Source organism: Nocardia sp. NPDC059154 (genome assembly GCF_042755705.1).
Lineage (GTDB): Bacteria > Actinomycetota > Actinomycetes > Mycobacteriales > Mycobacteriaceae > Nocardia.
The window spans coordinates 74,531-130,350 of sequence record NZ_JBHZCS010000019.1 but is presented as its reverse complement, the minus strand read 5'-3'; the positions used below and the strand labels follow the sequence as shown (position 1 = coordinate 130,350).

58 protein-coding genes and 2 pseudogenes (1 of these 60 cut by a window edge) are annotated in these 55,820 nt (G+C 68.4%); 40 read left to right on the top strand and 20 right to left on the bottom strand.

Features of this window, described 5'->3' with window-relative positions; all coding sequences use genetic code 11:
• From ACFXN1_RS18620 to ACFXN1_RS18570, 11 genes are all read left to right on the top strand, one after another.
• Positions 1–63, top strand: partial view of a hypothetical protein gene (locus ACFXN1_RS18620; protein ID WP_379383904.1) — the 3' portion only. The gene continues 114 nt to the left of window position 1, outside the view; the window shows 63 of its 177 coding nt (coding positions 115–177); its start codon lies beyond the left edge, outside the window; the stop codon is at positions 61–63.
• A 71-nt stretch (positions 64–134) separates the two neighbouring features.
• Positions 135–1,079 carry a zinc-binding alcohol dehydrogenase family protein gene (locus ACFXN1_RS18615; protein ID WP_379438796.1) on the top strand — a complete coding sequence of 315 codons (945 nt, stop codon included), beginning with the start codon at positions 135–137 and terminating at the stop codon, positions 1,077–1,079.
• 124 nt (positions 1,080–1,203) lie between these two features.
• The gene (locus ACFXN1_RS18610) at positions 1,204–2,358 is read left to right on the top strand and encodes a sugar ABC transporter substrate-binding protein (protein WP_379438797.1); all 1,155 of its coding nucleotides are present in this window, start codon (positions 1,204–1,206) and stop codon (positions 2,356–2,358) included.
• Between the two features lie 12 nt (positions 2,359–2,370).
• Entirely contained in the window at positions 2,371–3,144 is a 774-nt protein-coding gene (locus ACFXN1_RS18605; RefSeq protein WP_040859440.1) for an ATP-binding cassette domain-containing protein, read from the top strand.
• 13 nt (positions 3,145–3,157) lie between these two features.
• The gene (locus tag ACFXN1_RS18600) at positions 3,158–4,585 is read left to right on the top strand and encodes a sugar ABC transporter permease (RefSeq protein ID WP_379438798.1); all 1,428 of its coding nucleotides are present in this window, start codon (positions 3,158–3,160) and stop codon (positions 4,583–4,585) included.
• Between the two features lie 25 nt (positions 4,586–4,610).
• A complete protein-coding gene (locus tag ACFXN1_RS18595) occupies positions 4,611–5,762 on the top strand; it encodes an ROK family protein (RefSeq protein ID WP_379438799.1) in 1,152 nt (383 codons plus the stop codon).
• Between the two features lie 77 nt (positions 5,763–5,839).
• Positions 5,840–6,553, top strand: a complete 714-nt coding sequence (locus tag ACFXN1_RS18590; protein ID WP_379438800.1) for a PIG-L deacetylase family protein — start codon at positions 5,840–5,842, stop codon at positions 6,551–6,553.
• Between the two features lie 116 nt (positions 6,554–6,669).
• Complete coding sequence (locus ACFXN1_RS18585; protein ID WP_379438801.1) at positions 6,670–7,833, top strand: glycosyltransferase; 1,164 nt, start codon at positions 6,670–6,672, stop codon at positions 7,831–7,833.
• Positions 7,834–7,944: 111 nt separating this feature from the next.
• The gene (locus ACFXN1_RS18580) at positions 7,945–8,136 is read left to right on the top strand and encodes a DUF3046 domain-containing protein (protein WP_040859434.1); all 192 of its coding nucleotides are present in this window, start codon (positions 7,945–7,947) and stop codon (positions 8,134–8,136) included.
• A 10-nt stretch (positions 8,137–8,146) separates the two neighbouring features.
• Complete coding sequence (locus tag ACFXN1_RS18575; RefSeq protein WP_379438802.1) at positions 8,147–8,764, top strand: phosphotransferase; 618 nt, start codon at positions 8,147–8,149, stop codon at positions 8,762–8,764.
• Positions 8,739–8,885, top strand: coding sequence for a hypothetical protein (locus ACFXN1_RS18570; RefSeq protein WP_379438803.1), 147 nt, complete (start codon positions 8,739–8,741; stop codon positions 8,883–8,885). Before ACFXN1_RS18575 ends, ACFXN1_RS18570 begins: the two co-directional genes overlap by 26 nt.
• Positions 8,886–8,901: 16 nt before the next feature.
• Here the strand turns inward: ACFXN1_RS18570 and ACFXN1_RS18565 are convergent, their stop codons facing one another.
• Positions 8,902–9,423, bottom strand: a complete 522-nt coding sequence (locus tag ACFXN1_RS18565) for a CGNR zinc finger domain-containing protein (RefSeq protein ID WP_379438804.1) — start codon at positions 9,421–9,423, stop codon at positions 8,902–8,904.
• A gap of 153 nt (positions 9,424–9,576) precedes the next feature.
• Between ACFXN1_RS18565 and ACFXN1_RS18560 the strand changes: the two genes are divergently transcribed.
• The 3 genes from ACFXN1_RS18560 to ACFXN1_RS18550 all read left to right on the top strand — a co-directional run bounded on the left by ACFXN1_RS18560 (position 9,577) and on the right by ACFXN1_RS18550 (position 11,746).
• Positions 9,577–10,029 (top strand): VOC family protein, encoded by a 453-nt coding sequence (locus tag ACFXN1_RS18560; protein WP_379438805.1) that lies wholly within the window; start codon positions 9,577–9,579, stop codon positions 10,027–10,029.
• Positions 10,030–10,259: 230 nt separating this feature from the next.
• Entirely contained in the window at positions 10,260–11,141 is an 882-nt protein-coding gene (locus tag ACFXN1_RS18555; protein WP_379438870.1) for a pyridoxamine 5'-phosphate oxidase family protein, read from the top strand.
• Positions 11,142–11,293: 152 nt separating this feature from the next.
• Positions 11,294–11,746, top strand: a complete 453-nt coding sequence (locus ACFXN1_RS18550; RefSeq protein WP_379398685.1) for a nuclear transport factor 2 family protein — start codon at positions 11,294–11,296, stop codon at positions 11,744–11,746.
• Between the two features lie 77 nt (positions 11,747–11,823).
• Here ACFXN1_RS18550 and ACFXN1_RS18545 read toward each other — a convergent pair whose 3' ends face one another.
• A complete protein-coding gene (locus ACFXN1_RS18545; RefSeq protein ID WP_379438806.1) occupies positions 11,824–13,236 on the bottom strand; it encodes a DHA2 family efflux MFS transporter permease subunit in 1,413 nt (470 codons plus the stop codon).
• A gap of 94 nt (positions 13,237–13,330) precedes the next feature.
• Between ACFXN1_RS18545 and ACFXN1_RS18540 the strand changes: the two genes are divergently transcribed.
• The 4 genes and pseudogenes from ACFXN1_RS18540 to ACFXN1_RS18525 all read left to right on the top strand — a co-directional run bounded on the left by ACFXN1_RS18540 (position 13,331) and on the right by ACFXN1_RS18525 (position 17,958).
• Entirely contained in the window at positions 13,331–14,353 is a 1,023-nt protein-coding gene (locus tag ACFXN1_RS18540; protein ID WP_364615129.1) for an Lrp/AsnC family transcriptional regulator, read from the top strand.
• Positions 14,354–14,514: 161 nt separating this feature from the next.
• The gene (gene recA / locus ACFXN1_RS18535) at positions 14,515–15,549 is read left to right on the top strand and encodes a recombinase RecA (RefSeq protein ID WP_354839607.1); all 1,035 of its coding nucleotides are present in this window, start codon (positions 14,515–14,517) and stop codon (positions 15,547–15,549) included.
• Positions 15,550–16,794: 1,245 nt separating this feature from the next.
• Positions 16,795–17,310, top strand: a pseudogene (gene recX / locus ACFXN1_RS18530) (recombination regulator RecX); the annotation flags it as partial.
• A 279-nt stretch (positions 17,311–17,589) separates the two neighbouring features.
• Positions 17,590–17,958, top strand: a complete 369-nt coding sequence (locus ACFXN1_RS18525) for a hypothetical protein (protein ID WP_379463637.1) — start codon at positions 17,590–17,592, stop codon at positions 17,956–17,958.
• A gap of 33 nt (positions 17,959–17,991) precedes the next feature.
• Here ACFXN1_RS18525 and ACFXN1_RS18520 read toward each other — a convergent pair whose 3' ends face one another.
• From ACFXN1_RS18520 to ACFXN1_RS18490, 7 genes are all read right to left on the bottom strand, one after another.
• Positions 17,992–18,528: a DoxX family protein gene (locus tag ACFXN1_RS18520; protein WP_379438807.1), complete on the bottom strand. Its 537-nt coding sequence runs from the start codon at positions 18,526–18,528 to the stop codon at positions 17,992–17,994.
• 156 nt (positions 18,529–18,684) lie between these two features.
• Positions 18,685–19,185: an HAD domain-containing protein gene (locus ACFXN1_RS18515; protein ID WP_379398691.1), complete on the bottom strand. Its 501-nt coding sequence runs from the start codon at positions 19,183–19,185 to the stop codon at positions 18,685–18,687.
• An 80-nt stretch (positions 19,186–19,265) separates the two neighbouring features.
• The gene (locus ACFXN1_RS18510; protein WP_379383934.1) at positions 19,266–19,541 is read right to left on the bottom strand and encodes a hypothetical protein; all 276 of its coding nucleotides are present in this window, start codon (positions 19,539–19,541) and stop codon (positions 19,266–19,268) included.
• A gap of 135 nt (positions 19,542–19,676) precedes the next feature.
• On the bottom strand, positions 19,677–20,579 hold the full coding sequence (locus ACFXN1_RS18505; RefSeq protein ID WP_379438808.1) for an amino acid ABC transporter permease: 903 nt from the start codon (positions 20,577–20,579) through the stop codon (positions 19,677–19,679).
• On the bottom strand, positions 20,576–21,256 hold the full coding sequence (locus ACFXN1_RS18500; protein ID WP_379383937.1) for an amino acid ABC transporter permease: 681 nt from the start codon (positions 21,254–21,256) through the stop codon (positions 20,576–20,578). The genes ACFXN1_RS18505 and ACFXN1_RS18500 overlap by 4 nt, the downstream gene beginning before the upstream one ends.
• An 81-nt stretch (positions 21,257–21,337) precedes the next feature.
• Positions 21,338–22,171, bottom strand: coding sequence for a glutamate ABC transporter substrate-binding protein (locus ACFXN1_RS18495; protein ID WP_379438809.1), 834 nt, complete (start codon positions 22,169–22,171; stop codon positions 21,338–21,340).
• A 52-nt stretch (positions 22,172–22,223) separates the two neighbouring features.
• Positions 22,224–22,952 (bottom strand): amino acid ABC transporter ATP-binding protein, encoded by a 729-nt coding sequence (locus tag ACFXN1_RS18490; RefSeq protein ID WP_379398792.1) that lies wholly within the window; start codon positions 22,950–22,952, stop codon positions 22,224–22,226.
• A gap of 170 nt (positions 22,953–23,122) precedes the next feature.
• Between ACFXN1_RS18490 and miaB the strand changes: the two genes are divergently transcribed.
• Positions 23,123–24,769, top strand: a complete 1,647-nt coding sequence (gene miaB / locus ACFXN1_RS18485; RefSeq protein ID WP_379438810.1) for a tRNA (N6-isopentenyl adenosine(37)-C2)-methylthiotransferase MiaB — start codon at positions 23,123–23,125, stop codon at positions 24,767–24,769.
• A gap of 316 nt (positions 24,770–25,085) precedes the next feature.
• The gene (locus tag ACFXN1_RS18480) at positions 25,086–25,667 is read left to right on the top strand and encodes a hypothetical protein (protein ID WP_379398793.1); all 582 of its coding nucleotides are present in this window, start codon (positions 25,086–25,088) and stop codon (positions 25,665–25,667) included.
• Positions 25,668–25,736: 69 nt separating this feature from the next.
• Here ACFXN1_RS18480 and ACFXN1_RS18475 read toward each other — a convergent pair whose 3' ends face one another.
• The gene (locus ACFXN1_RS18475) at positions 25,737–27,143 is read right to left on the bottom strand and encodes an MFS transporter (protein WP_379463636.1); all 1,407 of its coding nucleotides are present in this window, start codon (positions 27,141–27,143) and stop codon (positions 25,737–25,739) included.
• A 95-nt stretch (positions 27,144–27,238) separates the two neighbouring features.
• Between ACFXN1_RS18475 and ACFXN1_RS18470 the strand changes: the two genes are divergently transcribed.
• The gene (locus tag ACFXN1_RS18470) at positions 27,239–28,252 is read left to right on the top strand and encodes a GlxA family transcriptional regulator (RefSeq protein ID WP_379438811.1); all 1,014 of its coding nucleotides are present in this window, start codon (positions 27,239–27,241) and stop codon (positions 28,250–28,252) included.
• A gap of 219 nt (positions 28,253–28,471) precedes the next feature.
• Here the strand turns inward: ACFXN1_RS18470 and ACFXN1_RS18465 are convergent, their stop codons facing one another.
• Entirely contained in the window at positions 28,472–29,917 is a 1,446-nt protein-coding gene (locus ACFXN1_RS18465) for a DUF349 domain-containing protein (protein ID WP_379398704.1), read from the bottom strand.
• A gap of 174 nt (positions 29,918–30,091) precedes the next feature.
• Here ACFXN1_RS18465 and ACFXN1_RS18460 point away from each other — a divergent pair, with 174 nt between their 5' ends.
• Genes ACFXN1_RS18460 through dapF form a run of 4 tightly spaced genes read left to right on the top strand, consistent with a single transcriptional unit; the run spans position 30,092 to position 33,547 of the window.
• The gene (locus tag ACFXN1_RS18460) at positions 30,092–30,880 is read left to right on the top strand and encodes a hypothetical protein (protein WP_379438812.1); all 789 of its coding nucleotides are present in this window, start codon (positions 30,092–30,094) and stop codon (positions 30,878–30,880) included.
• Positions 30,877–31,809, top strand: coding sequence for a tRNA (adenosine(37)-N6)-dimethylallyltransferase MiaA (miaA, locus tag ACFXN1_RS18455; protein ID WP_379398708.1), 933 nt, complete (start codon positions 30,877–30,879; stop codon positions 31,807–31,809). Before ACFXN1_RS18460 ends, miaA begins: the two co-directional genes overlap by 4 nt.
• Positions 31,806–32,621, top strand: a complete 816-nt coding sequence (locus tag ACFXN1_RS18450; protein WP_379438813.1) for a TrmH family RNA methyltransferase — start codon at positions 31,806–31,808, stop codon at positions 32,619–32,621. Before miaA ends, ACFXN1_RS18450 begins: the two co-directional genes overlap by 4 nt.
• 5 nt (positions 32,622–32,626) lie before the next feature.
• A complete protein-coding gene (gene dapF, locus ACFXN1_RS18445; protein ID WP_379438815.1) occupies positions 32,627–33,547 on the top strand; it encodes a diaminopimelate epimerase in 921 nt (306 codons plus the stop codon).
• 8 nt (positions 33,548–33,555) lie between these two features.
• On the opposite strand, the gene ACFXN1_RS18440 is transcribed toward dapF, so the two are convergent.
• On the bottom strand, positions 33,556–34,677 hold the full coding sequence (locus ACFXN1_RS18440; protein ID WP_379438816.1) for an alkene reductase: 1,122 nt from the start codon (positions 34,675–34,677) through the stop codon (positions 33,556–33,558).
• Between the two features lie 60 nt (positions 34,678–34,737).
• Between ACFXN1_RS18440 and ACFXN1_RS18435 the strand changes: the two genes are divergently transcribed.
• From ACFXN1_RS18435 to ACFXN1_RS18420, 4 genes are all read left to right on the top strand, one after another.
• Positions 34,738–35,109, top strand: coding sequence for a MerR family transcriptional regulator (locus ACFXN1_RS18435; RefSeq protein ID WP_379438818.1), 372 nt, complete (start codon positions 34,738–34,740; stop codon positions 35,107–35,109).
• Between the two features lie 42 nt (positions 35,110–35,151).
• The gene (gene hflX, locus ACFXN1_RS18430; protein WP_379398715.1) at positions 35,152–36,660 is read left to right on the top strand and encodes a GTPase HflX; all 1,509 of its coding nucleotides are present in this window, start codon (positions 35,152–35,154) and stop codon (positions 36,658–36,660) included.
• A 403-nt stretch (positions 36,661–37,063) separates the two neighbouring features.
• On the top strand, positions 37,064–37,963 hold the full coding sequence (locus ACFXN1_RS18425) for a DUF5753 domain-containing protein (protein ID WP_379438819.1): 900 nt from the start codon (positions 37,064–37,066) through the stop codon (positions 37,961–37,963).
• A complete protein-coding gene (locus tag ACFXN1_RS18420) occupies positions 37,960–38,148 on the top strand; it encodes a DUF397 domain-containing protein (RefSeq protein WP_379438821.1) in 189 nt (62 codons plus the stop codon). The genes ACFXN1_RS18425 and ACFXN1_RS18420 overlap by 4 nt, the downstream gene beginning before the upstream one ends.
• 20 nt (positions 38,149–38,168) lie before the next feature.
• On the opposite strand, the gene ACFXN1_RS18415 is transcribed toward ACFXN1_RS18420, so the two are convergent.
• Both ACFXN1_RS18415 and ACFXN1_RS18410 read right to left on the bottom strand, forming a co-directional pair.
• A complete protein-coding gene (locus ACFXN1_RS18415) occupies positions 38,169–38,657 on the bottom strand; it encodes a phosphatase PAP2 family protein (RefSeq protein ID WP_379438822.1) in 489 nt (162 codons plus the stop codon).
• 243 nt (positions 38,658–38,900) lie between these two features.
• Positions 38,901–39,167: pseudogene (locus tag ACFXN1_RS18410) on the bottom strand (Lrp/AsnC family transcriptional regulator); the annotation flags it as partial.
• 67 nt (positions 39,168–39,234) lie between these two features.
• On the opposite strand from ACFXN1_RS18410, the gene ACFXN1_RS18405 reads away from it, so the two are divergent.
• Positions 39,235–39,618: a VOC family protein gene (locus ACFXN1_RS18405; RefSeq protein ID WP_379438823.1), complete on the top strand. Its 384-nt coding sequence runs from the start codon at positions 39,235–39,237 to the stop codon at positions 39,616–39,618.
• Between the two features lie 216 nt (positions 39,619–39,834).
• Here the strand turns inward: ACFXN1_RS18405 and ACFXN1_RS18400 are convergent, their stop codons facing one another.
• On the bottom strand, positions 39,835–40,500 hold the full coding sequence (locus ACFXN1_RS18400; RefSeq protein WP_379438824.1) for an NAD-dependent epimerase/dehydratase family protein: 666 nt from the start codon (positions 40,498–40,500) through the stop codon (positions 39,835–39,837).
• Positions 40,501–40,622: 122 nt separating this feature from the next.
• Here ACFXN1_RS18400 and ACFXN1_RS18395 point away from each other — a divergent pair, with 122 nt between their 5' ends.
• Complete coding sequence (locus ACFXN1_RS18395) at positions 40,623–40,976, top strand: VOC family protein (protein WP_379438826.1); 354 nt, start codon at positions 40,623–40,625, stop codon at positions 40,974–40,976.
• An 18-nt stretch (positions 40,977–40,994) separates the two neighbouring features.
• Here the strand turns inward: ACFXN1_RS18395 and ACFXN1_RS18390 are convergent, their stop codons facing one another.
• Complete coding sequence (locus ACFXN1_RS18390) at positions 40,995–42,002, bottom strand: zinc-binding dehydrogenase (RefSeq protein ID WP_379438827.1); 1,008 nt, start codon at positions 42,000–42,002, stop codon at positions 40,995–40,997.
• Between the two features lie 54 nt (positions 42,003–42,056).
• On the opposite strand from ACFXN1_RS18390, the gene ACFXN1_RS18385 reads away from it, so the two are divergent.
• On the top strand, positions 42,057–42,833 hold the full coding sequence (locus tag ACFXN1_RS18385; RefSeq protein WP_379438829.1) for a helix-turn-helix domain-containing protein: 777 nt from the start codon (positions 42,057–42,059) through the stop codon (positions 42,831–42,833).
• Between the two features lie 9 nt (positions 42,834–42,842).
• Here the strand turns inward: ACFXN1_RS18385 and ACFXN1_RS18380 are convergent, their stop codons facing one another.
• Together ACFXN1_RS18380 and ACFXN1_RS18375 are read right to left on the bottom strand one after the other, a co-directional pair.
• The gene (locus tag ACFXN1_RS18380) at positions 42,843–43,700 is read right to left on the bottom strand and encodes an aldo/keto reductase (RefSeq protein ID WP_379438830.1); all 858 of its coding nucleotides are present in this window, start codon (positions 43,698–43,700) and stop codon (positions 42,843–42,845) included.
• Positions 43,701–43,727: 27 nt separating this feature from the next.
• A complete protein-coding gene (locus tag ACFXN1_RS18375) occupies positions 43,728–44,522 on the bottom strand; it encodes a thioesterase family protein (protein WP_379438832.1) in 795 nt (264 codons plus the stop codon).
• A gap of 95 nt (positions 44,523–44,617) precedes the next feature.
• Between ACFXN1_RS18375 and ACFXN1_RS18370 the strand changes: the two genes are divergently transcribed.
• From ACFXN1_RS18370 to ACFXN1_RS18340, 7 genes are all read left to right on the top strand, one after another.
• Positions 44,618–45,244: a TetR/AcrR family transcriptional regulator gene (locus ACFXN1_RS18370; RefSeq protein WP_379438833.1), complete on the top strand. Its 627-nt coding sequence runs from the start codon at positions 44,618–44,620 to the stop codon at positions 45,242–45,244.
• Between the two features lie 115 nt (positions 45,245–45,359).
• On the top strand, positions 45,360–46,640 hold the full coding sequence (locus ACFXN1_RS18365; protein WP_379438835.1) for a PucR family transcriptional regulator: 1,281 nt from the start codon (positions 45,360–45,362) through the stop codon (positions 46,638–46,640).
• Positions 46,641–46,737: 97 nt separating this feature from the next.
• Positions 46,738–47,289: a nuclear transport factor 2 family protein gene (locus tag ACFXN1_RS18360; RefSeq protein ID WP_379398794.1), complete on the top strand. Its 552-nt coding sequence runs from the start codon at positions 46,738–46,740 to the stop codon at positions 47,287–47,289.
• Positions 47,290–47,419: 130 nt separating this feature from the next.
• Positions 47,420–49,042 (top strand): AMP-binding protein, encoded by a 1,623-nt coding sequence (locus ACFXN1_RS18355; protein WP_379438873.1) that lies wholly within the window; start codon positions 47,420–47,422, stop codon positions 49,040–49,042.
• 72 nt (positions 49,043–49,114) lie between these two features.
• Positions 49,115–49,993 (top strand): lysophospholipid acyltransferase family protein, encoded by an 879-nt coding sequence (locus ACFXN1_RS18350; RefSeq protein WP_379438836.1) that lies wholly within the window; start codon positions 49,115–49,117, stop codon positions 49,991–49,993.
• Between the two features lie 179 nt (positions 49,994–50,172).
• Positions 50,173–51,318 (top strand): acyl-CoA dehydrogenase family protein, encoded by a 1,146-nt coding sequence (locus tag ACFXN1_RS18345; protein ID WP_379438838.1) that lies wholly within the window; start codon positions 50,173–50,175, stop codon positions 51,316–51,318.
• A gap of 330 nt (positions 51,319–51,648) precedes the next feature.
• Positions 51,649–52,311: a cupin domain-containing protein gene (locus ACFXN1_RS18340; protein WP_379463635.1), complete on the top strand. Its 663-nt coding sequence runs from the start codon at positions 51,649–51,651 to the stop codon at positions 52,309–52,311.
• A gap of 85 nt (positions 52,312–52,396) precedes the next feature.
• Here the strand turns inward: ACFXN1_RS18340 and ACFXN1_RS18335 are convergent, their stop codons facing one another.
• A complete protein-coding gene (locus ACFXN1_RS18335; RefSeq protein ID WP_379398744.1) occupies positions 52,397–54,340 on the bottom strand; it encodes a glycoside hydrolase family 15 protein in 1,944 nt (647 codons plus the stop codon).
• A 49-nt stretch (positions 54,341–54,389) separates the two neighbouring features.
• Positions 54,390–55,346 carry a LysR family transcriptional regulator gene (locus tag ACFXN1_RS18330; RefSeq protein ID WP_379438841.1) on the bottom strand — a complete coding sequence of 319 codons (957 nt, stop codon included), beginning with the start codon at positions 55,344–55,346 and terminating at the stop codon, positions 54,390–54,392.
• Positions 55,347–55,410: 64 nt separating this feature from the next.
• On the opposite strand from ACFXN1_RS18330, the gene ACFXN1_RS18325 reads away from it, so the two are divergent.
• Positions 55,411–55,820 (top strand): XdhC family protein (locus ACFXN1_RS18325; protein ID WP_379463634.1); only part of this gene is annotated, 410 nt, incomplete at its 3' end.

Sequence of the window (55,820 nt, the reverse complement as noted above, 5' to 3'; positions counted from 1 at the left end):
CTGTACGTGCTGTACAAGGCGGTGTCGGGCTCGAAGGACAAGTCGCCGCTGAGCAAGTTCTGATCGGTCGAAACTTTCGGACCGTCCGGCCCCGGGTAGCGGGGACGGGCGGTCTTTTTTCGTATGATCGCGGGATGGCTACTGCTGTCGTTGCCACCGCTTACGGTGGACCGGAAGTCTTGTCGCTGGTCGAGGTCGAGGTGCCCGAGCCGGGGCCGGGTGAGGTCAGCATCGCGGTGCGGGCCGCCGGGGTGAATCCCTTCGACTACAAGCTCTACAGCGGTGCGTTCGGCACCGATCCCAGCAAATTGCCCATCCGGCTGGGCCTGGAGGTGGCCGGAGTGGTCACCGCGGTGGGTCCCGACGCCGAGGGACCGGCCGGGCCGATCTCGGTCGGCGACGAGGTGATCGCGACGGTGGGCGGCGGCTACGTCACCGCCGTCACCGTGCCGGCCGCCCGGGTCGTGCCCAAACCCGCCGATGTGGACTGGAAGCATGCGGCCGGGGTGCTCAGTGTCGGCGGGACCGCGGTGCATCTACTCGCCGCGACCGGCGTCGGGCCGGGGGACACCGTGCTGATCCACGGTGCCGCGGGCAGCGTCGGCGCGCTGGCCGCGCAATTGGCGGTGGCGCGGGGCGCGCGGGTGATCGGCACGGCCTCGCCGAGCCGGCATGAACGCTTGCGCGCCTACGGTGTCGAGCCGGTCGCGTACGGCCCAGGACTGGCTGATCGCGTCAAGGCGTTGGCCCCCAACGGAATCGATGTCGCCCTCGACACGGTGGCCACCGAGGAGGCGATCGACGTCTCCCTGGAACTGGTGGCCGACCGGAGCCGGATCGCGACCATCGTGGCGTTCGATCGGGCGGCCGCGGAGGGGTTCAAGGCCCTGGGTATGGGTCCCGGGGCCGATCCGGGCACCGAGATCCGCGGCAATGCCTGGCGTGAGTTGTTGCCGCTATTGTCCACGGGCAAGCTGGATCTGGCGATCGCCAAGACGTTCCCCCTGTCGGAGGCGGCCGCGGCGCACGAGCTCGTCATCGAGGGGCACGCGGGTGGAAAGGTGATCCTGCTGCCCTGAACCGGGCAGCATCGATTTGGCGAAACGTCCCATATGAGTGACTCACACGGCATATGTTGTTGCCCACAACATATGCCGTGTGTGCTGTCGCAACCCAGCGACCGCCGCGTGAAAGGTCACCCTGATGAGGACGAAAAGCGCGCTCCCGCCGACGAAGTCCGGACGCCGACGGGGTTATGCCGCCGCCGCGCTCGCACTGTCCGGCCTGCTCACCCTCACCGCCTGCGGATCCAATTCCAGCAGCACGACCTCCTCGTCGAGCGCGCCGTCGGGCGGCGGCGCCAATGGGACGGTCGGGGTCATTCTCCCCGAGACCGCCACCTCGGCCCGCTGGGAATCCTTCGACAAGCCGCTGCTGCAGAAAGCCTTGAACGAGGCCGGATTCGACGCCGATGTGCAGAACGCGCAGGGCGATGTCCAGAAGTTCTCCAGCCTGGCCGACGGCATGATCGCCAAGGGCGTGAAGGTGCTGCTCATCGCCTCCATCAACAGCGAGGTGGGCAGCGCGGTCGCGGCCAAGGCCAAACAGGCCGGGATTCCGACCATCGACTACGACCGCCTCAACCTCGGCGGATCCTCCGACTACTACGTGTCTTTCGACAATGTGAAGGTCGGTGCCCTGCAGGGCCAGGGGCTGGCCACCGCGCTGAAGGACAAGCCGGGCGCGCAGGTCGTCGAGATCGAGGGCGCGCCGACCGACAACAACGCCACCCTGTTCCACCAGGGCCAGGAGCAGGTGCTCCAGCCCCTCTACGATTCGGGCGCGCTGAAGCTGGTGCGCAGCCAGGCCATCGACGACTGGAACAACCAGAAGGGCGGCACCACCTTCGAGCAGATCCTCACCGGCGCCAACGGCAAGGTCGACGGCGTGGTCGCCGCCAATGACGGCCTGGCCGGTGCGGTGATCACGGTGCTGAAGAAGAACGGCCTCAATGGCAAGGTGCCGGTGACCGGTCAGGACGCCACCGTGGACGGCCTCAAGGCGGTGCTGCGCGGGGACCAGTACATGACCGTGTTCAAGCCCATCAAGGAGGAGGCCGAGAACGCCGCGAAACTCGCTGTGGCCCTGGCCAAGGGCGACAAGGCCGCCGCGGATGCCCTGGCGCAGGGCGTGAGTCAGGATCCCAAGGGCAAGCGCGACGTGAAATCGGTGCTGCTGCAACCGCAGTTGATCACCAGGGCAGAGGTCAAGCAGGTGGTGGACTCGGGCTTCGTGAAGGCCTCCGACGTCTGCTCGGGCGACGTGAAGTCCGCCTGCACCGAACTCGGCATCGCCTGAGGATCGAGAGACATGAGTGAGCCGCTGCTCCAGATCACCGGCCTGAACAAGAGTTTCGGACCGGTGCACGTGCTGCACGACGTGGACCTCACCGTGCCGGCGGGAGAGGTCACCGCACTCGTCGGCGACAATGGCGCGGGCAAATCCACGCTGGTGAAATGTGTTGCCGGAATCCACGCCGCCGACTCCGGCGAGGTGCGATTCCGTGGCGAACCCGTACACCTGCGTGGCGCCAAGGATGCGGCGGCGCTCGGCATCGAGGTCGTCTACCAGGACCTGGCCCTGGCCGACAATCTCGACATCGTGGCCAATATGTTCCTCGGCCGGGAGCGCGGCAAGCCGTGGCTGCTGGACGAGGCGAGCATGGAGGAGGCGGCGCGGCGCACCCTGGCCTCGTTGGGGGTGCGCACCGTGAAATCGGTGCGCACCCCGGTCGCAGCCCTGTCTGGCGGGCAACGCCAGACCGTGGCCATTGCGAAAGCCGTGCTGTGGAACAGCAATCTGGTGCTGCTGGACGAACCCACCGCGGCGCTCGGGGTGGCGCAGACCCGGCAGGTGCTGGATCTGGTGCGGCGGCTGGCCGAACAGGGGCTGGGGGTGGTGCTGATCAGCCACAACCTGGCCGACGTGTTCGAGGTCGCCGATCGGATCGCGGTGCTGTACCTGGGCCGGATGGCCGCGCAGGTGCGGACCGCCGATGTCACCACCGGCCAGGTGGTGGAGTTGATCACCGCCGGGCGTTCCGGCGATCTGGGCTTGGCGCGGCCGGAAGCCGCGGTGCTGTGAGGAAGCCACTGCTATGACCAATGTTTCGGAATCGGCGGCGGCCGAACCGGGTACTGCCATCACCGACTTCGGGATCGACACCACGACCCGGTCGACGCGAGAAGCCGTGCGCGACTACGCGGCCCGGCTGCGCGCCGGGGATATCGGGTCCCTGCCTGCGATCCTGGGTCTGATCGCGCTGGTGGTGTTGTTCTCGCTGATGTCGGATGTGTTCTTCTCGCTCAACAATATTGCGAACCTGCTGGCGCAGGGGGCGGGGCAGACCATCATCGCCATCGGGATCGTGTTCGTGCTACTGATCGGGGAGATCGATCTGTCGGCGGGCACGGCGTCCGGGGTGGCGGGGGCGGTGCTGGCCATGCACTACGTCGACAACGGGAACCTGTTGACCGGCATGGGATCCACGGTGTTCTTCGTGTTCAACGCCATGCTGGTGCTGGCCGCGATCCTGGCGGGGCTGCTGCGGATCTGGCCGGGGGTGGTGTTCTCGGTGCTGGGGATCGTGCTGACGGTCATCGGTTTTCAGGCGAATCCGTGGATCGAGATGTTGCTCGCGGTGTGTGTTGGCGCGGCCATCGGATGCATCACCGGGTTCCTGATCGCGAAGATCGGGATGCCGTCGTTCGTGGTGACGCTGGCGCTGTTCCTGGCGTGGCAGGGGGTGATCCTGCAGCTCATCGGCGAGGGCGGGGTGCTGGGGATCAGTTCGTCGCACGTGCTCAATGCGGTGGCGAACGGGAATCTGTCCACGGCCGGGAGCTGGGTCCTGTGCGTGGTGGCGGCCGGTGGCTATGCGGCGGTCACGCTGGGCGGGCATCTGCGGCGCCGGCGTCGCGGGCTGGTCACGTCGCCGACGCCGCTGGTGGTCGCGAAAGTGGTGGCGCTCAGCGGTTTCGCGATCGTGGTGACGGCGCTGCTCACCGTGAATCGTTCACCCAGCAAGCTGATCGTGATCTCCGGTGTGCCGTATGTGGTTCCGATCGTGCTGGTGCTGCTGGTCGCGGGGACCTATGTGCTGACCCGCACCACCTACGGCCGTCACATCTATGCCGTCGGCGGGAACCTGGAGGCGGCCCGGCGCGCGGGCATCAACGTAACCCAGTTGCGGGCAAGCGTTTTCGTCATCTGCTCGGCCTGCGCAGCGGTCGGCGCCATCGTCTACTCCTCGAAGGTCGGCTCGGTCGATCCGCAGGCGGGCGGGCTCAACACCCTGCTGTTCGCGGTCGGCGCGGCCGTGATCGGCGGCACGTCCCTGTTCGGCGGCCGGGGCCGGGTGGCCGACGCGGTGATCGGTGGCGCGGTGCTGGCCGTGGTGTCGAACGGGCTGGGCCTGCTGCGGCAGCCCGCGGCGGTGGTGTCCATCGTGACCGGGCTGGTGCTGCTGCTCGCCGCCACCGTCGACGCGCTCTCGAGACGCCGCGTGGCGATAACGGGCCGTTGAGCCGCGCAATGGTATTACCGAGTCCATGACCGTCGCCCGACCGGACGAGGTGCGCCGGTTCAACCGGTCGAGCCTCCTGCGGCTGCTACACATCGGAGGCCCCGCCACCCGGGCGGCGCTGGCGGTCGAGCTCGGGCTCAATCGGTCCACCATCAAGATGCTGGTCGACGGGCTCGCCGAGGACGGGGTGGTGGAGGAGAAGGTGCCGCGGCTGGCGCGCGGCGCCGGACGGCCCTCGCTGCTGGTGCTGCCGCAACCGCAGGCGGCGGTGGTGCTGGCGGTCGATGTGCAGGTCGAGCACGTGGGGATCGCGCTGGTCGGCTTCGGCGGGCAGGTCATGGGACGCAACAGCTGGAATCTGCGTGGGCGGCAACGGGAACCGGACGAGGTGATCACCCACGTCGCGGAATCGGCGGCCATGCTCGCGGAGGATCTGGGCCTGCGCCCGGTGGCGGCGGGCGTGTGCGTTCCCGGTGTGGTGCGGCGCGCGGACGGCCTGGTGCACAATGCCGCCAACCTGCGCTGGGGTGAGGTGGCGCTGGGTCAGCGGCTGCACGCGGTGCTGGACCTGCCCGTCACCGTCGGTAACGACGCCGAATTCGGTGCGCTCGCAGAGCATGTCAGGGGTGTCGGGCGCGCGGCCGCCGATGCGGTCTTCGTCTCCGCCGATGTCGGGGTCGGCGGCGGGCTCATCGCCCAGCGCGAGCTGCTGCGCGGATCCGCGGGGTATCTCGGCGAGATCGGCCACATGACGGTGCGGCCCGGTGGGCGAAAATGCTACTGCGGCAACGAAGGCTGCTGGGAGACCGAGGTGGGCGAGGCTGCGCTGTGCCGTGCCCTCGGCATACCCGAGCACGGCCCGCGCGGGGCGATCGTCGCCGAACTCCGTGAGCTGCAGGGTGATTGGGAAACCAGGCTCGCCGATTACCTCGACTGGATGACCCTGGGCCTGGTCAATGTCGTCAACATCCTCGGGCCCGAACTGGTGGTGCTCGGCGACCTCTTCACCGCGCTCCCCGAACCGGCCATCACCCAGGTCCGCGATCAGGTCCACGGCCGCAGCATGGTGAGCCGTGCCTTCGGCGGGGTTCGCATCGAAAAGTCGCGTCTGGGCCCGGATCTGAAGCTGCTCGGGGCGGCGGAAGCGGCCTTCGAGGGCGTACTCGCCATGCTGTGACGCCCCGCCGTTGCGGTGGGGTGCGAAGTTCGCGTCGGCCATGTCTGGGCGGTGGCGGCTGGTGTTGAATGCAGGACATGGAGCAGCTTCCCGAGGACTGGCAGCGCGGGATCATCATTGCCGCGCATCCCGATGACATCGAATACGGTGCGGCCGCCGCGGTCGCGCGCTGGACCAGGCAGGGCAAGGACATTCGCTACGTGCTGGTCAGCAGTGGCGAGGCGGGCATCGCGGGGCTGCCGCCGGCCGAGTGCGGGCCGCTGCGGGAGGACGAGGAGCGAGCCTCGGCCAAGATCGTCGGCGTCAGCGAGGTGGAATTCCTCGGGCACCCGGACGGGCGGATCGAGGAATCTCTGGCCCTGCGCCGGGATCTGGCCGCCGCCATCCGCCGCCACCGCCCGGACATGGTGGTGCTGTTCAACTTCGGCGACACCTGGGCCCGCGGCTACGCCAACTCCGCCGACCACCGCGCCGTCGGCCGCGCCGCCCTGGACGCGGTGTCCGACGCCGGCAACGAATGGATCCACCCCGAGCTCGCCGAGCTGCCCGCCTGGTCGCCACGCTGGGCCGCCGTCTACGGCGTCCCGGACGGCAGCCACGGGCTGGACGTCACCGACACCTTCGAGACCGCCGTCGAATCCCTCACCGCCCACCGCCGCTACCTCGAGGCCCTCAGCCCCGACCCGGCCGAAATCCAGGCCCGCGCCGTCCTGGAAATGACCGCCGGCCCCAAGGAAGGCGTCCCCGGTGCCCACGCCCTGACCTTCGAGCTCTACCACTTCGCGGGCTGAGCGGCCGGGCCCGACGGCCGGTCCCAGCGCCGGGCGCGCTGGTGGTCGAGTGACACGGGCCACCACAGTTGGGTGAAGGTACCGGGGGCGTCGGTCGGGTGTGGCACCCTGGGGCCGTGCGAGTAGCGGTGGTGGCCGGGCCTGATCCGGGGCATGCGTTTCCGGCGATGGCGTTGTGTCAGCGGTTGCTGGCCGCGGGCGATGAGCCGGTGCTGTTCACCAGCCCGCGGTGGTTCGACGCGGCCCGGGAGGCCGGGATCGGGGTGCGGCGGCTGAAGGGCCTCGCACCCCGGGCCGAGGACGACGACAGTGACGCGGGCGCCAGGATTCATCAACGAGCCGCTCACATTTCGACCGAGATCCTGCCCGATCTGAGCGCCATGTTGCCGGAACTGGTGGTGTCGGACGTGCTCACCGTCGGGGGCGGGATGGCGGCGGAGCGGCTGCGGCTGCCCTGGGTGGAGCTGTCGCCGCACCCGCTGTACCTGCCGTCGAAGGGCTTGCCGCCCATCGGGAGTGGGCTCGCCGCGGGGGAGGGCATGCGCGGGCGCGCCCGGGACTCGGTCCTGCGCGGGCTGACGTCGCGGGCCATCCGGCGCGGGGAACTGCAACGCGAGCAGGCCCGCGCCAGTATCGGCCTGCCACCGGAGGACCCGGGCCCGACCGCCCGCCTGGTCGCCACCCTGCCCGCCCTCGAGGTGCCGCGCCCCGACTGGCCGGACAATGCGCACCTGGTCGGCCCGCTGCTCTGGGAGCCGACCGACCACATCCTGGATCTACCGCCCGGTGACGCCCCCCTGGTCATGGTCGCCCCCTCGACCGCCCAGACCGGTACGGCGGGCCTGGCCGACATCGCCCTCGAGGCGCTCGAAGGCGCAGGCGTCCGGGTCGTAGTCTCCATGCTCGACACCCCGCCCGCCGGTCTCCCGCCCTGGGCCACAGCCGGTTTGGGCCGCCAGGACGAGATCCTGCGCCACACCTCGGTCGTGATCGGCGGCGGCGGCCACGGCCTGCTCGCCAAATCCCTGCTGGCCGGTGTCCCCATCGTCACCGTCCCCGGCGGCGGCGACCAGTGGGAACTCGCCAATCGCGCCGCCCGCCAGGGCAGTTCGATCCTGGTCCGCCCCGTCACCCCCGAAGCCGTCCGGGACGCCGTCAAACGCATCCTCGACGACCCCGCCTACACCGCCGCCGCCCACTCCGCCGCCACCGGCATCACCGTGGTCACCGACCCGGTCGAAATCTGCCACGCCGCCGTCGAATCCCCACCCGCCGCCTGACTTTCGCTCGCGACGCAGGTTGGTAGTACACCGCGAGGCGGTTGTCGGAGGCGATGGGCGGCCGCGGCTGGGTTTGGCCCGGGTGCGGGGCGGTGGCGTAGGCTCGCGGCCGTGCGGTTGACGGAGTTCCAGGAGCTGTTGCATACCGAGTTCGGGACGGCGCGGGGAGACGTGCTGCTGACCGATCATGTACTGCCGTCCATGGGGCGGACCGGAGCCCAGGCCATCGAGGCGGGGGTGGATCCCCGCGACGTGTGGCGGGCGCTGTGCGCGGAATTCGATGTGCCGAAGTCGCGATGGTGAGCAGATCCGCGTGAGGCTGCGGCTACCGCCGCGCGTGGCGGAGCTGCTCGGGCCGAACCCAGTGTGGTCGGACGATCACGAGGGGCGCAGTGGCGGGGTCGTCCGGGCCGATGGAACGTACTGGGTCAAGCGTGGTGCGGTCGCGGTGGCGGGGTTTCCGCGGTATCGGTGGCTGCGGGAGCGGTCGATGGCGGTGCCGGAGATCGCGGTTTTCGAGGACGACATGCTGGTGCTCGTCGATGCGGGAGTGCCGAGTGTGGCCTCGGCGCAGCCGGATTCGCCGGGCGTGTTGATGGGCGAGACGTTGCGGCGGTTGCACGCGCTGCCGGTGGCGGGCTGTCCGTTCGACGGCCGGCTCGACATCACCCTGGCGGAGGCGTCTCGGCGGGTTGCCGAAGGTCTGGTCGACGTCGACGATTTCGATGCGGACAATCTCGGGCGGACGGCAGCGCAGATGTACGCACAGCTGGTCGCCGAACGGCCCGAAGCCGAGGATCTCGTTGTGGCGCATGGTGATTACACGCCGCCGAATGTGCTGGCGGGCGGGATTCTCATCGATGTGGGACGGCTGGGGGGTCGCGGACCGCTACCGCGATCTGGCGTTGGCCGCACGGGATCTCGGCGATGATTTCGGCGCCGGCGAGGTGGAGGCCTTCTTCGCCGCCTACGGCCTGCCCGATCCCGATCCCGATCCCGATCCCGATCCGGCGCGGCTGGCCTACTACCGCCTGCTCGACGAATTGTTCTGAGCCGCAGCGGGTTCGCCTACTCCGCCTGCGTCTTCTTCGCGTAGTGCCGGGTGGCCTTGGCGCGGTTGCCGCAGGCCGCCATGGAATGCCAGCGGCGGGTGCCGTTCTTCGAGGTGTCCAGGAAGTACAGGATGCACTGCGGGTGCGCGCACTGCTTGATGCGGTTCGGGGTGCTCGCCAGCAGGTGGAGCAGGTTGTCGGCGGCGAGCCAGCCGGGTAGCCAGGCCGGATCGGCGACCTCGGGGAGCGCGGCCGGGCCGTCCGGGGTGAGGGCGCGGCGGATGCGGCCGTGCGCCAGGACGGTATTGAGGTCGTCGGCGGTCTCGCCGCGTACCGCGCGCAGGATCGCTTCCCGGGTCGTCACGAGCGTGTGCAGCGTCGCCTCGTCGGCGGGCAGGTCGAGGTCGTTGTCGGCCAGCCACTTGCTCAGCCCGGACACGCCGGTGAGCAGGTCCTGAGGTCCCGTCGCCGCGATCCAGCGGGTGTTGAGCAGGTCCAGGGCGAGCGGTTCACCGAGGTGGGGGCGTGGTTCTGGCACGCCTGAGGGTAACCGCCGTAGTGCGCGCATCGGCCCGACGACTCCTTTCTAACCAGCAAAATCAACTATAGGGGTTGACGGCAGGCGTTCGCCGCCGCTAGCTTCTAACCTGTCAAACGAACTATGATGGTTAAAACTTCCTAAGGGGTTCCCATGACCGCACCTGTTCTCGCCACCGGGCACATCGGCCTCAATGTCACCGACCTCGACCGCTCGGTGGACTTCTACCGCGGCGCCCTCGGTTTCGAACAGCTCGGCGCCGGCGGCGAGGGCGCCCAGCGCTTCGCCTTCCTCGGCCGCGACGGCAAACTCCAGGTGACCCTCTGGCAGCAGAGTGACGGCGAGTTCTCCGCCGAAACCCCCGGCCTGCACCATCTCTCGTTCCAGGTGGACACCATCGACCAGGTTCGGGAGGTGGAATCCGTCCTGAAGGCCCTGAATGTCGCCTTCGCCCACGACGGCGTGGTCGCCCATGGTGAGGGCGCCTCGTCCGGCGGCATCTTCTTCATCGACCCCGACGGCATCCGCCTCGAGATCTATGCCCCCTCCGGCGCCGATCACGCCCCGGCCCCCTCCGGCGCCGCCCCCACCTGCGGCTTCTTCTGATCCGGAATGCCGCCACCAGCACCAGAATTCACCCGAGAAGACCGGTCACCTCCGCAGGCGGCCCGATGGGAGCTCACATGAACGCCGTCTCGACACGCGATGCGCAGCACGGCGGCAAGGCGTCGGCCACAGATGAGCCCGGCACGCAGGCCTCCGAGCCCGGATCGGCCACCGACACGGTGACTGCCCGTGGCGCCATGCCGAAGGGCGGTGCCGTGGCGGCGAGCGGGATCGGCTATCACCCTGGGGAATTGGCCGTGCAGCGGCGTATGGGGCAGGAAGATATTGCTCAGCGGGTCGGGCGGATGATTCGCGCTGATATTCCGGCTGCGGCTGCGGAATTCCTGGCGGAGCAGCCGATGATCGTGGTGGCTGCTGCCGATGACGGTGGTCGGATGTGGGCGGGCCAGTTGCTTGGGCCGCCCGGGTTCGTGTACGCCTCCGGGGAGCGGGCGATCGAGGTCGAGGCATTGCCGGTGGCCGGTGACCCGCTCGCCGAATCGCTGCGCGGCGCACGGCATGTCGGCATGATCGCGTTGCAGCCGCAATTGCGGCGCCGGATGCGCGTCAATGGCGTGATCGCACCCACCGCGACCGGGCTGCACGTCGATACCGAGCAGGTGTATTCGAACTGCCCGAAGTACATCTCCCGCCGCGGCATCGAGGAGTGGGCGACGGGCGGGGCTCCCACGATGCGCCGGACCAGCGCGCTGGACGAGTCTCAGCGGCAGCTCATCGCCCGCGCCGACGCGTTCTTCATCGCGTCCGCCGATATCGACGGCAATGCCGACGCGTCCCATCGCGGCGGCAATCCCGGCTTCCTGCAGGTGCTTTCCCCGACCCGCCTGCGCTGGCCCGACTACCGTGGCGACTCCATGTTCATGACCCTCGGCAATATCGCCGCCGACCCGCGCTGCGGCCTCCTGATTCCGGACTGGCGTACCGGCACCACCCTGCAACTCACCGGGACCGCCGAGATCACCTGGGAGGAAGCCGCTTTCACGGCCGGTGCCCAATGCGCCATCGACTTCACCCTCACCGACGTCGTCGAAATCACGAACGCCACACCCTTGCGCTGGAGCGAACCCGAGCTGTCCCCGGCCAACCCCTAGCCGATACCGTGCGCATCCGCCGTGCTGCCTGGCAACTCCGTCCTCGGTCATCGACTCCGCCTGCATCCAGCGGTCCTGCACCCATCCACCGCCTCACGCCGCGCACCGGCAAGGCGCCAAGCCCACCCGCACAGAATCGAAAGGTCTCCCTCATGCGTCCTCCGCTTCCTCCCTTCGACCTGGAATCCGCCAAACTCAAAGTCCGCGCTGCCGAAAACGCCTGGAACACGCGCGATCCCGAGACGGTCGCCCAGGCGTACACCGAGGACTCCGTCTGGCGTAACCGCGACGAATTCCTCACCGGCCGCGCCGAAATCGTCGATTTCCTGAAGCGCAAGTGGGCCAAGGAGAACGGCTACGCCCTGCGCAAGGACCTGTGGTCCTTCACCGAGAATCGCATCGCCGTCCGCTTCCAATACGAATGGCACGACGACGAGGGCCAGTGGCACCGCAGCTACGGCAACGAACTCTGGGAATTCGCTCCCGACGGCCGCATGTCCCGCCGCGAGGCCAGCATCAACGACGTCCCCATCGCCGAGTCCGACCGCCGCATCTTCGGCCCCCGCACCCCCGACGAGGACGCCCTGGGCTTCCCCCTTCGGTGACAACAAGATCAGGGAGCTCTCGCTGCGGGAATTCGGGCGAATTCCACCGTGAGAGCTCCCTGATCTTGATCTGCCGGTCAGGCGACCGCCGCGGGCTCGGGCGGGGCGAGGACCGGGGTCTCGGGGGTGGGGCGGGAGGCGCGGGTGTAGAGGGCGAAAACCGCTGCGGCTGAGACGATTCCGAAGATGCCCGCAGTGAGCGTCGCCGAGTTCAGGCCGTTCACGAAGCCGTGAGTCATCGGATGCGCATCGCTCGTGTTGCGGAAGACGGTGCCCAGCACCGCGACACCCAGTGCCAGGCCCAGCTGCCGCGCGGTGTTGATCGCACCGGCGGCGGTGCCGCTCTGACGCGGCGGGACCGCCGCCATGCCTACCGCTATCAGCGGCGGAGCCATCACGCCCACGCCGACACCGATCACCAGGAAGCCGGGAATGGCGGCGGTCCAGGAGGATCCGGAGTCGATGAGGGTCAGCAGAGAGCTGCCCGCGCCGATCGCCAGCAGGCCGCCGCCGATCGTCCACTTCGGAGCCACCTCGTGCAGGAACCGGCCGAAGATGCCCGAGGTCAGGAAGGCGCACACCGACATCGGCAGCATCGACAACCCGGCCCGCAGCGGGGTCAGGTGCAGGTACTGCTGCAGCCACAGCGACACCAGCGGGCTGGACGCGAAGGCGGCGAAGCTCATGCCGACCGCGGCGATCAGCGTTGCGGTGAAGCCCGCGCTGCGCAGCAGGGGCAGCGGCAACATCGGTGCCGCACTGCGGGATTCGAGCACGATGAACGCGATCAGCGAGAACGCGCCGGCGATCAGTGCCACCGCCGCCCCGCGATCACCCCAGCCGTGCTCGCCGCCCCGGATGATGCCGTAGGTGACGGCTGTCGCCGCGACGGTGAAGCTCAGCATCCCGCCGATATCGATGCGCCGGTCCGCGTGCCGCGGCGACGGCCCGAACGCCAAGGCGGACAACACGATCGCGATCGCGGCGATCGGCAGGTTGACGAAGAAGATCCACCGCCACGACAGCAGATCGGTCAGCACGCCGCCCAGCACCACGCCGATACCGGCCGCCGCACCCGACACCGCGCCCCACGCGCTGAAGGCGATGCCGCGATCACGACCGGTGTACGTGGCGTGCAGCAGCGACAGCGTGGTGGCCAGCATGGCCGCGCCGCCGATGCCCTGCGCCGCGCGTGCCGCCACCAGCACGCCCGCCGACCCGGCGACACCGCAGGCCAGGCTGGCGGCCGCGAACAGGGCCAGGCCGATCAGATAGGTGGGTTTCGCGCCGAACCGGTCGGCGAGCGAGCCGAGCATGAGCAGCAGTGCGGCCAGCGCCAGCGCGTAGCCGTCGATGACCCATTGCAGCCCGGACAGGCCGGTGCCCAGGTCGGCGGCGATGTCCGGCAGCGCGACATTCACGATGGTGACGTCGATGAGCAGCATCAGTGAGCCCAGGCACGCGGCGAAGAGGGGCAACCACTTCCGCATGAGAACCTCCAGAGAACGAACGATTTCGTCTCCAAGCATGAGATAGTCGCTTGGATCCACCTAGCTATCAGCGTCGATGCGGTAGATTCCTCCTATGTTCGAGGAAGAGCTGGATGATTCCTCCGTCCTGGACGTGCTCGACAAACAGATCGTGCACGGTCTGGTCACCGATGCGCGCATCCCGTTCGCACGGCTGGGGGCGATCCTCGGCGTCTCCGAGCAGACGGTGGCGCGGCGGTATCGGTCACTGCGCTCGCGCGGCATGATTCATGTGGCGGGCCAGGTGAACACGGTGCCGCTGGGGCAGCCGCGCTGGGTCATGCGCATCACCTCGACGCCCGCCAAGGCCGTCGCCCTGGCCGAATCTCTCGCGCGGGTACCGGAATTGAGCTGGGTATCACTGCTGACCAGTGGTTTCGAGATCATGTGCGCGGGCCGCACGCGGTCGATCGAGCGGCGGGACGAGTTGCTGCTGCGCGTGATTCCGCGCGCCAGTTCGGTGGTCGGGCTGACGGTGCACGAGGTGATGCGGCAGTTTCCGTTCCCCGAGGAGTGGCCCCGCTACGACCGGTTCTTCACCGCGGAGCAGCTGCGCGAACTCGGCCCGCGGCCGCCGATGTGGGAGCCCGTGGGTCCGGAAACCCAGGTCACGCTGTCGCGCGAGGACGAGGCGATGATGGCCATCCTGGCTCGGGACGGGCGCGCGCCCTACGCGCGGCTGGCGGCCGCCACCGGCTGGAGCGCGACCCGGGTGGCCCGGCGGATGAGCGAGCTCATCGAGTCCGGCGTGCTCTACTTCGACCTCGACTTCGCTTTGCAGCTCATGGGTTACACGTGTCGCGCGGTGCTGTGGATGCGGGTGGATCCGGCGCGGCTGGAGGAGGTGGGCAAGGCCATCTCGGAGCATTCGGAGGTCGCCTACCTGGCGGCGATCACCGGGCCGGCCAATCTGACCGCGTCGCTGGTCTGCCGGGACAATGCCCATCTGTACCGCTACGTGACCGAACGGCTCGGTGCGTTGCCCGGCATCCGGGATATCGAGGTGACGACGGCGTTGCGGGTGTTCAAACAGTCGCAGACGCTGGTCGACGCGCAGAAACTCGCGGTGCTGCCCTGATTGCCGAATGCTTGCCACCAGGTGTTTCGCGTGTCGCCCAGCGCGTCGCTTGCATCGAACATCTGTTCGTCTAAGCTCGTCGTCGGAACTTGTCGGTGCCGCCCTCTAACGTGGGCGCCAACCACAGCATGAGACACACCCGTTGAGAAGGGGATCAGACGATGGCACCACAGGCTTTCGATCGTGACAAGGCGCTCGAGCTCGCGCTCGCGCAGGTGGAGAAGAGCTTCGGCAAGGGCGCGGTCATGCGTCTGGGCGAAGAGGCGCGTCAGCCCATTTCGGTGATTCCGACCGGCTCCATCGCGCTGGATGTGGCGCTGGGCCTGGGTGGCCTGCCGCGCGGCCGCATCGTCGAGATCTACGGTCCGGAATCCTCGGGTAAGACCACCGTCGCCCTGCACGCGGTCGCCAACGCGCAGGCCGCCGGCGGTGTCGCCGCCTTCATCGACGCCGAGCACGCGCTGGATCCCGACTACGCCCGCAAGCTGGGTGTCGACACCGACGCGCTGCTGGTCTCCCAGCCGGACACCGGTGAGCAGGCCCTCGAAATCGCCGACATGCTGGTGCGTTCCGGCGCCATCGACATCATCGTCATCGACTCCGTCGCCGCCCTGGTGCCGCGCGCCGAGATCGAGGGCGAGATGGGTGACAGCCACGTCGGTCTGCAGGCCCGCCTGATGAGCCAGGCGCTGCGCAAGATGACCAGCGCGCTCAACAACTCCGGCACCACCGCCATCTTCATCAACCAGCTGCGCGAGAAGATCGGCGTCATGTTCGGCTCCCCCGAGACCACCACCGGTGGTAAGGCGCTGAAGTTCTACGCCTCGGTCCGCCTGGACGTCCGCCGTATCGAGACCCTCAAGGACGGTTCGGACGCGGTCGGTAACCGCACCCGCGTGAAGGTCGTCAAGAACAAGGTGAGCCCGCCGTTCAAGCAGGCCGAGTTCGACATCCTCTACGGCATCGGCATCTCCAAGGAAGGCTCGATCATCGACATGGGTGTCGATCAGGGCTTCATCCGCAAGTCCGGCTCCTGGTACACCTACGAGGGCGACCAGCTCGGCCAGGGCAAGGAGAACGCCCGCAAGTTCCTCCTCGAGAACACCGATGTCCGCGACGAGATCGAGAAGAAGATCAAGGAGAAGCTCGGCATCGGCGCGGACGTCACCGCCGAAGAGGCCCCCGCCGACTTCTGATCCATGACCCCTCGGGAACCCGAAGGGCCCCGGCCTGATTCGCCGGGGCCCGCTCGCCTGGACGCGGTGGAACGCCTCCGCCGCCAACTGGAGTCCTCCGCCGCCCGAGCCGCCGGCCGCGCGTCCCGCCCCACCGCTCCCAGGCCCCGAACCCCCGAGCCCGGCCACGACCTCTTCGGCTCCGCCGACCCCTACGCCGCCGGCGTCGGCACCTGGAACTACGGTCCATCCACCCCCGCCGCGTCCTATCACCCTGTCCCCGAAGACAATTCGCCGGACACCGATCACTCCACCTGGCGCACCACCGGCGACGCGACCACCCCCGCCGAACCGCCCCCATCGCACCGACCGGAGCTCTCCGGCGCGTCGAACCGCCCAACCGCAGAACCGATCTCGACGGTTGTCGAGCCCAAGGATGCCGGTCGATCGCAGACGGCCGAAGCGGCCGAGAGCGCGATCGCGCCGTGGCAGCAGCGGGGGTCGGTTGCCCAAGGTGACCTAGCGATCGAGGGCCCGAGCAACGGGTTCTCTTCGGCCGCAACTGTTTCGGATCATGCGGTGACCGGGCCGATCGCACCCCCGGCCAGCCGGGACACCACCGGGGCCGAATCGGCCGAGGCGAATGCCGCTGATTCCGCACGTCTCGGTCGGGCGGCGAATGGCGGGGCTCGATCAAACGAGCTCGACGGCGGGTCGGACTCCCGCCAGCGCCCGCTCGGTGACTGCGCGGCCGCGACTGTGGGGGTTGCCGGTGGTACGGCCCAGAACTCGGTCGGCGGTGCTCCGAGAGACAGGCTGGCGGCCGCGCGGGCAGCGTTGGCCGAGGCGAATGCGGTCGTGGCTGCGAAAGCGGCAGCGAGCGGGGCGAGTACGGAGAAGCACGGTCGTCGAAATACTCGCGGGTCCGGCTCAACTTCGGTCGAGCGGGTGTCTACGGACTCCTACGGCGAGTTGGGTGAGTTGAATGAGCTCTCGAGGCGGGGGGACGCGGTAGGCGGCGCGGGTCGTGGAGCAGATTTCTCGGAACGAAGTGGCGCGCAATCGGATCGGCGAGGTCGTCGGGCCCGGCGGCGACGTGGCGGGGACGAGTCGACCGGCGGGGACGAGCCGAGACGTGGAGATGAGTCAAGGGGTGGGGACGACGGCGGTCGTGGTAATTCGGCCGATGTCGGTTCGGAAGTCTCGGCTGATCGGGGGGAGGAGTTCGGTCGGGGTGGGCGGCGGCGTGGACGTGGTCGTGGGCGTTCGGAATCCGGAGGGGAGCCGGCGGGATCGGTCGGTGCCGGGGGGACCGAGGCACAGGCGAAGGACGTGTGTCTTCGGTTGCTGACCGATCGGGCCCGGAGCCGGGCCGAGTTGGCGGATCGGTTGGCGGATCGGGGTTTCACTGCTGCCGTGGCGAAGCGGGTGCTGGATCGGCTGACCGAGGTCGGGCTGATCGATGATGCGGCGTTCGCGCAGCAGTGGGTGCGGTCACGGCACACCTACTCTGGTAGGGGCAAGAAGGTTCTCGCCGAGGAATTGCGGCGCAAGGGCATTGCGCCGGAGGACGCCGAACCGGCGCTCGAGTCGGTGACCGCGGAGGACGAGAATACCCGCGCCGGAGAGCTGGTGCGGCGGAAATTGACCACGCTGTCCCCGGACCTGGACCGCGACAAGGCGATCAGTCGCCTGGTCGCCATGCTCGCGCGCCGCGGCTACACTCCGGGCACAGCCTACGAGGTGGTGACAGGCGAACTCGCCGCGCTCGCGACCCGACGCGCCCAGGAACAGCCATCCGATACCCGGACACCGCCCGCGCCCGCTCCGTCCGCCCCTGCAGCGCGTGCGAAGCCCACCGCATCCCGCCGCGAATTCGCCGCTGACGACACCGATTCCGCGGCCGAATTGGTCCGTACCAAGCTCCGTACCTTGTCGCCCGGACTCGACCGCGACACGGCCACCCGCCGGCTGGTCGGCCTGCTGGCGCGTCGCGGCTACAGTCCCGCCACCGCGTATCAGGTGGTGGCGGCGGAGCTTGCAGCGTTGGGCGCACTTCACATGAGCGAGCGGATCGACGCTCATCGTGAGCAGAACTCCGACAGCCAGGACGAGAACAACTCCGACCATATGGCCTCATCGCCGATGCGTCGCGCGAAGGCCGGGCCGCGCGGCAGGACCGTGCTGGGCGGTCGCGCCCTCGGTGAAAGCGACTCCGAAGAGTCGGCGTCAGAGACCGACTCGCCGGAAGACGAGCAGGATCGTGCCGCCGAACTGGTGCGCGCCAAACTCCGCACCCTGCCCCGAGGCTTGGACCGCGACAAAGCCATCCGCCGTCTGGTCGGTCTCCTGGCCCGCCGCGGTTTCAGCCAATCCACCGCCTACTCGGTGGTGAAATCCGAACTGGCCGCCAATGGATTCGATGCCTGACTGCGCTTTTGGCTCGATCTGAGAACTCGGCGTCTATCCCGACCACTTGATGACCAGGGTGATCACCGCGGCCACCACGGCGAGGGTGAGGGCGGCGGCGCCCCATAGGACGCCGTGGCGTGCCCATGGCCGGTTGTGGTCGAGGGAGAATCGGCCCGGCCCGGCGATCGCCAGCGTCAGCGCGGCCACGGCGAACAGCAGGGCACTCTCGTAGCCCATCAGCCCGTGATGCCAGTTCACATTCATCGCATTGATCATGGTGCCGATGGCGATCGCCGCCGCGAGCGGCGTGAACAGCCCGAGGAACAGCAGCGCGCCGCCGGTGAATTCACACAGCCCCGCCAGCGTGCCGAACACCTTGCCAGGGTGATACCCGAGCTTCTCGAACCCCGCGGTGGTCTGGTGCCAGCCCTCGCCATTGAACCAGCCGAACAGTTTCTGGCTGCCGTGCACGAACAACAACCCGCCGAAGAACACACGTAACACCAGCAGCCCCACATCGACCCCAATGGAATCGATATTCTTGCCCGGATCCTTCTTGACGTTGCTATCGGTGACGTTGGTGGTCATGACGTCCCACTTCGTGTGATGAAGCCGGTTGATGAAACAACGTGTCTTCCCGTCCCACCGAGGAATACGCGCCGGCCCCCGAGTCGGTTCAATCGCCCGCATGAGCGAGTTCCGAGCCGAATTGACAGCCCCGTACTCACGTCCTCACACGTGTGGTCACTGTGACCTGAAACCACCATTGACCCACTCGGTGAATACAGCGAAGTCCTTGCGCCGCAGCCCTGTCCGAGGGTCCACGCGGTACAGGAGAGCCGATCTGCCGTGCTGCGCCGACACCCACTCCCGGTCGTGGTCCCGAATCTCGTCGTCGACCCAGATGAAAGGCCGTCCCGCCGCCCACTCGACCACCGTCCGCGTCTTCCAGTGCAGTCCGAACCACTCGTCGACCTGCTCATCCGCCCGTTCCGGCCATTCCACCACCGCCAGGTCCGGCAATCCCAGCAGCGGACCGACGACCCGGTTGGCCTCGTGCGTCCACGTCGTCGCCCACACCAATTCGCAGGGGAGTGCGGACAGCAGCGGCCCGAGTGCCGGATCGAGTCGTGTCACCAGCGGGTTGGTCCCGTCCTGCCCGGTCGGTGCGTCATTCCCGGGCGGTCCGCCGAACGGCAGTAGTGGTCCGTCGATGTCGAGAAAGAGGATTGGGTAATGCGGCACGACTACAGATATGAGGGGTATACGAGGGCGAAAACAACTGGATTCGGGATCGCATCACGCTCGAGCCGTACGTACTGGCTTCAGTGCAGGACGCCGCCTGGGCGGCGGGTGGAGAGGGCGCGGCGGGTGTGGCGGTGGTTGGTGTGGCGGAGGGTGCGGGGGGTGGCCATGTGGGGTGCGGATGGGCGGGGCGGTTTGTCGCGGCGGGAGGCCAGGAGGCGGCCTGCGGCCTCGTGGATGGCGAGCGCGCCGATGACGGCGGCGAAGGCGGTGAGGCCGGCGAGGAGGGGGGTGACGATGGTGGTCAGGAACAGCCCGAAGACGAATTCTCTTCGAGCGCTGTCGTCTTCGTTCATGAAGACCAGTATGCGAGCTGGATGGAGCAATTGTCCCGGGGTCGGCTGAGCATTCCCGGAACGCCCGGTCCCGGTTCGGCAGTCACGGCTCCCGAACCGGGGTCCGAGGTCAGCTCCCCGACCACGCGTCGCCGATCACACGCCGGATGCGGACTGGTCCCCCATGACGACATCCATGCCCGGGGGAGGGGTGACGGCGCCCGCTGCGAGCACGGCCCGGGAGCCGCGCTTGCGGGTGCGCAGCCACTTCTCCACGCGGGTGGCGATCACGGTCAGCGCGTAGTTGATGACGATCATGATGATGGCCACCACGATCAGCGACGGGATCGGATTCTTTTCCGCCGCACCGAGCTGCGTGCCTCTGCGCACGATTTCCAGATAGGTGATCTGGTAGGCCAGCGCGGAGTCCTTCAGCGCCACCACCATCTGCGAGATGAGCGCCGGCAGCATGGCGGTGACGGCCTGCGGCAGCAGAATCGTCACCATCACCTGGGTTTTGCGCATGCCCAGGGCGACGGCGGCCTCGGTCTGTCCCCGGGGCAGCGCCCGGATACCCGAGCGCACGATCTCGGCGATGACCGATCCGTTGTAGATGGTCAGCGCCGCCACTGCGGCCGCGAGCGCCAGCTGGTCGGAGGGGAAGACGTTCTGCTGGGCGAACAGGGTGAACAGGAACAGCATCAGGATCAGCACAGGAATGGCCCGCGAGATCTCCACCACCACACCGGCGAACCAGCGCACCGCGCGATGGTCCGACAGTCGCAGAATGCCGAACACCATTCCGAGGACCAGCGCCAGCACGATCGACAGCGCCGCCGCCTCGAGTGTGCCGCGCAGACCCGGCAGGAGGTAGGTGCGCCAGGTATCGCCCTCGGTGAAGGGCTTCCACTTGTCGGCGGTGAACTGCCCCTTGTCGGCCAGCCCGTGATAGACGAACCAGACCGCCGCCGCCGCGGCCGCGATGACGACGACCGAGTAGACGCGGTAGCGCAGGCGCGCGCGGGGTCCCGGCGCGTCGTAGAGCACGGACGTGGTCATCGCGCCACCTCGAATCGCTTGGCCAGCCAACCGAAGAACAGACCGGTCGGCAATGTCAGGATCACGAACCCGAGCGCGAAGATGGCGCCGACACTCAGCGGCGCCGCCTCGTTCTCGTTCATCTCCGACATGAGCAGCGCGGCCTCACCGACGCCGATGGCCGAGGCAATGGTCGAATTCTTGGTCAGGGCGATGAACACACTGCCCAGCGGTGCGATGACCGCCCGGAACGCCTGCGGCAGCACCACGAGCCGCAGATTCTGCCCGAAGGTGAGTCCTAGCGAGCGCCCCGCCTCCGACTGCCCGAACGGCACCGTATTGATACCCGCCCGCAGCGACTCACACACGAAAGCCGCTGTGTAGACGCTCAATCCGACGATGGCGAAGCGAAAACTGTTCTCCGCGATGCTGTTCGGCCCCTCGGAAGCCAGCCGCCACCCGAGGGTCTGGTACAGGCCCAGCGAGCAGAAGACGATGATCAGCGTGAGCGGCGTATTGCGAATGATGTTGACGTACAGCGCGCCGATCCAGCGTGCGATCGGAATCGGCGACACCCGCATGGCCGCCACGATGGTGCCGAGAATCAGCGCGAAGAACGCCGAATACAGCGTCAGTTTGATCGTCACCCAGAACGCGTCGAGCAGTTTGGTGTGATAGTTGGAGATCAAGTCGAACACGACTGCCCCATTCCTCCGATCGGAAGACGAAGCACGCCGGGTGATTTCGCGAGACGTGAAATCACCTGGCGCGCCCGCGAATCAGTACCGGTCGACCTTGGGCGGCTCCGGGATCTGGAAGCCGGTGCTGCCGAATTCCTTCTCGAGCGCCACCTTCCACGCGCCGGAGGTGATCATGGCGTCGATGGCGTCGTTGATCTTGCCGCGCGATTCGGTGTCGCCCTTCTTCACGCCGATGCCGTAGTTCTCGACGGAGAAGGTCTTGCCGACCACCTTCAGCGCGCCCGGCGACTGCGCCGCGTAACCGCGCAGGATGATGTCATCGGTGGTGACCGCGTCCACCGCGCCCGACTTCAGCGCCTCCACGCACAGCGAGTAGGTGTCGTACTCCTGCAGCTGAACTTCCTTGGCGTACTTGTCCTTCACGTTCTGCGCCGGGGTGGAGCCCTTGACCGAGCACAGCTTCTTGTTGCCGGTCAGCGATTCCGGCCCGGTGACGTCGGTGTTGTCCGACCGCACCAGCAGCGACTGCCCGGTCACGAAGTACGGGCCCGCGAAGTCGACCTTCTGCTTGCGGGCGTCGGTGATGGAGTAGGTGGCGACGATGAAGTCGACCTGCCCGTTCTGGATCAGCGTCTCGCGCTGCGCCGACGGCGATTCCTTGAAGGTGATGTTCTCCGGCTTCACGCCCATCTTGTCGGCCACGTACTTGGCGACGTCGACGTCGAAACCGCTGTAGCTGCCGTCCTTGTTGAGCAGTCCCAGGCCCGGCTGGTCGAACTTGATGCCGATGGTGAGTTTGCCGTCGGCCGCGTGCTGGCTGGCGGTCTTGTTGCTGCCGCCGCCGCATGCGGTGACGGCGAGCGCCAGGGCAGCCACTCCGGCGGCGATCCGGATTGCGTGGTTGATCCTCATCGAACGTCCTGTTCTCTCGTGGAGTGCGGGAGTGTTCCCTAGTGGAGCGGAGTCAGTGGGAGAGGATCTTGCCCAGGAAGTCCCTGGCGCGATCCGATTTCGGTGCGGTGAAGAAGGATTCGGGCTCGGTGTCCTCGACGATCTGGCCGTCGGCCATGAACAGCACCCGATTGCCCGCGCGCCGCGCGAAGCCCATCTCGTGGGTGACGACGAGCATGGTCATGCCGTCCTTGGCCAGCCCGACCATGACCTCGAGCACCTCGGACACCATCTCCGGGTCGAGCGCGGAGGTCGGCTCGTCGAACAGCATCACCTTGGGGTTCATGGCCAGCGCCCGCGCGATGGCCACGCGCTGCTGCTGACCGCCCGACAGCTGCGCCGGATACTTGTCGGCCTGATTGGCGATGCCGACCCGGTCGAGCAGTTCCAGTGCCCGGGCGCGCGCCTGGGTCTTGTCGACGCGCCGCACCTTCACCGGCGCCAGCATCACGTTCTCGAGAATCGTCTTGTGCGCGAATAGATTGAACTGCTGGAACACCATCCCCACATCGGCGCGCAGCTTCGCGAGGGCCTTGCCCTCGTCGGGCAGTTTCACGCCGTCGACGGCGATCTCACCGGAGTCGATGGTCTCGAGCCGGTTGATGGTTCGGCACAGGGTCGACTTGCCGGAGCCGGAGGGCCCCACCACGATCACGACCTGCCCTTTGGGCACTTCGAGATTGATGTCACGCAACACGTGCAGCGAGCCGAAGTGCTTGTCCACATTCCGCATCGAGATCATCGGCGCGGGAGTGCTGATGGAATCGGCCACGTCGGTCATGACCAGTGACCCTAATCATGTCCTGCCCGAAATGCTCGTCTTTGCCAGGGCGGCTCGAACTGTGGCAGGACCCGACACCCCCGCGTAACCAGCGATTGATGCTGCTGAGACCACCATCGCCCGGTCGGACGATGATTCGCCGACAATTCCACGACCATCCGTCCGGGCGTACACCCGGCCGCCGCGATCCCCGGGTCACCCGGCACGGACGGGGTTTATGGCCTGCGCCGGGCACCTATTACCCTGGTTGGGTGAATTCCCCGGCCCGGACCTACGAGGTACGCACTTACGGCTGCCAGATGAACGTGCACGACTCCGAGCGCCTCTCGGGTCTGCTCGAGGACGCCGGTTACGTCAAGGCCGCGGCCGGTGATACCGCTGACCTGGTCGTCTTCAATACCTGCGCGGTGCGCGAGAACGCCGACAACAAGCTGTACGGCACCCTCGGACACCTCGCGCCCATCAAGGCCGACCGCCCGGGCATGCAGATCGCCGTCGGCGGCTGCCTGGCGCAGAAGGACCGCGACACCGTGGTCAAGAAGGCGCCCTGGGTGGATGTGGTGTTCGGGACCCACAACATCGGCTCGCTGCCGGTGCTGCTGGAGCGGGCCCGCCACAACGAGCAGGCTCAGGTCGAGATCATCGAATCGCTGGAGGCGTTCCCGTCGACGCTGCCCGCCAAGCGCGAGTCGGCGTACGCGGGCTGGGTGTCGATCTCGGTGGGCTGCAACAACACCTGCACGTTCTGCATCGTTCCGGCGTTGCGCGGCAAGGAGGTCGACCGGCGTCCGGGCGACGTGCTCGCCGAGGTGCAGGCGCTGGTCGAGCAGGGCGTGCTCGAGGTGACGCTGCTGGGTCAGAACGTCAACTCCTACGGCGTCTCCTTCGCCGATCCGGAGGAGCCGCGCGACCGTGGCGCCTTCGCGAAGCTGCTGCGCGCCACCGGAAATATCGAGGGTCTCGAGCGGGTGCGGTTCACCTCCCCGCACCCGGCCGAGTTCACCGACGACGTCATCGAGGCCATGGCCGAGACGCCGAATGTCTGCCCGCAGCTGCACATGCCGCTGCAGTCCGGTTCGGACCGCGTGCTCAAGGCCATGCGCCGCTCGTACCGCAGCGCCAAGTTCCTCGGCATCATCGAGAAGGTGCGCGCGGCCATGCCGCACGCCGCCATCACCACCGACATCATCGTCGGCTTCCCGGGCGAGACCGAGGAGGACTTCCAGGCCACCCTGGATGTGGTGCGGCAGGCGCGTTTCACCAGCGCCTTCACCTTCCAGTACTCCATCCGGCCCGGCACGCCCGCGGCGACCATGCCCGATCAGCTGCCGAAGGAGGTCGTGCAGGAACGGTACGACCGGCTCATCGCGCTGCAGGAGCAGATTTCGCTGGAGGGCAATCAGGCGCTGATCGGCTCGAGCGTCGAGCTGCTGGTCGCCGAGGGCGCGGGCAAGAAGAACGACAAGACCGCGCGCATGTCCGGTCGCGCCCGCGACGGCCGGCTCGTGCACTTCCGCCCGCCGGTGGATCCGGCTCCCGGCAACGAGATTCGGCCCGGCGATGTGATCACCGTCGATGTCACCGGTGCGGCACCGCACTACCTGATCGCCGACGGCGAGGTGCTGACGCACCGCCGCACCCGTGCCGGGGACGCGCACGAGCGTGGCGTCACCCCCAAGACCGCGCCGATCGGCGTCGGCCTGGGTCTGCCGAGCATCGGCGCGCCGGTCGTGGTGGAGACCGCGGCCGCGGGCTGCGGCCCGGCCTGCGGCGAGTAGTCCGGCCCGCGGCTACCTGGCCGGTCGGCGCCACCTCGGGCGGCGAATGGTGGGGTCGCTGTCAACTACACAGCGTCATAGGGCAGGATCGCTGGGGTACGTGCGAGGGATCGACCTGTCACGGGTACTCCTCGCACACCGCCTGACCACATCCCCGGCGCGGGAGCGCTAGCCGTCAGCAAGGATCTCGAGTGGTATGACCGAGCAGCAGCCCACCGGCCCGGACGAGCCTAGTGACCGGCCGGAGCATCCGGAAGACGAAGCAGCACAATCGGAACCGGCGTCGGAACCGACGCCCGAGGCGAACGAGGAGAGCATGCAGGCCGCCGAGAACAGTCAGGACTTCGAGCAGTTCCGCGCGGACCTCGAGGCCGTCGAACGCAAGATCGCCGGCGAGATCGACCCGGGCATGCGCGCCATGGTCGTGGCCGGTTCGGTGTTCGTGCTGCTCGCCTCGCTGGTGCTGCCGCACGCGGGCAAGACCCGCGGCTTCGACGTGCTGCTGTACGACACGGTCGCCCAGGCCGACCACATCGGCCTGCCCTCGCGGGTCTTCGTCTGGTTCGTCGTGGTGTTCGGCATCGGGTTCTCGGTGCTGGCGCTCATTACCCGCCGCTGGCTGCTGGCCTGGATCGCGGTCGCGGGGTCGGCCATCGGCAGCGTGTTCGGCGTGCTGTCCATCTGGCACCGCCAGACCCCGGGCCTCGGCAACTACCACGGTGCGGGCCCGGGCATCGGCCTGATCGTGGCCACCATCGCCATCGTCGTGCTGACCTTCCACTGGGTCCGGGTGGTGTGGGCGCGCACCTCCGTGCAGCTGGCCGCCGAGGAACAGCGCCGCCTGGCCGAGGCCAAGGCCGAGGAACAGCAGCGCCGCCGGCTCTTCGGCGAGGACTGAGCAATCGATCCGGGCCCGGTGGCAACCGAATGCGGTTGCCACCGGGCCTTTTTCGTACCGCGGGCGAGGTCAGGCGGCGGCGCGGTCGGGGCGGTAGGCGAGGCCGGCGACCATGGCCGCCAGGCCCGCCGCCACCATGTACAGCCAGCCCGCGCGGAACTCGGTCATGGTGCGGTGGGCGGCGTCGCCGAGGATGGCGGTCAGAATGGCGACGCCGAGGGCGGAACTGGTCTGGCGGGCCATCATCAGGGTCCCGGAGCCGAGCGAGATCTGGTCGGCGGGCAGCAGGGTCGAGGCGCCGAACAGCGGCGGTTGCAGCAGCGCGGTGCTGGCCCCGGCCAGGATCGCGCCCGGAACCATCACCACCGCATAGGAATTCGAGAAGCCGCTGGCCAGCACCCACCAGGCGCAGCCCAGTGCGATGGCCGCCCCGCCCAGCGCCGCCGAGGCGCGCGCCCCGACCAGCGCGACGAAGCGGCCGGACAGCGGCGACAGCAGCAGGCAGCTGATCGGCATGGCCGCCACGCCCAGGCTGGCACGCAGGGTCGAATACCGCCATTCCTCGGTCATGAACAGCGTCGCCTCCAGGACCATGGCGGCGAAGGCCAGGTAGTAGCAGAAGACGCCGAGGGTGGCGGTGCGGAACAGGCGGTGCCGCAACACGATCGGGCTCACCACCGGGTCCGGGTGGCGGCGGACGTGGCCGACGAACAGGGCCGTCAGGGCGATACCGGCGACCAGGCAGCCCAGGGTGCCCGGGGCGGTGTAGCCCCAGTCGGTGGCCTGCACGAACACCGTGGTGAAGGCGGCGGTGGCCCCGAGGATCAGCGCCGCGCCCAGCAGGTCCAGCCGCCGGTTGGCGCGCTGCTGGATATCGGGCAGCACGCGCAGCCCGAAGGCGAAGGCCACCACCGTGAACGGCACGTTCAGCAGGAAGATCCAGCGCCAGCCGGCCTGCAGCAGCAGTCCGCCGATGACCGGGCCGCTCGCGCCGCCCGCCGCGGCGATCGCGGTCCAGATGCCCATGACCGTGGCGTGCTCGCGCTTCGGGAACACCGGCAGCACCAGGCCGAGCCCGGTCGGGATGAGCAGGGCCGCGGCCGCCGCCTGCAGCACGCGGGCCACGATCAGGACGGCCAGGTTCGGAGCAAGGCCGCAGGCGATGGACGCCAGCCCGAAAAGCGCTATGCCGAGCAGGAATCCGCGTTTGCGACCGGTGTCGTCGGCGAACCGGCCGGCCGGAACCAGCAGGGCGGCCATGACGATGGTGTACGCGTTCAACGTCCACGACACCGCGCCGGTCGAGGCGTGCCCGAAGGACTGCTGCAGCGCCGGGAAGGCGACGATGACCGCGAACAGATCCAGGATGGCCAGATACTGGGCGATCGCGGCAATCGCCAGCACCCGCCATCGGCGCGGGTCGGGAGCCGTATCCGGTTGGGGGAGTGCGGTTGTGGCGTCGGTCGTCGTGGTCATGTCTTCGACTATGCGAAGCGGCGGCACGATCCACGAGTGGCAGGAATGCCACACTGCGCTAGATTTCTGACACGCTGCGGCGTTAGATTCGAGTCATGGAATCGACCGGTCCCGGAACCCTGGCCGTCGCCGTCGCGCCCGGCATGCCGATCTTCGAGGTGGCCATCCCGTACCAGGTCTTCTACGAGCCGCCCCTCGGCGTCGACCCCGCCGCCTGGTACGACTTCCAGCTCTGCGGCCCGCGCGACACCCGGCACGCCACGCTGCGAGATCCCTTCGTGGCCTTGACCGATCACGACTACGACGACCTGATCCGCGCCGACACCGTGATCGTCCCGTCCACCCCGAACGTCCGCGAGGACCCGCCCGCCGACCTGGTCGAGGCGGTCCGCGCCGCCTACCAGCGCGGCGCCCGCATCGCCTCGCTGTGCACCGGCGCCTTCGTGCTGGCCGCCGCGGACCTGCTCGACGGCCGCCGCATGACCACCCACTGGCGGCACATCGCCGCCCTGCGCGAGCGCCACCCCCACCTCGACATCGACCCCGGCGTCCTCTACATCGACGACGGCCGCATCCTCACCAGCGCCGGCACCATGGCCGGCATGGACCTGTGCATCCACCTGATCCGCAAGGACCTCGGCTCCCAGGCCGCCAATGCCGCCGCCCGCTATCTGGTCGTGTCCCCACACCGCGCCGGCGGCCAGGCCCAATACCTGCAGTCCCCGGTCCCCGCCCAGCCCACCGACACCGGCCTCGCCGCCACCCTCGAATGGGCCCTCACCAATCTCGAACATCCGCTGACCGTCGCGGACCTCGCCGGCCATGCCAACCTCAGCGAGCGCACCCTGGCCCGCCGTTTCCACGCCGAACTCGGCGGCACCCCGCTCCAGTGGCTGCTCACCCAACGCCTGATCCGAGCCCGCGAACTCCTCGAACTCACCGACCTCCCCGTCGACGTCGTCGCCGCCCGCTGCGGTCTCGGCACCGCCGCCAACCTCCGTGCCCACTTCAACCGCGAAGTAGGCCTCCCCCCGAGCGAATACCGCCGCTCCCACCGCCCCACCCGCCACGAGATCATCACCGAACCCGCCCCGGCCCAGCTCAACTGAAGCCCCGGCCGAGGATGGCTGTGCCACCACACCAACCATGGTCGGCCACAACCAGATTCGGCATCGGGGGGGTCAGGGCCGGTCGACCCGACCGGCCATGCCGGTGGTCACCAGGTGCGCGATCAGCTCTTCGCGACTCGGTGCCATGCACCGAGCCTGATCACGACCGCGTGCCCGGGATGCTGATCGCCTGGGCGACAAGGGAACCCAGGCGACAGCTCAGCGCTGGCTGACCGCGCCCTCGGCGGCCTCGGCCCACTCGCGCCACTGCTTCGCCTGTTCGAGGGCCTTCTCGGCGTCGCGGGTCTTGCCGGCGGCCTGGGCCTTGGCGGCCTGCTCCTCGAACTGGGCGACACGCTCGCGGAACTGGGCGGCGCGGGCCATGGCCTCGGGGTCGGTGCGACGCCACTGGGCGTCGACGGCCTCGCGGACCTTCCTCTCGATGGCGCGCAGGCGCGATTCGAGATCGTGCATGCGCTCGCGCGGGACCTTGCCGATGGCGTCCCACTTCTCCTGCAGCTCGCGCAGGGCGCTGCGGGCGGCGTCCAGGTCGGCATCGGGGTTGATGTGCTCGTAGGCGTGCAGCAGCGCTTCCTTGGCGGACGCGTTCTCCTCGAACTCGTGGTCGCGTTCGCTGGCGGCGGCATTGCGGGCGGCGAAGAAGACGTCCTGCGCGGCCTTGAACCGACGCCACAGCTGCTCGTCGGCCTCGCGCGGGGCGCGGCCTGCGGCCTTCCACTCGGTCAGCAGGTCGCGGAAGACGGCCGCGGTGCCGGACCAGTCGGTCGAACCCGACAGCTCCTCGGCGCGGACACAGAGCTCTTCCTTGCGGCCCTTGGCGGCGGCACGCTCCCGGTCGAGTTCGGCGAAGTGAGCGCCGCGGCGGCGGTTGAAGGCCTCGCGGGCCTTGGAGAAGCGCCGCCACAGCGCGTCGTCGACCTTGCGGTCCACGCCGCGGATGGTCTTCCACTCGTCCAGGATCTCCCGCAGCCGGTCACCGGCGACCTTCCACTGGGTGGAGTCGTTGGCGATCTGCTCGGCCTCGGCGGCCAGGGCTTCTTTGCGCTCGGTTTGCTCGTGCCGGGTGCGTTCCTTCTCCTCCTTGGCGTGCGCGGCCGCCTCGTCGGAGTGTTCGATGATGGCCTGCAGCCGGGCCGTCAACCCATCGATATCGCCGATGACCGCGGCCGTTGGCAACGTTTCGGCAATCGCGGTGGCGGCGGTCTTGGTCTTGCGGGCATCGGTGCCGGCGGCGAGCCGGGCCTCGAGCAAGGCGACCTCGGTGGCCAGATCGTCGTAGCGGCGGCCGAAGTGGGCCAGACCCTCGGCGGCGTCACCCGCCTGCCAGGAGCCGATGACACGTTCGCCGTCGGCGGTCTTCACCCAGGCGGTGCCGTCGTCGTCGACCCGTCCCCACTGGCTGGGGTCGCTCACGCTCGGTACGACGACCGGATGCGGATGGTGTGCCGCCGCACCGGGCGCGGGCTTGACGGCATGGGGTTTGGGGGATTCGGGTTTGCGGCGCGGGCCCCCAGGACGGGGTGCGGTGGCGGCCGCCGGTGATGGCTTGGCGCCCTCGCTCGGGGTGGGCATCGGCGCGCCGGGCTTGGGCGTCGGGGTCGACTCCGGGTGGGTAGCCTTCTCGTTTCCGTTGTTGTCGGTCATTGCTCCTCGTCCCTGCCGCGCGTCACGGCTGCCTGGTTACGCCCTAGCTCATCGGTCTAGCTCATCCCATTCAACCAGGCTGAGATGGGAAATGCTGTCTTTGAGCCCGCTTCGGCGGCGCGGCGATCGGTGGGGGTGGGGCTGGTGAGGTGCGTTAGCGCTACGGTTGTCGGCGTGTTCTGTGTTGCGTCACTGGTCCCTTCGCCGCCCGTGCTGGTGCCCGAACTCGGGGGCGCGGCCGGTGCGTCGGCCGAAGGAACGGTCGCGGAGCTGCGAGCTGCGGTGTTGCGGGCCGCGGGGGAGTTGGCGGCCCGCGCGTCGCGGTGGATCGTGGTCGGCGTGGCGGAGGCGGAGGAGGGTTCCGCCAGCGGCGATTCCGGCCGCGTGATCGGTTCCGATGCGGTGGGCACATTCCGGGGATACGGGGTGGACCTGCGTGTCGGTTTGTCTGGGGTGGTTGCCGAGCGTGTCGCGGACCCGATGCTGCCGCTGCCGGCCTTGATCGCGGGCTGGCTGCGCGAGCAGGTCGCGCCGGAAGTCACGGCCGAATGCCGTCTGATCTCGGCCGATGCCTCCGCGGACGAGAGCCTGACCTTCGGCCGGCAGCTGCGGGCCGACCTCGACGCCGAACCGGAACCGATCGCCGTGCTGGTCGTCGGCGACGGCGCGGCAACCCTGTCGCTCAAGGCCCCCCGCTATCTGGACGAGCGCGCCGCGGGCGTGCAGGAGGCCATCGACCGGGCGCTGAGCGCGGGGGACCGGCAGGCCCTGGCCGCCCTGGACACGCGCCTGTGCGCCGAGATCGAGGCGCAGGGCCGTCCCGCCTACCAGGTGCTGGCCGGGCTGTTCGCCACCGATCCCGCCGACCCCGGCGTCGAAACCCTCTACGCCGCAGCCCCGTTCGGCGTCGCCTACCATGTCAGCGTGTGGCGTCCGCGTGAACGCGGCGGAGCTGCCACATGACCCGGCCCATCGCCGTGGTCGGCCCCACCGCCACCGGGAAATCCGATCTGGCCCTGGATCTGGCGCAGCGGCTCGACGGCGAGATCGTCAATATCGACGCCATGCAGCTCTACCGCGGCATGGACATCGGCACCGCCAAACTGCCGGTGTCCGAACGCCGCGGCATCCCGCACCACCAGCTCGACGTCCTCGACATCACCGAAACCGCCACCGTCGCCTCGTATCAGGCGGCGGCCCGCGCCGATGTGGAGGCCATCATGGCGCGCGGGCGCACCCCGGTCATCGTCGGCGGCTCCATGATGTATGTCCAAGCGCTGCTGGACGATTGGGATTTCCCGGCCACCGACCCGGAGATCCGCGCCAAATGGGAAGCGGTGCTGGCCGATCGCGGCACCGTCGCCGTGCACGAGGCATTGAAGCGGGCCGATCCGGTGGCCGCGCAGACCATCCTGCCCACCGACGGCCGCCGCATGGTGCGCGCGCTGGAGGTGGTGGAGCTGACCGGTGAGCCGTTCGCCGCCTCGGCGCCCCAGATCGGTGAACCACGGTGGGGGACGGTCATTATCGGCGTCGATCGCGACACGGCCGAATTGGATGCCCGCATCGAGGTGCGCACCGCGACCATGTTCGAGTCCGGTCTCGTCGCGGAGGTCGAGGGCCTCATCGCGCTGGGCCTGCGCCACGGCCAAACCGCCCGGCGCGCCATCGGTTACGCGCAAGTCCTCGATTTCCTGGACAACGAATACGAGCTGAACGAAGCTCAGGAGCGCACCTTCATCGGCACCCGGCGCTATGTCCGGCGACAACGTTCGTGGTTCCGTCGAGACCAGCGGGTGCGATGGGTGGACGGCGCGGATCCCGCCTTGGCGGACACCGCGCTGGCCCTCGTCAACTCCTCACCGATGAGGGACGAACAGGAACCCCAGTGACGCGTCGCGCGAACACTCGCACCGCGGCGGTTCAGGTGTGGCAGGCCTACCTGACCACCCGTGCCGCCCGGATCCGGGACAATCGATTCCTGGTGCAGGGTATGCGGCCCATCAGCCGCGCCCTCGAATGCCGTTGGCCGCTGGAGACTCTCGTGTACCGGCTACCCGAGCCGTCGCCGTGGGCGCGGCAGGTGCTCGATTCCAGCGGCGTGCCCAGTGTCGGGCTGGTGCCGGAGGTGATGGCCGGGCTGGCCGAGCCCGGTGAGCCGTCGCCGGAACTGGTGGCGGTGGCGGTGGCCCAGCGGCCCGAGCTGGAGGATTTCGCGCCGGGCACGCCGGAGGATCCGGCCACCGTGGTGGTCATCGACCGGCCCGCGTCGGCGATCCGGCTGGGGGCGCTCATCCGTTCGGCGGCGGCATTCGGGGTGGGCGGGGTGATCGTGACCGGTTCCGGCGTGGACCACTACGACCCGCAGAGCGTGCGCGCCTCCGCCGGCGCGCTCTTCGCCGTCCCCGTGCTGCGCGCCTCGGGTCCGGCGCAGGTGGGCGCGTTCCGGGACCGGCAGCGGGCCCGCGGCGTCGCCACCCGTATCGTCGGCAGTGACGACCACGGCGGCCTGGCCCTCGACGACGCCGAGTTCGACGGCGGCACCGTCCTGGTCCTGGGTGACGAGAGCGAATCGCTCGCCCCCGCCTGGCGGCAGGTGTGCGACGAGCTGATCTGCATCCCGACCGACGGCACCCTCGGTGCGCCCGCGGCGGCCGCGGTGGCCCTCTACGAAATATCCCGGCAGCGCCGGGCGCTACGGTGAGGACTATGACGAGCGAGAACAGCGCCGCTGACATCGAATTCAGCAAGGGCCACGGCACCCAGAACGATTTCGTGGTGCTGCCCGACCCGGACGCGTGGCTGGAGCTCACGCCGTCCCGGGTCGCCGCGCTGTGCGACCGGCAGCGCGGGCTCGGCGCGGACGGGGTGCTGCGGGTCGCGCGCGCGGGCGCGCTGATCGAAACCGGTGTGCTGGCCGGGCTGCCCGAGGGCGTCAGCGCCGGGGACTGGTTCATGGACTACCGCAATGCGGACGGATCCATCGCAGAGATGTGCGGCAACGGGGTGCGCGTGTTCGCGCATTACCTGGTCGCGACCGGGATGGAGAAGAGCGCGGAATTCGTGGTCGGTTCGCGCGCGGGCGCGCGGCCGGTGGTGGTGCACCATGCCGATCCCGTGCACGGCGAGGTGACCGTGGCCATGGGCCGGGTGAAGACGCTCGGCGTCTCGACCGCGACGGTGAGCGGACGCGAATTCACGGGCCTCGGCATCGATGTCGGCAATCCGCACCTGGCCTGCGTGGACCCGGAGCTGACCACGGCTTCGCTCGCCGAACTGAACCTCGAGCAGCTGCCGGGCTTCGACCACACCCTGTTCCCGAACGGCGTGAACGTCGAGATCCTCACCGCGCTGGCCGTGGGCTCGGACGGTGAGCGGGGCGTCGACATGCGCGTCTACGAGCGCGGCGTCGGCGAAACCCGCTCCTGCGGAACGGGAACCGTGGCCGCGGCGGCCGCCGCCCTGGCCCGCGACGGCTTCGACCTGGCCTCCGATGTCGGGCATGTGAAGGTCCGCATTCCCGGCGGCGTGGTGACCGTCGGCATCGAGAACGGGGCGGCCTGGCTGCGCGGCCCGTCGGAGCTGGTGGCGACGGGCCGCATCGCGGCCAAGTGGTGGCAGGACGCCTGACCCGCTGATCACGCCGCAGTGGTGCCGAGCGCCGCGTCGGCGGCGGATTCGAGTGCCGGATAGTCGGTGTAGCCCGCTGCGCCGCCGACATACATCAGGTGTGCGTCGCGCACCGGGTTCAGCGGCGCACCGATCCGCAGGCGGTCCACCAGATCCGGGTTGGCCAGGAACGACCGGCCCAGTGACACCAGGTCCGCGCCCGCCGCCAGCAGCGCGCGGGCCGCGGCGGCGCCGCCGTCGGCGGGCAGCGGGATGCCCCAGCCGAGGTTCGGATTGGCGATCAGCGTGGTCGGCCACAGGCTCCGAATCTGCTGGAAGAGCGCGTTTTCCGGGTCCGCGAACACCACGTGCAGGTAGGCCGGATGGCGCTGCGCCAGCGCCGCGACCAGTGCCGGGTACAGCTCGTCGGTATCGGTTTCGGCGATGCCGTTGACGGTGATGCCGGGTGCGATCCGCACCCCGACCCGCTCCGCGCCGATGGCCGCGATCACCGCGTCCACCACCTCGAGGGTGAACCGGATCCGGTTCTCGATCGAGCCGCCGTAGGCGTCGGTGCGGTGATTGGTATTGCCCGACAGGAACTGGTGCAGCAGGTAGCCGTTGGCGCTGTGGATCTCGACGCCCTCGAATCCGGCGGCCACCGCCTTGCGGGCGGCCGTCGCGAAATCGGCGATGGTGTGCTGGATTTCGTCATCGGTGAGCTCGTGCGGAGTCACCGCCTCCTGCTGGCCGGACGGTGTGTGGATGGTCTCCGGCAGTGGGATGGGCGAGGGTGCGACCGGGGTCAGTCCGCTGTTGTCCGGGTGCCCGACCCGCCCGCCGTGCTGGAGTTGCAGGAACATCCGCCCGCCCGCGGCCCGCACCGAGTCGGTGACGCGCCGCCAGCCGGCGAGGTGCGAATCGGTGTAGAGGGCAGGGATGTTCGGGTAGGTCAGCCCGGCCGGGTTCGGGGTGGCCGCCTCGGCGATGATCAGTCCCGCTCCCGCGCGCTGCGTGTAGTAGGTCGCCATGAGCTCGGTGGGGGTCCCGTCGGCGGCGGCGCGATTGCGGGTCATAGGGGCCATGACCAGCCGGTTCGGGAGTTCCAGCCGGCCGATCCGGCCCGTGTCGAAGAGGTCCGTGTTCGTCATGCCCGTAAGGTAGAACCTGACATTGATGTGAGGTGCAAGCCTCGGAATCCGGAGTGCCGCATGCGAATCGGTGAGCTGGCCAGACGCACCGGCGTGAGCGAACGATCGCTGCGCTACTACGAGGAGCAGGGCCTGCTCGTCGCCGCCCGCACCCCCGGTGGCCAGCGCGACTATCCGGACCTCGCCGTCGACCGCGTCATCCACATCCAGGAACTCTTCGCCGCCGGCCTCAACAGCAAGAAGATCTTCGAGATCCTGCCCTGCATGCGTGACACCGACGGCGGCGCCAACGAGCAAGCCACGCCCGAGCTCGTCGACGAGTTGGTTGCCGAACGCGACCGCATCGACCGCACCATCGCCGACCTCCTGCGCTCCCGCGAAGTCCTCGACGATGTCATCTCGCGAGCCGGGGAACGCTTCGCCGCGAAATAACCGAATGCGGTCGTTCGTTGAGACGTGGGAACATGGAGGTGTATGAGTAAGCCAGAAACGTATGAGTTCACTCCCGCCGAAGACCTCGACGAGGAGATCAACGACGCCACCGAGACCGGCCGCAACGGCTGGTCGGCCGCGCCGACGGTAGGTGAACTGCAGCTCGAGGACCGCAGCGCCCTGCGCCGTGTCGCGGGTCTGTCCACCGAACTCACCGACGTCACCGAGGTCGAGTACCGGCAGCTGCGCCTGGAGCGCGTGGTGCTGGTCGGCGTCTGGACCGAGGGCACGGCCACGCAGGCCGAGGCGAGCATGGCCGAACTGGCCGCGTTGGCCGAGACCGCGGGTTCGGAGGTGCTCGACGCGATGATCCAGCGTCGCGACCGTCCCGACAAGTCCACCTATATCGGCTCCGGCAAGGCCGAGGAGCTACGCGCCATCGTTCTCGAGTCCGGCGCCGACACCGTCATCTGCGATGGTGAACTGACCCCCGCGCAGCTGACCGCGCTGGAGAAGGTCGTGAAGGTGAAGGTCATCGACCGCACCGCGCTGATCCTGGACATCTTCGCCCAGCACGCGACCTCGCGCGAAGGCAAGGCGCAGGTCTCGCTCGCGCAGATGGAGTACATGCTGCCGCGGCTGCGCGGCTGGGGTGAGTCCATGTCCCGGCAGGCCGGTGGTCGCGCCGGCAGCAATGGCGGTGTGGGTCTGCGTGGTCCCGGTGAGACCAAGATCGAGACCGACCGTCGCCGCATTCGTGAGCGAATGGCCAAGCTGCGCCGCGAGATTCGCGAGATGAAGACCGCCCGTGACACCAAGCGCGCCAAGCGTTCGGAGAGCGGTATCCCGCAGGTGGCCATTGTCGGTTACACCAACGCGGGCAAGTCGTCGCTGATGAACGCGCTGACCGATGCTGGAATCCTGGTGCAGGACGCGCTGTTCGCCACCCTGGATCCGACCACCCGCCGCGCCGCCCTGGAGGACGGCCGCGAAGTGGTGTTCACCGACACCGTCGGTTTCGTGCGCCACCTGCCCACCCAGCTGGTCGAGGCGTTCCGGTCCACCCTGGAAGAGGTGACGGGCGCCGACCTGCTGCTGCACGTGGTCGACGGCTCCGACCCGCTGCCGGATCAGCAGATCAAGGCGGTCCGCGAGGTCATCACCGACGTGCTGCGCGAGTCCAAGCTGCCCGCGCCGCCGGAGTTCCTGGTGGTCAACAAGATCGACGCGCTCGATCCGCTGGAGCTGACCCAGCTGCGCGGCTGGCTGCCGGACGCGGCCTTCGTCTCGGCCCGCACCGGCGAGGGTCTCGACCAGCTCCGCGATCTCCTGGGCCAGATCCTCGGCGGCCTGGATGTCGAGGTCAGCGTCCTGCTGCCGTACACCCGCGGCGACCTGCTCGCCCGCATCCACGCCGACGGCAAGATCCTCAGCTCCGAACACCAGGAGTCCGGCACCCGGGTCCACGCCCGCGTCCCGGATGCTCTCGCCGGCCAGTTGACCGAGTTCGCCCACGCGGGCGGCTCGCTCAACGGCTCGCAACCCTCCTGACCCGCCCGGCCGGAGGTATCCGACTACCTCCGGCTGTGGCGTGTCCGGCGTCATCGCTGGGGCTCAGCTCCTCGCCTGTCGCCGCTCCGCACGGTGCCGCCCCGCCCGTGCGCGGCGAGCGGCGGAACTCCTGATGTCTTCGACGAGGCATGCGGCGAGCAATATTCCGCCCAAAACGGTCATCAGCGACAAAACCCAAGCATCCCAAGGCATTACGACTCCCACTGTTTCTTCGGATTGCGAATGAACCTGCGGTCGAATCTGATTTGCTGAACGCTCTGTGATAAGTAGACATCCAAACGCGTTGCCGGAGTGAGTCCCTCGCGGACATTTCACGAAATACGATGAAAGTCCGTCTCGGCGGTGTCCGTGGCGGACATTTCCCTGATAGCGAGGCTAGGAAATGACTGAATTGACGGTCTCTCGCATGGATTTCGGGAACTTCATGCGCGGAGTACGTGAAGACGCACATCAGACGCTCCTCGCCGCCGCGGCGGGCCTCGAGGTGTCCCGGCAGGTCATCATGCGAATGGAGGAGGGGAGTCCCACCAAACTCACCGGGCCGCTGATCAAACTTCTGCTCGCCAACTACGGGGCGTCGGCAGAGGTTCGTGACGAGGCGCTCCGGCTGTGGTCCGAGCTCGCCGAACAGGACAAAATGGCCAAAGCGCAAGGGAACTCGAAGGGCTTCTGGAAGGCCTACACCGATCAGGTTGCCCCGGCTTTTCCCCGATTCCTCCGCCTGGAGGGAGCGGCGAATCGAGTCCTCGTCCATCAGCCGGTCATCGTGCCCGGCCTCCTGCAAACTCCCGACTACCGGCGCGCGATCATCCGGATCGACGAACCGGATCTGTCGGCCGTGAATGTCGAACGCCTGCTGGAACTCACCGCGCGCCGGCAAGTTCGCCTGAGCGAGCCCGGCTTTCGTCTCGACGCGCTGATCTCCGAGGCCGTTCTGCGTCACTGCCCGGCCACTCCGGCGGCAATGGCGGCCCAGTTGCGCTGGCTCGCCGAGATCGGCGAACGGGAGAACATCAGCATTCGCGCCATCCCATGGTCGGCCGGCCCGCACCGCGGCCTCACGATCCAGCCCTTCACCCTGCTCGAATTCCCGCATGGTTCGAGCGGAACCGCCTTGCCCACAGTCGTTTTCGTCGAGGGCGCGATCGGCAGTCTCTACCACGAACGTGCCACGGAGATCGACCGATATCGGCGCGCGGTCGCGTCCATGCGGGCGGTAGCGTTGTCGGAGACGGACACCAGAGCGCTGGTGCTCGGACTCGCGAAGGAGTACGCGCTGTGACGAAACTCCCGCCGACCGGCACGTGGTACAAGTCGAGCAGGTCGGATGCCGCCAAACAGTGCGTCGAGGTTTTTCTCGGCGATGGGAAGGTGGGCGTCCGCGACTCGAAGGCTGTAGGCCCGGAACTCTGGTTCCCGGAGGAGGCTTGGCGGTCCTTCATCGACAGCCGGGTGTGGCATCTCTGATATCCGCAGGCCGGACGGGCTCAGGTCCTGGCCGAAGCGTCCTGCCCGCCGTCTACGCGGACATTCGATGCGGCGACTCGTGCCAGGCTCACGACAACTCCGGCGACTCCGGCCCCCACACCCCAACCGGCCACCACGTCGGTCGCCCAGTGCGCCCCCAGATAAACCATCGCGACGCCGATCGATACCAGCCACGCGGCAAGCAGTCCCGCGACCCAGCGCCGCCGTTCCGCCGGCCAGGGCAGCACCAGATACGCGGCGACCGCGACAGCCGTCGTCATCGCAGCCAAGGTCGACGGCATCGAAAACGCACCAACCTGAACAACCGTGAGTTCCCCCGACGGACGCCCCCGCTGGATCATCTGCTTCAGCGTCCTGGCCGCCGCCTGCGCCGCCACCACCGACACGCCGACCGTAATCCCTTGCCACCACCAGCGTTTCATGACCACAACCGCCAGCCCTGCCACGCCGACCGCAACCACGCCCGCGCCGCTCATCCCGGCATCCATGACCCACCGTGCCACCGTCTCAGCACCGGCGTCCGGTGCTGAGAAAGCCACTGCTGAATTTCCAAATCGACACCTACCACGCACGTCCTCCGCTGCCCCGCAACCACTGACGCCCGAGATCAGCACGACGAACACCCGTCCACCGCACTGCCCAGCGCGACTGGACAAGCATCCACTCTTGCTGATTACCAGTCTCGAACGGTCTGCGTTCCAGACTCGGCCACTTCTTGGTTCGGGTGCGGATCAGGGTGGACGGGCGGCGGTCACCGCGGCCCAGGTGATGTCGTCGCGGGCCGCCAGTGCGGTGGCCAGGGATTCGGAGGCGTCGGGACGGCTGCGGACGCGGACCTGCCAGAATTGATGTGCGGCCGCCATCGGGTCGACCATGCCGAAGATGCGCAAGGCTCCCGCCCGGCGGAGGCGGCGGTAGCGGCGGGTCGCGGTGCGCTCGTGCATGCCGAGCGTGGCGCCGAGCTTCGCGAAGCCGGCTCGGGGCGCGAGTTGCAGGGCGCGGACGAGGGCGTCGACTCAGATGAACCGGGAACCCAACCGGCACAACACGATCAGGAGAAGCACTGTGAGTGTTCACCTCAACCACACCATCGTCCGCTGCTCGGACAAGCAGGTCTCATCCCACTTCTACACCGACATCCTCGGCCTCCCGGCCCCCGTCGTCGCCGGACCGTTCCTCATGGTCGTCCTGGACAACGGCGTCTCCCTCGACTTCGCCGACGGCGGCGGCACCCCGCACCCCCAGCACTACGCCTTCCTGGTCTCCGAGCCAGAGTTCGACGCCATCCACGCCCGCATCAAGGACCGCGGCCTCACCTGGTGGGCCGACCCCCACCACACCCTCGAGGGTGAGATCAACACCAATGACGGTGGGCGCGGCCTCTATTGGAACGACCCCGACGGCCACGGACTGGAGATCATCACGGTGCCCTACGGCGGCTACCGCTGACGACCGGTCATATGTGGCGCTGCCGACCGGGCCCTCGGGCCTACCGCCCGTCGGCAGCGCGGTCGGCACGCACGACGAATGGCGCACCGTGACCACGGAGTGCAACGGCTGATCTGGCACACCGCCGCCGGTGACATGGCGGCGGTCAGTTCGAGGGCCTCGTTGACCGCCGAAGTCGTGGCGTCGCGCGGCAACCGGCCGGAGCGGACGGCCTCGCTACTGCGCGGCTCGTGCGGAGATCTGCCGGGGCGTGAGGACGTGGCTGTCCGCTCCGGAGGCTGCGATGGTGATCATGGCGCGACCGATTTCGCGATTGTCGTTGAATGCGTTCGGGGCCAGCCGCTTCAGCAGCGGGATCAGTGGGCCGGTGACCGCGTACGCGGCGCGGTACAGCGGGGTCTTGGAGATCACGCCGTCCATGGGCTGGACGAATCCGGGGCGGAACATGTACGCCTGGAAGGGAAGTGCGAGGAGGTCGTTCTCGGTTTTTCCCTTCACTCGCGCCCACATCGAGCGGCCCTTCTCGCTGCTGTCGGTGCCCTGGCCGGAGACGTAGATGAACGTGAGCTTCGGGTTCGCGGCCGCCAGCGTGCGACCGACCTTCAGGGTCAGGTCGTAGGTGATCCGGCGGTAGTCCTCCTCTTTCATGCCGACGGAGGAAACACCGAGGCAGAAGAAGCAGGCGTCGAACTCCGGCAGCTCGCCGGCGATCGCGGAGAGATCGGTCGGGTCGGGCTGGACCAGCTCGCGCAGCTTGGGGTTCTCGACACCGAGCGAGCTGCGCCCGACCGCGAGGACCTGCTCGACCCGCTCGTCCCGCAGGCACTCGTTGAGAACCCCGTGCCCGATCATGCCGGTCGCTCCGAAGAGGATCACCTTCATGCCAGGCATCTTGCCCCAGCGGCGAGTGAATCGTGTGGACGTGCCACCAACGGTTGATGAGGCGGGACGTGTAGGGCGCGTTGCCAGGGGTGGCCGGTGGTCTGGCCTGGCAGGATGGCGGCATGGAACGGGTGGTTGGGATTGGCGGGTACTTTCTGCGGGCTGCCGACCCGGCGGGTTTGGGTGCTTGGTATCGGGATTGCCTCGGGCTGGACGCCGATGAGAATGGGGTGTGGAGGCAGGAGGCCGGGGTGACCGTGTTCGCGACCTTCGAGTCGGGGACAGAGTATTTCGGGGATCGCGGGCAGCGGACGATGCTGAATTTCCGGGTTCGGGATCTGGATGCGATGCTCGCGCAATTGCGGGAGAAGGGGGCGGAGGTGGCCGAGGAAACGCAGGATATGGCGGGGGTCGGGCGGTTCGGCTGGGTGACCGATCCGGAGGGGAATCGGATCGAGCTCTGGCAGCCTGTCTGAACATCGGTGCCCGGCGGCTCAGGGCAGCATCACGACTTTGCCGGTGGCCTGGTCGTTTTCCATGTATCGATGGGCGGCGGCGATCTCGTCGAGCCGGAAGCTGCGGTCGATGGTGGGGCGGTAGGCGCCGGATTCGATGTCGTGGATGATCCGTTGCAGCACAGGCGTTCCCGCGCCGCCTGCGCGGTTCTTGCTGTGGAAGGCCGTGAGCCTGGTGCCGGAGGGGATCATCGCGATCGGTTCGAAATCGGAGATGAGCCATCCGCTGAGCGAGCCCGACACGCAGACCGTGCCGCCGCGCCGGACCAGGTGGAGCGAGTCCACCGCGGTGCGGGCGCCGACCAGGTCCAGGACGTAGTCCGGGCCGTCGGGCCAGATCGCGTGCACGCTCGCGGCCAGTGATTCGCCGTCGTCGACGAGCACATGGTCGACGCCGGTCGCACGCAGGGCGTCGATCCTGCTGGGCTGCCGCGTCGTTGTCGCCGTCTCGATGCCGTGGCCGACGGCGATCGACGCGGCGGCCATGCCCACCGAGGAGGTGCCGCCGCGAATCAGCAACCGGCCCTTGGTGTCCGGCTCGATTCCCAGCGCGTCGAGCGAGCCCTGGGCGGTCAGGTAGGACTCGGGCAGGGCGGCCAGGATCTCCCACGGCAGGGTGGTGGTGATCGGCATCAGGAGGGAGTTCGGCAGGAGGGCGTACTCGGCGTAGCCGCCGTCGAAATCGCGGCCCATCTCGCCCATGACCGCGGCGACGGTCGTGCCCTCCGGGAGCGCGGGATCGGTGGAGGCGGCGATGATTCCGACACATTCGATGCCGAGTACCCGCGGGAAGCGCACGCTGGGCGAATGCCCCTGGCGGGTGCGCAGCTCCGACCGGTTCAGACCCGCGCCCTTCACCTGCACCAGGCTCCAGCCCTCCCGGACCTCGGGGATCGGCAGCTCGCGGATTTCCAGAACCTCGGAGTCGCCGGCCCGGCCGCAGATCGCCGCTCGCATAGTCGTATTCACTCGCGTCATCGTGTTCATGCATCCACTGTTGCCGACCGGCAGGCTGGCGGGCTACCGATAGAATGCCAAGCTATGCCCGATAGCCGCCAACCTCTCGAGTCGCGGCTGTGGCCGTCCGGCGGAGCCCACCTCTGGTCGTCGGGGGCGGCGAGTTCGGCCGATTCCCATTCGCGTGGGCACCTGGTGTACGCGGCGCGCGGCGTGCTGTCGGTGCACACCGAACGCGGCACCTCGATCGTCCCGGCCAATCGAATCGCCTGGACGCCGGCGGGATTCACGCACTACCACCGCGCGCACGGCCACACCGACATGCGGATCGTCTTCCTGCCGCCCGCGCTCGCCGGGCTGATACCGGACCATCCCGCCGTGTTCCTGGCCTCCGACCTGGCCCGCGAAGTCGTGCTCGCGCTCACCGGCACCCGCGAGTACGACCGCGCCGCGCGGGCCCGGCTGCATCGCGTCCTCGTCGACGAACTGCGCGAAGCGCGCGAGCAGCCACTGCAACTGCCGGAACCCCGCGATGATCGGTTGCAGGCCCTTGCGCGGATGCTGTACGAAAACCCCGGGGACAATAGCTCATTGGCGGATCTCGGCCGGGCGGCCGGAGCCGGCTCCCGCACCCTGAGCCGGCTGTTCCGCAACGAACTCGGCATGACCTTCTACGAGTGGCGCACCCAGGTGCGGGTCTATCACGCCCTCGTCCTGCTCGCCGACGGCCATGACACGACGCAGGTCGCGCACGCGTGCGGGTGGTCGAATCCCAGCGGCTTCATCACCGCTTTCACGGCCCTCGTCGGTACCACCCCCGGCCGCTATCGAATCGCCCACCAGCAGCAGGCCGCTCGATAGCCGGCGGGCTCAGACGTCCAGGCCGGCGGTGAGGGTGGCCGGGTCGGGGCCGATCCGGTTGCCCCGGTCGACGCCGTCGATGCGGGCCAGCTGGCCGGGCGTCAGCTCGAAGGAGAAGACATCGAAGTTCTCCCGGATGCGGGACGGGGTCACCGATTTCGGGATCACCACAGTGCCGAGCTGCAGATGCCAGCGGATGATCACCTGCGCCGGGGTCCGGCCGGTTTCCTCCGCGATCTCGACGATGGCCGGATCCTTCAGATCCGCGCCCCGACCGAGCGGACTCCAGGCCTCGGTCGCGATGCGGTGCTCGGCGTGGAAGGCCCGCAGCTCGGTCTGCGCCAGGTGCGGGTGCAGTTCGATCTGGTTCACCGCCGGGGTTTCGCCGGTCTCGTCGATGACGCGCTCGAGGTGATCGCGGTTGAAGTTCGAGACGCCGATCGACCGGATCCGGCCCTCGGACTTCAAGGTCTGGAAGGCCCGGAACGTATCGACGAACCGACCGGCCTGCGCCACCGGCCAGTGAATGAGATACAAGTCCAGATAGTCCATTCCGAGCCGCGCCATGCTGGCGTCGAAGGCGCGCAGGGTGGAGTCGTAGCCCTGTTCGGAGTTCCACAGTTTGGTGGTGACGTAGACCTGCTCGCGCGGCAGCCCGTACTCGCGGATGGCGCGGCCCACCTCGACCTCGTTGCCATAGATCGCGGCGGTATCGATACTGCGGTAACCGGTTTGGAGTGCCGCGGTGACGGCGTCGAACGCCTCCGCGTCGGCGACCTGGAACACTCCGAAACCGAGCGCCGGAATCGCGTTTCCGTCGTTCAGGACGATCGACGGCACTGTGCTGCTGTCGCTTTGGAAGGTCATGCCCATCGACTATAGGGGCCCGATCGGTCAGGGCTGCGGGCGCACGGTCAGGATCTGCTGGGCGTAACCGACCGCGCCGCGGACGTCGTGGAGAACGGTGCTGGTCAGCCCTTGCCCGGTGTGGCCGAAGGCGACCGTCGTATCGAGGCCGGTCCACTCGCCCTCCGGCTGCCGGTAGAGGTGGATGGTCAGGTCCACGTTCGGGAACATCCACTTGGTGGGCTCCTGCCGGACCGCGATGCCGTTGGCGGTGTCGACCAGCGCGATGTAGGAGGCGAGAGCCTCGGACCGCTCGCCCGCGACCAGGTCCAGGGAGGTGGTGATCCAGGCCGTGGTGCGGCCGGGCTGCGGGATACCGACCGGCCGGGTGTCGATGGAGGCGATGTAGCCGCCCGACCAGAGCGAACCGAGCTCCCAGGACTCCAGCTCATCGGGCGCGGGCAGCCGGTCCGGTTCACCGCCGGCGACGCTGTCGGTGTCCTGGACGCCCAGGAACCAGGCCCGGGCGCTCACCACGCTGCGGCCGCCGATGGTCACCGTGGTCTGCACCAGCTCGATGGTGCGGCCGGGCCGGACGGTCTCGACGCGAATCTCGAACTCCTCGAACCCGATCCGGCCGAGGATGTCGAAGCTGATGCGGCTCAGCACCAGACCCGGACGATCGGCGCGGGCGCGCAGGATCTCGTGCACGATCAGGCCGCCGACCGGGCTGAAGTGCTGTTCGTCGTCGGCCCATGCGCCGCCCGCATGGCGGGTGGGGACGAATCGGTGTTCGCCGACTCGCCGGAAGTAGCTGGACTCGGGTGCGCTCGTCTCCGTCACGTTTCCCAACCTAAGGGTCGAGTTTTGATCTGGCTAGTCGGTAAACCATCTTTGTGGTCGGAACAACCGACCCGAGCGCCGCCTATGATCGAGCGATGACTTCGACCGTGGACGCGGACGCCGCCCCCGCCGGGCGCGCGGCACGCCGGCGTGACCGCCGCAAGGCGGAGATGATCGCGACCGCGCTGCAGATCCTGTCCAGCAGTGGCTATCAGGGCATGCGGTTCGAGGACGTCGCCGAACGCACCGACATCGCCAAAGCCACGCTCTACCACTACTTTCCGAGCAAGGACGCGCTGGTGTCCGCGGCCCTGGAGAAACTCACCGCCGATGTCCTGACCAGCCTCCGCGCGGCCCTGGACACCGCCGCCGACGCGCCGCCCGCCGAGCAGCTGCGGGTCCTGATCGGGGCCCAGCTGCATGTGCTGACCGTGCTGTATCCCGAGGTCGGCAAGCTCTTCTCGTTCCCCGCCCCCTGGCCGAGCGAGCACTCCGAGGCCATCAAGACCATGCGCCGCCGCCACGACCTCCTCTTCCGCGAGGTCATCGACCGCGGAATCGATTCCGGCGCCTTCGACTGCCCCGACCCCTCGGTGGCCCTGCACTGCCTACACGGCATCCTCAACCACGCCTCCATCTGGCTGCGCCCCGAGGCCGACCCGGACCACCGCACCCGCGATGCGGTGGTCGACGAATCGCTCAGACTGTTCCTTCGCGCCTGACCCCTCGGCGTGGTCGCGTCCCACTCAGTTGGACGGTTGGACCGATTCGTGACGAATTCGGCCGAGTGGTTGCGAGTCTGAGGGGATATCCCATCAGAGTGGAGGGAGCAGCGGGATGGAGCCTGCGCCGACCCCGAACCCGCTGCGACTGTCCGAGCTCGGTGCTGATTCGACCGCGGTATTGCGGGTCATCGCGCACTTCGACGATTTCGACGAGTCCGCCGCCAATGCCGACACGGTCGTGCGAGCCGCCGCGCTGCTGGCCGAGTGCCCGGTCGGGGCGAGCTGGCCGTCCGGCACCGTGATCCGCTACGACGCCGCGGGCCGCCTGCTGCCCGCCACGGGCACACCCGCCGACGCGGTCGGGACCGATCCCGCCGTCTGGCTGGAGCGGCAGGTGGCGCCGGCCGCGGCGCATCCGCTGGACGGCGTGGTGCTGGATCGGCTGCGGCATTGTCTGCGCGTGGTGTCGGTGCGGCAGGCGGCCAATCCGCTGCGGATGGACGATCCCGCATTGCTGGAAGTGGTGCTGTCGGAGAAGGAACGGCGTGAGGATCGCGTGCGGGCCATGCGGTTGCTCGGGCTGGATCCGGCGCGGGCGACGCGGGTGCTGGCGGTGGCCGGGCCGGGCGCGGCGGACGCGGTACGGATCATCGGCGAGCACGTGCCGATCCTGCGGCAGGCCGTGATCGGGGCGACGACCGCGGTGCTGGTGCAGGATTTCGCGCCGCCCGGTGGTGCCGGGGAGGCCATGCGCCGGCCGGCTGTCGCTTCGGACCGGTCCGTGTCCGCGGCCGGTAGTTCGGCGGTGCCGGTCACGACCGGGCCCGGGCGTCCGTCGATGGTCGACCGGGGACTGTCGGATATCCTGAATGCTGCTGTCGCGCAGTCGTTCCCGGCATCGCAGGCGGGCACCGGCGGGCCGTGGATCGGGGTGGGGGAGCGGTTGCCGGCGTTCGCGGCGGCCACCTCGTGGGAGCAGGCGCGCCGCGCGATGCGATTCGCGTCGTCGACCTGGCACGGGCGGCGGGTGATCGCGTTCGAGCGGCTGGGGGCGCTGGAGCTGCTGGCGGATCTGCCGGTGCAGCGGCTGCTGGGGACGGCGGATGTCATGCGGATCAACGAGTTCGCCGCCACCGAGGCGGGAGCGCTGGCCGTCGACACCCTCGAGGCGTTCTGCGTCTTCGGCACCCTGCGGCGCACCGCGACCGAACTGCACCTGCATCACAGCACGGTGGCCGCGCGGATAGCGCAGGTCGAGGCGGTGATGGGCTGGGATGTGGACGAGGCGCTGGACCGGTTCACCGCCACCCTGGTGCTGACGGTCCGGCGCATGACGCTGTCCTCCGCGCAGCTGGCGGGCCGGATGCCGCCCGATCCGACAGGTGTCGGGTGAAGCCGGTGATACCCGCGACGGGCGGCGGGTGATCCGGGTCACGTCGTTCGGTGACGATCGGTGGGCACAACCGGTGCGGGAGAAGGAGATTCACACCATGGCGATTGTCGATCCGGCCAAGACCTGGGAGCTGCTCGAGCAGCGGCTGGCCGTCACCACCAACGAGCGCCACCGCCAGGTGCTCGGCATCGTCATCGAGCACATGAAGGCCGAGGCCGCCCCCGACCTGGACGGTCTGATGCGCACCCTGGTCGCGGAACCGGACTACCACTTCTGGAACGCGGGCCAGGATGTCGGCCCGAAGGGGTGGGACACCGTGCACGCCTACTACTCGGCCTTCGTCGAGAGCAAGTCCAACATCCTGGAGTTCGAGCTGGACCGTCTGCTGGTGGACGACGACTGCGTGGTCACCGAGGGCTTCCTCAAGCAGATCTACCCCGGCGCCTACGCCGCCCAGATCGGCATTCCCGTCGACGATCCCGCCGCCGACTACCTGATCACCTTCCGCCAGCTGCTGCTGTGGCCGGTCGACGCGAACGGCCTGATCGTCGGCGAGGACTCCTACCACTCGGGCCCGGTGGAGATCCGCAAGCTGTCGTTCGACGAGCTGCCCAGGGAATACGTCGAACTCGTGCACCCGGCCGTCTGACAGCGGCGAGACTCGGCATATGGAAGGCGAATCGGACATGACGGACCTATCAGTGGCACCCCCGGCCGTGTCGGCGGAGACCCCGGCGGTGTCGCCGGAGCAACCCCGGCGTCGCGCGGACATCGCGACCATGCTGCTCGACCGCCTCGGCGACGAGCGGCTCGGAGTGCGGACCCGCGACCGGGATTGGACCTGGGACGCGGTGGTGCGGGAGTCGGCGGCACGCGCCGAACTGGCCCGGGAACTGCGGCACGGCGGGCCCTTCCACATCGGGGTGCTGCTGGACAATGTGCCCGACTTCGTCTTCTGGCTGGGCGCCGCCGCGCTGGCGGGCGCGACCCTGGTGGGCATCAACCCGACGCGCGGAAACGCCCAGCTGGAGGCCGACATTCGCTATGTCGACTGCCAGCTGATCGTGACCGACGCGGCCGGGATGGCCCGCCTGCGCGGGCTGGATCTCGACCTGGAACCCGAGCGGTTCCTGCTGGTCGACGATCCGGCCTACGCCGAGCGGATCGACGCGCACCGGGTCGAGCCCGCCGCCCACGCGGGCCCGGAAGCCTTGCTGCTGTTGCTGTTCACCTCCGGCACCACCGGCACCTCCAAGGCGGTCAAGTGCACGCAGCGCCGTCTGGCGGTGATCGCGTACGCGGCCACCGACAAGTTCGGTCACGTGCGCGAGGACGTCGACTACTGCTGCATGCCGCTGTTCCACGGCAATGCCATCATGGCGCTGTGGGCTCCGGCCCTGTCCAACGGTGCGACCGTGTGCCTCACCCCGAAGTTCTCGGCCTCCGGATTCCTCTCGGACGTGCGGTATTTCGGCGCGACCTTCTTCACCTATGTGGGCAAGGCACTCGGCTACCTGCTGGCCACCCCGGCGAGTCCGCAGGACGCCGACAACACCCTGGACCGTGGTTTCGGCACCGAGGCGTCGGTGGCCGACCAGGCCGAGTTCCGCCGCCGCTTCGGAGCCGAGCTCTTCGAGGGCTACGGCTCCAGCGAGGGCCCGGCCCTGGCCGCCATCGACCCGGCGGCGCCGGCCGCGGCGCTGGGCCGTCCGGCCCATCCGGGGGTGGCGGTGGTGAATCCGGAGACCCTCGCCGATTGCGCGCGAGCGGAATTGGATGAATACGGTCGTGTATTGAATCCGGACGAATCGGTCGGTGAGATGATCGACAAGGCGGGTGCGCTCGTTTTCGAGGGCTATTACAAAAACGATGTCGCGGATGCCGAACGTTTGCGGAACGGTTGGTATTGGACCGGCGATCTCGGATATATCGACGCGGACGGATTCCTCTATTTCGCCGGACGCAAAGGCGACTGGCTTCGCGTCGACGGCGAGAACACCTCGACGCTACTGATCGAACAGGTGATCCGACGGCATCCCGCGGTCATTGCCGCCGCGGTCTACGGCGTCCCCGACGCCCGCTCGGGCGACCAGGTGATGGCCGCCATCGAGGTGGCCGACCCGGCCGCATTCGATGCCGCCGAGTTCGCCGAATTCCTCAGCGCCCAGGACGATCTCGGCAGCAAGGGCGCGCCCCGGCTGCTGCGGGTGTCGGGAAATCTGCCCGTCACCGGCTCCAACAAGGTGCTCAAACGCGAACTCCAGGAACAGCGTTGGCACACCGCCGAGCCGATCTATCGCTGGGCCGGTCGCGGCAAACCGGAGTACGACCTCTTCACCGATTCCGGCAAATTGGAACTCGAAGCCGAGTTTGTCTCATTCGGGCGCTCGAACCTGTTCTAACCCTGATTCGGTGACCTGCGCGGACTTTCGTTACGATGCCGTTATCGAAGGTTCTTGCAGGGAGGGTTTGTCTTGACTCGTCATGACGATCAATGGTCCGACACCGAATCGCCCAGGGGGCTGACCGACGGCGCGCCACTGCACGTCGATCTCACCGATGCCGATCGCCGCATCATCGATCTGCTCGTCGCCCCCTCGAGGGCCTGGTTCAGCCCGCGCTTCTACGGGATGGAGAACTTCCCGGAGCAGGGCCCGGTGCTGCTCGTCGGCAATCACAGCCTGGCGGGCGGCACCGATGCCCCGCTGCTCGCGCACGAGATTCTGAAGCAGCGCGATCGGCTGGTGCGGGGGCTCGCCGAGAACGTGCTCATCGATGTGCCGGGGCTGCGAGATGTGTTGCACCGCTGGGGAATCGTGCGCGGCAACCGCCACAACTGCACCACGCTGCTGGAACAGGGCGAGGCCGTGGCGGTGTTCCCGGGCGGCGGCCGCGAGGCCATGCGCGGCAAGGGACAGAAGTACCAGCTGCTGTGGGAGGGCCGCACCGGCTTCGCCAAGATGGCCATCGCGACCGGCGCGCCCATCGTCCCGATCGCCATGGTCGGCGGCGACGACATCTACGACATCGTCTTCGACGGCGATCACCCGGTCATGCTGCCGCTGCGCAAGGCCGTCGAGGGCCTGGGCCTGCGCTCGAATCTGACACCGCCGCTGATCCGCGGCCTCGGTCCGACGCTGGTGCCCAAGCCCGAGCGCTTCTACTACTCCCTCGGCACCCCGATCGACACCAGCCCGTGGCGTGACGCCGAGGATGTCGAGGCCGCCGCCACCGAGCTGCAGACCGTGGTGAAGAAGGCCCTGGAAGGTGAACTGGACTTCCTGCTGGCCGAGCGCGACCGGGACCGCGGTCGCAGCCTGCTGGGCCGCACCCTGGGCCGCTTCGGCCTCTGAGCATCACCCTGATTTCCCGGTAGGTTTACCGGGGTTCAGCAGCTCCGTTCCGCGACGTCAATGGCGACTGTCGCAGTTCGGACCACTTTCTTCTCCCGCGAAGTTAACCTCCGTTCGGCTTTCGAGTACGGTGATGAGCACAGGCGATGGTGCCGATGTGGTCACTGTAGGAGGTTGGCGTGGAGCGCACTCTTTTCGAACCCGAACACGAGCTGTTCCGGGAGTCGTTCCGTAAGTTTCTCGATCAGCATGTGGCTTCCCAGCACGAGCAGTGGGAGCACGACGGCATCGTCGATCGCTCGGTCTGGCTGGAGGCCGGCAAGCAGGGATTCCTCGGCATGGCCGTGCCGGAGGAGTACGGCGGCGGGGGCGTGCTGGACTTCCGCTACAACGCCATCCTGACTGAGGAGGTCACCAAGGGCTTCTACTCCGGCCTGGGTTTCGGTCTGCACAACGACGTGATCGCGCCCTACCTGCTGGAGCTGGCCAACGAGGAGCAGAAGCGGCGCTGGCTGCCGGGCTTCTGCTCCGGTGAGATCATCACCGCCATCGCCATGACCGAGCCCGGCACCGGCTCGGACCTGCAGGGCATCAAGACCCGCGCGGTCAAGGACGGCGACGACTGGATCCTCAACGGCGCCAAGACCTTCATCACCAACGGCATCAATGCCGACATCGTGATCGTGGTCGCCCAGACCGACCCGTCGAAGGGCGCGATGGGCTTCTCGCTGCTCGTGGTCGAGCGCGGCATGCCCGGCTTCGAGCGCGGCCGCAATCTGGACAAGATCGGGCTCAAGGCGCAGGACACCGCCGAGCTGTCCTTCACCGACGTTCGTGTCCCCGGCAAGAACCTGCTGGGCACCGAGGGCCAGGGCTTCGTCCACCTGATGCAGAACCTGCCGCAGGAGCGCCTGTCCATCGCCGTCATGGCCGCCGCCGCCATGGAGGCCTGCCTGGACCTGACCTGCCAGTACGTGCGCGACCGCAAGGCGTTCGGCAAGCCGATCGGCGCCCAGCAGAACACTCGCTTCGTGCTCGCCGAGCTGGCCACCAAGACCACCGCCGTGCGCGTGTTCGTGGACCGCTGCATCGAGCTGCTCAACGACCGGAAGCTGACCGTCGAGGAGGCCGCCATGGCCAAGTGGTGGTCGAGCGAGGAGCAGGTCGACCTCATCACCAAGTGCCTGCAGCTGCACGGCGGCTACGGCTACATGCGCGAGTACCCGATTGCCAAGGCGTACATGGACGCCCGCGTCCAGACCATCTACGGCGGCACCACCGAGATCATGAAGGAGATCATCGGGCGCAGCTTGAAACTCGCCTGATCAGAGGCGGTTTCGAGGGGGTACTCCGCTGGGGTACCCTCTTCGGCGCGGGTGAAACGGGCTCGATAGCGGATGGCCTCGGAAGGGTCGTCAAAAGCTGAGCGCCACAACAGAAATCGATGTCTTCTTCGCAGCGCTGCGTAAGCCGTTGCTGTTCCACCACTCCCGGCGCGTCCATCTGTTCGGGAGTCGCTCCAGTGCCGGCGGCTCGACCCTGGGTACGCTTCCTTGTCGAGCGCCCCCGTCGATGCATTTGCCCGGAGTTGACCGCGACGAATCTGTGTGGAACGGAGCGACATGTCGAGCGATCGTCCTGACGAAACACCGGCAGTGAACCGCCGCGCTGCCATCGGGACCGGCGCGGCAATGCTGGGCGGCGCGGCGCTCGGTGCGGGTTTGACAGCCGCCGCGGCCTGCGCCGAGCCAGCGCGGACCGAACTACCGAGTGCCGGCAGCATCGATGCCAATCTGAACAAGTCCGCGCATCTGTTCCACCTCACCGCCGCCGAACCGGACCGTTACGACGGCGGCACGCTGCAGGGAGCCCACGAACAGAACTTTCCGGTGCTGGCCGGCCAGAACGGTGCGGCGTACTTCGTGCGGCTCGAGCCCGGAGGCGTCCGCGAACCACACTGGCACCCCACGGCGTGGGAACTCAACTACCACATCTCCGGCAGCGCGAAATGGACTGTCATGGGTACCCATCCGGACGGCAGCTACCACAACGATGTATTCGAAGCACACGCGGGCGACCTGGTCTTCGCCCCGCAGGGGTTCTTTCACTATTTCGAAAATGCCCGCGCCGATGCCCCACTCGAACTACTTATCGTCTTCAACACCAGCGCCCCGGAGACAAGCGACGATATCGGCATTCTCGCTGCCCTGAATTCGATTCCACGGGAGGTTACCGCCACTGTTCTCGGCATCCCGGTATCGGTGCTGGACGGTATACCCACCGAGATCAAACCGGTCGTGATCACCAAACGTCATTGAGCCCGCAGGGGCGGCCGAATTATCTGTTACGACATCCACGGGGACACCGCCTCCCCGGGAGAAAATTCGTCGATGAGCGTCAGGGCTAGCGAATGTATCCCAGCGAGAATGATGCATCGTCGAGTCGCGGGGAGATCGATTCCCCGCCGAGTGCCTGCCGCGTGACGGCTTGTTCGTCCTGGATGACGTGCATTACGGCGTTGATCAGCGCGAGGTGGGTGAACGCCTGGGGGAAGTTGCCCCAGTGCCGGCCGGTTCGGGGGTTGATCTCCTCGGCGTAGAGGCCGAGGGGGCTGGCGTAGGCGAGCAGTTTCTCACACAGCTGTTTGGCTCGTTTCTTCTCGCCGATCTCCGACAATGCCGAGACCAGCCAGAACGAGCAGATCGTGAAGGCGCCCTCTTCCCCCGTGCATCCATCGTCGGTTTCACTGACTCGGTACCGCAGTACGAGGTCGTCCTCGGTCAATTCGTCGGCGATGGCCAACACTGTATTGCGTACCCGCTCGTCGTCGGGGGGCAGGAAACGAACCAGCGGAATGAGCAGGGCCGAAGCATCCAGCGCCGTGCTGCCGTAGTACTGGGTGAACACCTGCCGGGAGTCGACCGCATGAGCGCATATGTCGGCGTGGATTTCGTCTGCGGCCTGTTGCCAGCGATGCGCGCGTTCGAAGTCCTGGTGGATGCGGGCCAGCCGGGCACCGCGGTCGGCGGCAACCCAGCACATCACCTTGCTGGAGGTGAAGTGCTGGGGCTTCCCGCGCACTTCCCAGATGCCATGGTCGGGCTCGCGCCAGTAGGTGAGGGCGCTCTTGACCGCCCGGCCCAGCACCGGCCAGGCGCGCGCGTCGATTCGGTCCTGGTTGCGCGCGTAGAGGTAGACCGCGTCCAGCGCAGCGCCCCACACATCGTGCTGGCGTTGCCGGTACGCGTCGTTGCCGATGCGCACGGGGCCGGCATTCTCGTAGCCGCGCAGGTGGGTGAGGGTCTGCTCGGTGAGGTCGCTTTCGCCGCCGATGCCGTAGACGATCTGCATGTCGCGGACGCCTTCGGTCAAGTTCGTGATGTAGGAGAAGAAGTCGTTCGCCTCCCAGCTGAAGCCCAGTGTGTACAGGCCCCACAGCGCGAAGGCGGAGTCACGTATCCACGAGTAGCGATAGTCCCAATTGCGTTGTCCACCTGGTGTTTCGGGTAGTGAAGTGGTGGCAGCGGCGCTGATGGCACCGGTGGGTGCGAAGGTCAGTCCCTTGAGGGTCAGCGCGCTGCGGGTCAGCTGGGCAGCCCATGGATGGTCCGGAAACCGCCCGCCGGCGAGCCAGTGCCGCCAATGGTGGATCGTTCGCAGCAGCCGTTCTTCGGCCTCGTCGACGGCGGTGGGCGCATTGCGACTGCCCCAGGAGAGCGCGCAGAAGCGGGTGTCGCCCGCCTTCAGCAGGGTGCGCGCAAGCGCGTGCGTACCCTCCAGTCCCAAGCGCATGTCGGTGCTGAGCGTCAGCTCCAGATCGATCCCGTCGGCACTGGCCTGCGCGAGGTAGTAACTGTCGAGGTACTCCCAATGGGCATGATGCCTGCCGTAGTCGAAGGATGGCTGGCAGTCGAGCCCGAACTGGATTTGCCCGGTCTCACAGTGCACCGTCCGCAGCAATATGTGCTCGGCGTCGTAGTCGGTGGGGGTTCGACGATGGGCGCTGTGGCCGGGTGTCTGATGCCGCCAGGGCCCGACCAGCAGCGCATCGCGAACCGTCGCCCACCCTTCGCCACTGCGCCAGCTCGTCTCCATGACCATCGTCCCGGGGACGTAGCGGCGATCGGTGGGCACCATGAATTCGACCGGGGCGAACCGAAACGAACCGGCGGAACGATCCAGTACGGCGGCAAAGACACTGGCGGAGTCGATGCGGGGCAGACACATCCACTCGATGGCTCCGCTGGGGGCGATCAGCGCAGTGACCTCGCAGTCGGAGATGAAGCCGTAGTCGTCGATGCGCGGGAAGGCCGTGAGACGCGGCGTGCGTTCGAACTCGTCGTCCATGTGCTGCTCCCTCGTTGTCTCGGCGCGGAAATCTGGCCGGTCAGTAGGGTCAACTCCACAACGTCACATGCACTTTCGGGCGGAACCGGGTGACTCCGACCCCGGACCCGCGGATCATCGCCTGGATACATCGCGGGGTGGCGATGAACCGCAGCAGTTCCGACACCGCGGGCTGTCGGGTGTCGGGTGGCAGAGTGGTCGCGCACCACTCGTCGGATACCTGAAGGCCGGCTCCCTTGATGCGGGTCAACCGACCGGCCGCGAGGTCGGAGGAGACGGCGAAGCCGATCGCGAGGGTGATGCCCCCGACCCGGCGGACCTCTTCGAGGGCGGCCGCGTCGCTCTGGAAGATCCGCTGGTGTGATTCGGGAATCGCCAACTCGCGCAGCATCGTTGCGATACGCCCGTCGACACTGCCGGCGCCGGGGCCCAGCATCCACTGCTGCTCCCGCAGCAGCGCCGGATGCGATGCGACGTCCGCCAGCGGGTTGTCGGGGCGCGCGACCGAAATGATCTGATACTTCAGGAACGGCCGGGTGGTGATGGTCGTGTCGGTGTCGTTCTGCCCGGGCCCCAGCGCGATGTCCACCGCACGGGTCTCGATCAAGCTGCGGAACTGGCTGGTGGGATGAACACTCAGCTCGACCGACAGATCCTTCGCCCGCGCCGCGAACAGGTCGATGAGGCCGGGCGCGGCATGTTCGGCGAACGCGCTCGATGCCGCGATCCGGAGCAGCCGTCGGCCGTGCGCCGCCTCGCTCACCTCGATGGCGGTCTGGCGCTGCAGTCCGAGAATCTCGATCGCCCGGCTGGCCAGGCGCAACCCACCGGGCGTGAAGGCCAGACCGGCCGCCGTGCGAGTGAACAGCGGGTCGTCGAGCTCCTTACGCAACTGCGCGATGTGCGTCGAGACACCGGCGTCGGATATCCCCAGCTCTCTGGCCGCCGCATGGACGGAGCCGAGCCGCACCACCGTCGAGTAGGCCCGAAGCTGGGCGGGCGTCACAACCCGAGTCTAGTTTGGAGGTGGACGCAGTGCCTACAGCCGCATCGCGCCCGGAGGACGCACCATGCAGGACGTGCTCACGGATCTGATGAAAACCTGGAACGGCGGGGGCACGGCGGGGGTCGCTACGGTCGTGCGGACCTTCCGTTCGGCGCCGCGACCGCCGGGCGCGGCCATGGTCGTCGCCTCGGACGGGACGGTCGGCGGTTCGGTCTCCGGTGGCTGCGTCGAAGGCGCGGTCTACGAACTCGCCACCGACGTCATCCGGACCGGTCGTCCGGTGCTGGAGCGGTTCGGCATCTCCGACGACGACGCATTCGCCGTCGGTCTCACCTGCGGCGGCATCATCGACATCTTCGTCGAGGCGGTCTCGCGGGCAACGTTTCCGGAACTCGGCGAGGTCGCCGCGGAGATCGCCGCTGACCGGCCGGTCGCGATCGCGACCGTCATCGAGCATCCCGACGCCGCCCGAAT

Coding starts and splice junctions, on each gene's coding strand:
- ACFXN1_RS18615 (WP_379438796.1), top strand. CDS start 135: ATGGCTACTGCTGTCGTTGCCACCGCTTACGGTGGACCGGAAGTCTTG.
- ACFXN1_RS18610 (WP_379438797.1), top strand. CDS start 1,204: ATGAGGACGAAAAGCGCGCTCCCGCCGACGAAGTCCGGACGCCGACGG.
- ACFXN1_RS18605 (WP_040859440.1), top strand. CDS start 2,371: ATGAGTGAGCCGCTGCTCCAGATCACCGGCCTGAACAAGAGTTTCGGA.
- ACFXN1_RS18600 (WP_379438798.1), top strand. CDS start 3,158: ATGACCAATGTTTCGGAATCGGCGGCGGCCGAACCGGGTACTGCCATC.
- ACFXN1_RS18595 (WP_379438799.1), top strand. CDS start 4,611: ATGACCGTCGCCCGACCGGACGAGGTGCGCCGGTTCAACCGGTCGAGC.
- ACFXN1_RS18590 (WP_379438800.1), top strand. CDS start 5,840: ATGGAGCAGCTTCCCGAGGACTGGCAGCGCGGGATCATCATTGCCGCG.
- ACFXN1_RS18560 (WP_379438805.1), top strand. CDS start 9,577: ATGACCGCACCTGTTCTCGCCACCGGGCACATCGGCCTCAATGTCACC.
- ACFXN1_RS18550 (WP_379398685.1), top strand. CDS start 11,294: ATGCGTCCTCCGCTTCCTCCCTTCGACCTGGAATCCGCCAAACTCAAA.
- ACFXN1_RS18545 (WP_379438806.1), bottom strand. CDS start 13,236: ATGCGGAAGTGGTTGCCCCTCTTCGCCGCGTGCCTGGGCTCACTGATG.
- ACFXN1_RS18540 (WP_364615129.1), top strand. CDS start 13,331: ATGTTCGAGGAAGAGCTGGATGATTCCTCCGTCCTGGACGTGCTCGAC.
- recA (WP_354839607.1), top strand. CDS start 14,515: ATGGCACCACAGGCTTTCGATCGTGACAAGGCGCTCGAGCTCGCGCTC.
- ACFXN1_RS18525 (WP_379463637.1), top strand. CDS start 17,590: ATGAGCGAGCGGATCGACGCTCATCGTGAGCAGAACTCCGACAGCCAG.
- ACFXN1_RS18520 (WP_379438807.1), bottom strand. CDS start 18,528: ATGACCACCAACGTCACCGATAGCAACGTCAAGAAGGATCCGGGCAAG.
- ACFXN1_RS18510 (WP_379383934.1), bottom strand. CDS start 19,541: ATGAACGAAGACGACAGCGCTCGAAGAGAATTCGTCTTCGGGCTGTTC.
- ACFXN1_RS18505 (WP_379438808.1), bottom strand. CDS start 20,579: ATGACCACGTCCGTGCTCTACGACGCGCCGGGACCCCGCGCGCGCCTG.
- ACFXN1_RS18495 (WP_379438809.1), bottom strand. CDS start 22,171: ATGAGGATCAACCACGCAATCCGGATCGCCGCCGGAGTGGCTGCCCTG.
- ACFXN1_RS18490 (WP_379398792.1), bottom strand. CDS start 22,952: ATGATCTCGATGCGGAATGTGGACAAGCACTTCGGCTCGCTGCACGTG.
- miaB (WP_379438810.1), top strand. CDS start 23,123: ATGATTCGCCGACAATTCCACGACCATCCGTCCGGGCGTACACCCGGC.
- ACFXN1_RS18480 (WP_379398793.1), top strand. CDS start 25,086: ATGCAGGCCGCCGAGAACAGTCAGGACTTCGAGCAGTTCCGCGCGGAC.
- ACFXN1_RS18475 (WP_379463636.1), bottom strand. CDS start 27,143: ATGACCACGACGACCGACGCCACAACCGCACTCCCCCAACCGGATACG.
- ACFXN1_RS18470 (WP_379438811.1), top strand. CDS start 27,239: ATGGAATCGACCGGTCCCGGAACCCTGGCCGTCGCCGTCGCGCCCGGC.
- ACFXN1_RS18465 (WP_379398704.1), bottom strand. CDS start 29,917: ATGACCGACAACAACGGAAACGAGAAGGCTACCCACCCGGAGTCGACC.
- miaA (WP_379398708.1), top strand. CDS start 30,877: ATGACCCGGCCCATCGCCGTGGTCGGCCCCACCGCCACCGGGAAATCC.
- dapF (WP_379438815.1), top strand. CDS start 32,627: ATGACGAGCGAGAACAGCGCCGCTGACATCGAATTCAGCAAGGGCCAC.
- ACFXN1_RS18440 (WP_379438816.1), bottom strand. CDS start 34,677: ATGACGAACACGGACCTCTTCGACACGGGCCGGATCGGCCGGCTGGAA.
- ACFXN1_RS18435 (WP_379438818.1), top strand. CDS start 34,738: ATGCGAATCGGTGAGCTGGCCAGACGCACCGGCGTGAGCGAACGATCG.
- hflX (WP_379398715.1), top strand. CDS start 35,152: ATGAGTAAGCCAGAAACGTATGAGTTCACTCCCGCCGAAGACCTCGAC.
- ACFXN1_RS18425 (WP_379438819.1), top strand. CDS start 37,064: ATGACTGAATTGACGGTCTCTCGCATGGATTTCGGGAACTTCATGCGC.
- ACFXN1_RS18415 (WP_379438822.1), bottom strand. CDS start 38,657: ATGGATGCCGGGATGAGCGGCGCGGGCGTGGTTGCGGTCGGCGTGGCA.
- ACFXN1_RS18400 (WP_379438824.1), bottom strand. CDS start 40,500: ATGAAGGTGATCCTCTTCGGAGCGACCGGCATGATCGGGCACGGGGTT.
- ACFXN1_RS18395 (WP_379438826.1), top strand. CDS start 40,623: ATGGAACGGGTGGTTGGGATTGGCGGGTACTTTCTGCGGGCTGCCGAC.
- ACFXN1_RS18390 (WP_379438827.1), bottom strand. CDS start 42,002: ATGAACACGATGACGCGAGTGAATACGACTATGCGAGCGGCGATCTGC.
- ACFXN1_RS18385 (WP_379438829.1), top strand. CDS start 42,057: ATGCCCGATAGCCGCCAACCTCTCGAGTCGCGGCTGTGGCCGTCCGGC.
- ACFXN1_RS18380 (WP_379438830.1), bottom strand. CDS start 43,700: ATGACCTTCCAAAGCGACAGCAGCACAGTGCCGTCGATCGTCCTGAAC.
- ACFXN1_RS18370 (WP_379438833.1), top strand. CDS start 44,618: ATGACTTCGACCGTGGACGCGGACGCCGCCCCCGCCGGGCGCGCGGCA.
- ACFXN1_RS18365 (WP_379438835.1), top strand. CDS start 45,360: ATGGAGCCTGCGCCGACCCCGAACCCGCTGCGACTGTCCGAGCTCGGT.
- ACFXN1_RS18360 (WP_379398794.1), top strand. CDS start 46,738: ATGGCGATTGTCGATCCGGCCAAGACCTGGGAGCTGCTCGAGCAGCGG.
- ACFXN1_RS18355 (WP_379438873.1), top strand. CDS start 47,420: ATGCTGCTCGACCGCCTCGGCGACGAGCGGCTCGGAGTGCGGACCCGC.
- ACFXN1_RS18335 (WP_379398744.1), bottom strand. CDS start 54,340: ATGGACGACGAGTTCGAACGCACGCCGCGTCTCACGGCCTTCCCGCGC.